The sequence below is a fragment of the Pseudomonas sp. AE27 genome, assembly GCF_037113495.1.
GTDB classification, from domain to species: Bacteria; Pseudomonadota; Gammaproteobacteria; order Pseudomonadales; family Pseudomonadaceae; genus Aquipseudomonas; species Aquipseudomonas palmensis.
This window is the reverse complement of sequence record NZ_CP146966.1, coordinates 398,126-454,327: the sequence shown is the minus strand read 5'-3', so window position 1 is coordinate 454,327 and position 56,202 is coordinate 398,126. Positions and strand designations below refer to the sequence as shown.

The 56,202-nt window shown below is 64.9% G+C and carries 51 protein-coding genes and 2 tRNA genes (1 of these 53 running past the window's edge); 28 read left to right on the top strand and 25 right to left on the bottom strand.

The genetic code is table 11. The annotated features are described in order from the left end of the window. Positions 1–12 precede the first annotated feature (12 nt). The 3 genes from V9K84_RS02100 to V9K84_RS02090 all read left to right on the top strand — a co-directional run bounded on the left by V9K84_RS02100 (position 13) and on the right by V9K84_RS02090 (position 3,853). Entirely contained in the window at positions 13–1,302 is a 1,290-nt protein-coding gene (locus V9K84_RS02100; RefSeq protein ID WP_054914664.1) for a M18 family aminopeptidase, read from the top strand. A 170-nt stretch (positions 1,303–1,472) separates the two neighbouring features. Further along, positions 1,473–1,637: a hypothetical protein gene (locus tag V9K84_RS02095; protein WP_167400231.1), complete on the top strand. Its 165-nt coding sequence runs from the start codon at positions 1,473–1,475 to the stop codon at positions 1,635–1,637. Between the two features lie 47 nt (positions 1,638–1,684). After that, a complete protein-coding gene (locus tag V9K84_RS02090; RefSeq protein ID WP_054914665.1) occupies positions 1,685–3,853 on the top strand; it encodes a mechanosensitive ion channel domain-containing protein in 2,169 nt (722 codons plus the stop codon). Here V9K84_RS02090 and V9K84_RS02085 read toward each other — a convergent pair. Then, positions 3,850–4,563 carry a UTRA domain-containing protein gene (locus tag V9K84_RS02085; RefSeq protein WP_043859984.1) on the bottom strand — a complete coding sequence of 238 codons (714 nt, stop codon included), beginning with the start codon at positions 4,561–4,563 and terminating at the stop codon, positions 3,850–3,852. The two genes, V9K84_RS02090 and V9K84_RS02085, sit on opposite strands and share 4 nt — an antisense overlap. A gap of 346 nt (positions 4,564–4,909) precedes the next feature. Between V9K84_RS02085 and V9K84_RS02080 the strand changes: the two genes are divergently transcribed. The 6 genes from V9K84_RS02080 (at position 4,910) to V9K84_RS02055 (ending at position 10,152) form a co-directional block, all read left to right on the top strand. Next, positions 4,910–5,974, top strand: a complete 1,065-nt coding sequence (locus V9K84_RS02080) for an ABC transporter substrate-binding protein (RefSeq protein WP_043859983.1) — start codon at positions 4,910–4,912, stop codon at positions 5,972–5,974. Between the two features lie 79 nt (positions 5,975–6,053). Then, positions 6,054–6,860, top strand: coding sequence for an alkaline phosphatase family protein (locus tag V9K84_RS02075; protein WP_088514011.1), 807 nt, complete (start codon positions 6,054–6,056; stop codon positions 6,858–6,860). Beyond that, positions 6,857–7,699: an ABC transporter permease subunit gene (locus tag V9K84_RS02070; protein WP_088514012.1), complete on the top strand. Its 843-nt coding sequence runs from the start codon at positions 6,857–6,859 to the stop codon at positions 7,697–7,699. The genes V9K84_RS02075 and V9K84_RS02070 overlap by 4 nt, the downstream gene beginning before the upstream one ends. Then, positions 7,686–8,483: an ABC transporter permease gene (locus V9K84_RS02065; RefSeq protein ID WP_054914667.1), complete on the top strand. Its 798-nt coding sequence runs from the start codon at positions 7,686–7,688 to the stop codon at positions 8,481–8,483. The genes V9K84_RS02070 and V9K84_RS02065 overlap by 14 nt, the downstream gene beginning before the upstream one ends. A gap of 1 nt (position 8,484) precedes the next feature. Continuing rightward, on the top strand, positions 8,485–9,474 hold the full coding sequence (locus V9K84_RS02060; protein ID WP_043859980.1) for an ABC transporter ATP-binding protein: 990 nt from the start codon (positions 8,485–8,487) through the stop codon (positions 9,472–9,474). 24 nt (positions 9,475–9,498) lie between these two features. Continuing rightward, positions 9,499–10,152, top strand: coding sequence for an HAD family hydrolase (locus V9K84_RS02055; RefSeq protein WP_078479783.1), 654 nt, complete (start codon positions 9,499–9,501; stop codon positions 10,150–10,152). A 59-nt stretch (positions 10,153–10,211) separates the two neighbouring features. Here the strand turns inward: V9K84_RS02055 and V9K84_RS02050 are convergent, their stop codons facing one another. Further along, a complete protein-coding gene (locus V9K84_RS02050; RefSeq protein ID WP_043859978.1) occupies positions 10,212–11,174 on the bottom strand; it encodes an NAD(P)H-quinone oxidoreductase in 963 nt (320 codons plus the stop codon). Positions 11,175–11,313: 139 nt separating this feature from the next. Between V9K84_RS02050 and V9K84_RS02045 the strand changes: the two genes are divergently transcribed. Then, complete coding sequence (locus tag V9K84_RS02045; RefSeq protein ID WP_167400229.1) at positions 11,314–13,395, top strand: carboxy terminal-processing peptidase; 2,082 nt, start codon at positions 11,314–11,316, stop codon at positions 13,393–13,395. A 123-nt stretch (positions 13,396–13,518) separates the two neighbouring features. Further along, positions 13,519–15,294, top strand: coding sequence for a GGDEF domain-containing protein (locus V9K84_RS02040; protein ID WP_088514013.1), 1,776 nt, complete (start codon positions 13,519–13,521; stop codon positions 15,292–15,294). On the opposite strand, the gene V9K84_RS02035 is transcribed toward V9K84_RS02040, so the two are convergent. The 5 genes from V9K84_RS02035 to pcaQ form a co-directional block, all read right to left on the bottom strand. Beyond that, positions 15,276–15,644, bottom strand: a complete 369-nt coding sequence (locus tag V9K84_RS02035) for a hypothetical protein (protein ID WP_043859975.1) — start codon at positions 15,642–15,644, stop codon at positions 15,276–15,278. The two genes, V9K84_RS02040 and V9K84_RS02035, sit on opposite strands and share 19 nt — an antisense overlap. Then, positions 15,641–15,988, bottom strand: coding sequence for a helix-turn-helix transcriptional regulator (locus tag V9K84_RS02030; RefSeq protein WP_088514014.1), 348 nt, complete (start codon positions 15,986–15,988; stop codon positions 15,641–15,643). The genes V9K84_RS02035 and V9K84_RS02030 overlap by 4 nt, the downstream gene beginning before the upstream one ends. 99 nt (positions 15,989–16,087) lie before the next feature. Continuing rightward, entirely contained in the window at positions 16,088–16,528 is a 441-nt protein-coding gene (locus V9K84_RS02025) for a YkvA family protein (RefSeq protein WP_043859973.1), read from the bottom strand. A 276-nt stretch (positions 16,529–16,804) separates the two neighbouring features. Further along, positions 16,805–17,527, bottom strand: a complete 723-nt coding sequence (locus V9K84_RS02020; RefSeq protein ID WP_054914671.1) for an FKBP-type peptidyl-prolyl cis-trans isomerase — start codon at positions 17,525–17,527, stop codon at positions 16,805–16,807. Between the two features lie 188 nt (positions 17,528–17,715). Beyond that, positions 17,716–18,648 (bottom strand): pca operon transcription factor PcaQ, encoded by a 933-nt coding sequence (gene pcaQ, locus V9K84_RS02015; protein ID WP_338793706.1) that lies wholly within the window; start codon positions 18,646–18,648, stop codon positions 17,716–17,718. A 102-nt stretch (positions 18,649–18,750) separates the two neighbouring features. Between pcaQ and V9K84_RS02010 the strand changes: the two genes are divergently transcribed. The 4 genes from V9K84_RS02010 (at position 18,751) to V9K84_RS01995 (ending at position 23,560) form a co-directional block, all read left to right on the top strand. Further along, the gene (locus V9K84_RS02010; RefSeq protein WP_043859970.1) at positions 18,751–18,954 is read left to right on the top strand and encodes a ParD-like family protein; all 204 of its coding nucleotides are present in this window, start codon (positions 18,751–18,753) and stop codon (positions 18,952–18,954) included. Continuing rightward, positions 18,951–19,733, top strand: a complete 783-nt coding sequence (gene map, locus V9K84_RS02005) for a type I methionyl aminopeptidase (protein ID WP_043859969.1) — start codon at positions 18,951–18,953, stop codon at positions 19,731–19,733. Before V9K84_RS02010 ends, map begins: the two co-directional genes overlap by 4 nt. Positions 19,734–20,159: 426 nt before the next feature. Further along, positions 20,160–20,852 (top strand): DUF1266 domain-containing protein, encoded by a 693-nt coding sequence (locus V9K84_RS02000; protein WP_043860023.1) that lies wholly within the window; start codon positions 20,160–20,162, stop codon positions 20,850–20,852. After that, positions 20,849–23,560, top strand: coding sequence for a molecular chaperone DnaJ (locus V9K84_RS01995; protein ID WP_088514015.1), 2,712 nt, complete (start codon positions 20,849–20,851; stop codon positions 23,558–23,560). Before V9K84_RS02000 ends, V9K84_RS01995 begins: the two co-directional genes overlap by 4 nt. Here the strand turns inward: V9K84_RS01995 and V9K84_RS01990 are convergent. Next, entirely contained in the window at positions 23,557–25,248 is a 1,692-nt protein-coding gene (locus V9K84_RS01990; protein ID WP_054914674.1) for a molecular chaperone HscC, read from the bottom strand. The genes V9K84_RS01995 and V9K84_RS01990 overlap by 4 nt on opposite strands. A gap of 206 nt (positions 25,249–25,454) precedes the next feature. On the opposite strand from V9K84_RS01990, the gene V9K84_RS01985 reads away from it, so the two are divergent. The 3 genes from V9K84_RS01985 (at position 25,455) to V9K84_RS01975 (ending at position 29,560) form a co-directional block, all read left to right on the top strand. Next, positions 25,455–25,979, top strand: a complete 525-nt coding sequence (locus V9K84_RS01985; protein WP_043860021.1) for a sigma-70 family RNA polymerase sigma factor — start codon at positions 25,455–25,457, stop codon at positions 25,977–25,979. A gap of 44 nt (positions 25,980–26,023) precedes the next feature. Beyond that, positions 26,024–26,986, top strand: a complete 963-nt coding sequence (locus V9K84_RS01980) for a FecR domain-containing protein (RefSeq protein WP_043860020.1) — start codon at positions 26,024–26,026, stop codon at positions 26,984–26,986. A gap of 108 nt (positions 26,987–27,094) precedes the next feature. After that, positions 27,095–29,560 carry a TonB-dependent siderophore receptor gene (locus V9K84_RS01975; RefSeq protein ID WP_088514016.1) on the top strand — a complete coding sequence of 822 codons (2,466 nt, stop codon included), beginning with the start codon at positions 27,095–27,097 and terminating at the stop codon, positions 29,558–29,560. A gap of 162 nt (positions 29,561–29,722) precedes the next feature. Here the strand turns inward: V9K84_RS01975 and V9K84_RS01970 are convergent. Together V9K84_RS01970 and V9K84_RS01965 are read right to left on the bottom strand one after the other, a co-directional pair. After that, positions 29,723–29,799: transfer RNA gene (locus V9K84_RS01970), tRNA-Asp, on the bottom strand. Positions 29,800–29,815: 16 nt separating this feature from the next. Next, positions 29,816–29,891 (bottom strand) — tRNA-Val (locus tag V9K84_RS01965). Positions 29,892–30,050: 159 nt separating this feature from the next. On the opposite strand from V9K84_RS01965, the gene rdgC reads away from it, so the two are divergent. The 3 genes from rdgC to sugE all read left to right on the top strand — a co-directional run bounded on the left by rdgC (position 30,051) and on the right by sugE (position 32,501). Next, positions 30,051–30,971, top strand: coding sequence for a recombination-associated protein RdgC (rdgC, locus tag V9K84_RS01960; RefSeq protein ID WP_088514017.1), 921 nt, complete (start codon positions 30,051–30,053; stop codon positions 30,969–30,971). Between the two features lie 132 nt (positions 30,972–31,103). Continuing rightward, positions 31,104–32,066 (top strand): bile acid:sodium symporter family protein, encoded by a 963-nt coding sequence (locus V9K84_RS01955; RefSeq protein ID WP_043860017.1) that lies wholly within the window; start codon positions 31,104–31,106, stop codon positions 32,064–32,066. Between the two features lie 117 nt (positions 32,067–32,183). Next, complete coding sequence (sugE, locus tag V9K84_RS01950; protein WP_043860016.1) at positions 32,184–32,501, top strand: quaternary ammonium compound efflux SMR transporter SugE; 318 nt, start codon at positions 32,184–32,186, stop codon at positions 32,499–32,501. A 15-nt stretch (positions 32,502–32,516) separates the two neighbouring features. On the opposite strand, the gene V9K84_RS01945 is transcribed toward sugE, so the two are convergent. Both V9K84_RS01945 and V9K84_RS01940 read right to left on the bottom strand, forming a co-directional pair. After that, entirely contained in the window at positions 32,517–34,391 is a 1,875-nt protein-coding gene (locus V9K84_RS01945) for an MFS transporter (protein WP_088514018.1), read from the bottom strand. 168 nt (positions 34,392–34,559) lie between these two features. Next, entirely contained in the window at positions 34,560–35,702 is a 1,143-nt protein-coding gene (locus V9K84_RS01940; protein ID WP_058541019.1) for a TDT family transporter, read from the bottom strand. 174 nt (positions 35,703–35,876) lie between these two features. On the opposite strand from V9K84_RS01940, the gene V9K84_RS01935 reads away from it, so the two are divergent. After that, positions 35,877–37,055 (top strand): MFS transporter, encoded by a 1,179-nt coding sequence (locus V9K84_RS01935; RefSeq protein ID WP_088514019.1) that lies wholly within the window; start codon positions 35,877–35,879, stop codon positions 37,053–37,055. Positions 37,056–37,113: 58 nt separating this feature from the next. On the opposite strand, the gene V9K84_RS01930 is transcribed toward V9K84_RS01935, so the two are convergent. Next, the gene (locus tag V9K84_RS01930) at positions 37,114–38,307 is read right to left on the bottom strand and encodes an MFS transporter (RefSeq protein ID WP_088514020.1); all 1,194 of its coding nucleotides are present in this window, start codon (positions 38,305–38,307) and stop codon (positions 37,114–37,116) included. 90 nt (positions 38,308–38,397) lie between these two features. Here V9K84_RS01930 and V9K84_RS01925 point away from each other — a divergent pair, with 90 nt between their 5' ends. Then, a complete protein-coding gene (locus tag V9K84_RS01925; protein WP_043860011.1) occupies positions 38,398–38,943 on the top strand; it encodes a TetR/AcrR family transcriptional regulator in 546 nt (181 codons plus the stop codon). A 111-nt stretch (positions 38,944–39,054) separates the two neighbouring features. Next, entirely contained in the window at positions 39,055–42,531 is a 3,477-nt protein-coding gene (locus V9K84_RS01920; protein WP_043860010.1) for a hybrid sensor histidine kinase/response regulator, read from the top strand. Here V9K84_RS01920 and rmuC read toward each other — a convergent pair. Together rmuC and V9K84_RS01910 are read right to left on the bottom strand one after the other, a co-directional pair. Then, positions 42,503–43,888 carry a DNA recombination protein RmuC gene (rmuC, locus tag V9K84_RS01915; protein WP_162484864.1) on the bottom strand — a complete coding sequence of 462 codons (1,386 nt, stop codon included), beginning with the start codon at positions 43,886–43,888 and terminating at the stop codon, positions 42,503–42,505. The two genes, V9K84_RS01920 and rmuC, sit on opposite strands and share 29 nt — an antisense overlap. A gap of 175 nt (positions 43,889–44,063) precedes the next feature. Next, positions 44,064–44,489, bottom strand: a complete 426-nt coding sequence (locus tag V9K84_RS01910) for an SEL1-like repeat protein (RefSeq protein ID WP_078479791.1) — start codon at positions 44,487–44,489, stop codon at positions 44,064–44,066. 957 nt (positions 44,490–45,446) lie between these two features. On the opposite strand from V9K84_RS01910, the gene V9K84_RS01905 reads away from it, so the two are divergent. The 3 genes from V9K84_RS01905 (at position 45,447) to V9K84_RS01895 (ending at position 47,908) form a co-directional block, all read left to right on the top strand. Beyond that, entirely contained in the window at positions 45,447–45,671 is a 225-nt protein-coding gene (locus V9K84_RS01905) for a hypothetical protein (protein WP_043862639.1), read from the top strand. A gap of 335 nt (positions 45,672–46,006) precedes the next feature. Continuing rightward, positions 46,007–46,489 carry a hypothetical protein gene (locus V9K84_RS01900; protein ID WP_054914682.1) on the top strand — a complete coding sequence of 161 codons (483 nt, stop codon included), beginning with the start codon at positions 46,007–46,009 and terminating at the stop codon, positions 46,487–46,489. Positions 46,490–46,633: 144 nt separating this feature from the next. Next, positions 46,634–47,908, top strand: a complete 1,275-nt coding sequence (locus V9K84_RS01895; protein ID WP_043862525.1) for an outer membrane protein transport protein — start codon at positions 46,634–46,636, stop codon at positions 47,906–47,908. 41 nt (positions 47,909–47,949) lie between these two features. Here V9K84_RS01895 and V9K84_RS01890 read toward each other — a convergent pair whose 3' ends face one another. Beyond that, positions 47,950–48,885, bottom strand: coding sequence for a LysR family transcriptional regulator (locus tag V9K84_RS01890; RefSeq protein ID WP_043862526.1), 936 nt, complete (start codon positions 48,883–48,885; stop codon positions 47,950–47,952). A 113-nt stretch (positions 48,886–48,998) separates the two neighbouring features. On the opposite strand from V9K84_RS01890, the gene V9K84_RS01885 reads away from it, so the two are divergent. Continuing rightward, complete coding sequence (locus tag V9K84_RS01885) at positions 48,999–49,265, top strand: DUF2798 domain-containing protein (protein ID WP_043862527.1); 267 nt, start codon at positions 48,999–49,001, stop codon at positions 49,263–49,265. 7 nt (positions 49,266–49,272) lie between these two features. On the opposite strand, the gene V9K84_RS01880 is transcribed toward V9K84_RS01885, so the two are convergent. The 9 genes from V9K84_RS01880 to V9K84_RS01840 all read right to left on the bottom strand — a co-directional run. Beyond that, positions 49,273–49,824 carry a glutathione peroxidase gene (locus V9K84_RS01880; RefSeq protein ID WP_043862528.1) on the bottom strand — a complete coding sequence of 184 codons (552 nt, stop codon included), beginning with the start codon at positions 49,822–49,824 and terminating at the stop codon, positions 49,273–49,275. A 151-nt stretch (positions 49,825–49,975) separates the two neighbouring features. Next, on the bottom strand, positions 49,976–51,184 hold the full coding sequence (locus V9K84_RS01875; protein ID WP_043862529.1) for an MFS transporter: 1,209 nt from the start codon (positions 51,182–51,184) through the stop codon (positions 49,976–49,978). Between the two features lie 63 nt (positions 51,185–51,247). After that, entirely contained in the window at positions 51,248–51,652 is a 405-nt protein-coding gene (locus V9K84_RS01870; protein ID WP_043862530.1) for a MarR family winged helix-turn-helix transcriptional regulator, read from the bottom strand. A 40-nt stretch (positions 51,653–51,692) separates the two neighbouring features. After that, a complete protein-coding gene (locus V9K84_RS01865; protein ID WP_088514021.1) occupies positions 51,693–52,886 on the bottom strand; it encodes a cellulase family glycosylhydrolase in 1,194 nt (397 codons plus the stop codon). 122 nt (positions 52,887–53,008) lie between these two features. Further along, positions 53,009–53,737, bottom strand: coding sequence for an adenosylcobinamide-GDP ribazoletransferase (locus V9K84_RS01860; protein ID WP_088514022.1), 729 nt, complete (start codon positions 53,735–53,737; stop codon positions 53,009–53,011). Beyond that, complete coding sequence (cobC, locus tag V9K84_RS01855) at positions 53,737–54,306, bottom strand: alpha-ribazole phosphatase family protein (protein ID WP_088514023.1); 570 nt, start codon at positions 54,304–54,306, stop codon at positions 53,737–53,739. The genes V9K84_RS01860 and cobC overlap by 1 nt, the downstream gene beginning before the upstream one ends. Then, the gene (gene cobT / locus V9K84_RS01850; RefSeq protein WP_088514024.1) at positions 54,303–55,358 is read right to left on the bottom strand and encodes a nicotinate-nucleotide--dimethylbenzimidazole phosphoribosyltransferase; all 1,056 of its coding nucleotides are present in this window, start codon (positions 55,356–55,358) and stop codon (positions 54,303–54,305) included. The genes cobC and cobT overlap by 4 nt, the downstream gene beginning before the upstream one ends. Before the next feature lie 2 nt (positions 55,359–55,360). Continuing rightward, positions 55,361–55,876, bottom strand: coding sequence for a bifunctional adenosylcobinamide kinase/adenosylcobinamide-phosphate guanylyltransferase (gene cobU, locus V9K84_RS01845; RefSeq protein ID WP_043862535.1), 516 nt, complete (start codon positions 55,874–55,876; stop codon positions 55,361–55,363). 1 nt (position 55,877) lies between these two features. Further along, on the bottom strand, positions 55,878–56,202 hold the 3' end of the coding sequence (locus tag V9K84_RS01840) for a cobyric acid synthase (protein WP_058541008.1). It continues 1,130 nt past the right edge of the window; only the last 325 of its 1,455 coding nucleotides appear in the window; its start codon lies beyond the right edge, outside the window — the gene reads right to left on this strand; its stop codon occupies positions 55,878–55,880.

Genomic DNA, 56,202 nt, shown 5'->3' with positions numbered 1-56,202 from the left:
CTGGAGTGACCTATGCGCGATGCACTGAACCAAGGCCTGATCGACTTTCTCAAGGCCTCCCCCACGCCGTTCCACGCCACCGCCAGCCTGTCGCAGCGCCTCGAGGCCGCCGGCTACCAGCGCCTGGACGAACGTGACAGCTGGGCCACCACGCCCGGCGGACGCTACTACCTGACCCGCAACGACTCCTCGATCATCGCCATCAAGCTCGGCCGCCATTCGCCGCTGCTCGACGGCATTCGCCTGGTCGGCGCCCACACCGACAGCCCCTGCCTGCGCGTCAAGCCACAGCCCGAACTGCAGCGCCAGGGCTTCTGGCAGCTGGGCGTGGAAGTCTACGGTGGCGCCCTGCTGGCCCCCTGGTTCGACCGCGACCTGTCGCTGGCCGGGCGCGTGACCTTCCGCCGTGACGGCAAGGTCGAAAGCCAGCTGATCGACTTCAAGCAGCCCATCGCGGTGATCCCCAACCTGGCGATCCACCTCAACCGCAGCGCCAACGAAGGCTGGGCGATCAACCCGCAGACCGAGCTGCCACCGATCCTGGCCCAGGTGGCCGGTGACGAGCGCGTCGACTTTCGCGCCCTGCTCACCGAGCAACTGGCCCGCGAACATGGCCTGAACGCCGACGTGGTGCTGGACTACGAGCTGAGCTTCTACGACACCCAGGACGCCGCCGTGGTCGGCCTGCATGGCGACTTCATCGCCGGCGCGCGGCTGGACAACCTGCTGTCGTGCTACGCCGGCCTGCAGGCCCTGCTGGCCGCCGACAGCGACGAGACCTGCGTACTGGTGTGCAACGACCACGAAGAGGTCGGCTCCAGCTCCGCCTGCGGCGCCGACGGCCCGATGCTGGAACAGACCCTGCGCCGCCTGCTGCCCGACGGTGACGATTTCGTCCGGGCCATCCAGCGCTCGCTGCTGGTGTCGGCCGACAATGCCCACGGCGTGCACCCCAACTACGCCGACCGGCACGACGGCAACCACGGGCCCAAGCTCAACGCCGGCCCGGTGATCAAGGTCAACAACAACCAGCGCTACGCCACCAACAGCGAAACCGCCGGTTTCTTCCGCCACCTGTGCATGGCCGAGGAAGTGCCTGTGCAGAGCTTCGTGGTGCGCAGCGACATGGGCTGCGGCTCGACCATCGGCCCGATCACCGCCAGCCACCTGGGTGTGCGCACGGTGGACATCGGCCTGCCGACGTTTGCCATGCACTCGATCCGCGAGCTGTGCGGCAGCCAGGACCTGGCGCACCTGGTCAAGGTGCTGACCGCGTTCTACCTGAGCCGCGATCTGCCCTGACCTGACAGGCCTGCGCCCACAGCACTGCGGTGATCGCCAAACAGGCGCCGTACCTGTGGGCGCTGGCTTGCCAGCGAAGAGGCCACGACTGACCCCCATCAACCCGCGCGCAAACATTTGGCGCTATGCTTGCCCATCATTACACCTCCTACAGCATAAGGACCTTGCGCATGTCCGAGTTTCAAACGATGTTCCTCCCGGTGATCGCCGGGTTGATCCTGCTCACCGTCGGCTTCAGCATGCGCGAGCGCAACAGCGGGGTGCTGATGATGTGGATCGGCATGCTGGGCATCCTGGGCATCATGGTGTGGAAGATCCTCGAGAAACTCACCTGACAAATGCTCTACACTCGGGCGATTGAGTGTTCGAGGTTGATCGTCCGGTGCCTGCCTTCCTGCGTTTCCTGTCCCTGCTGCTGATTCTGTTCCTGCCCCTGGGCCACGCACACGCGGCCGGCCTTCCGGGCCTGCTTGGCGGTTCGAGCAAACCCCAGCCCGAGGCGACTGAACCCCTCGCGCAATCGCTCGACGATGTCATCAAGAACCTCGAGAACGACCAGCAACGCAGCAAGCTGCTGGCCGACCTGAAGAAGCTGCGCGACGCCACCAGGCAAGCCCAGCCCAGTGCCGAGCAAGGTGTGCTGGGCCTGATCGGCACCACCTTCAACGAACTGGAAAAGCAGTTCAGCGGCGAGGCCAGCCCGTTCAACCGCTGGAGCCGCGAACTGGAACTGGCCCAGATCGAGCTCAGTGCGCGGGTGGTGCCGGTGCATGAATGGCCGACGATCCTGTTCGGTTTCGCCGCCATCATCGCGCTCTGGAGCCTGCTGGCCTACGCGCTGAACTGGGTCAGCCACCAGGTACGCCTGCGCTTCGGCCTCACCGAAGAGCTGCCGCAACACCCGCGCACCTGGGACCTGGTGCGCTTCGCCCTGCGCAAGCTCGGGCCTTGGCTGGTGGCGCTGATCATCACCGTGTACCTGAGCTTTGCCCTGCCCTCTTCGCTGGGCAAGTCGATGGCCATGGTACTGGCCTACGCCCTGGTGGTCGGCACCTGCTTCTCGGCCATCTGCGTGATCGCCTTCTCGCTGCTCGATGGCCCGCACCGCCACCGCGCCCTGTACATCCTGCGCCACCGCGCGTTCCGTCCGCTGTGGCTGATCGGCAGCTTTGCCGCCTTCGGCGAGGCGATGAACGACCCACGCATGGCCGCCGCCCTGGGCGACCACCTGGCGCACACCCTGGCGACCCTGGCCAACATTCTGGCGGCGCTGTCCACCGGGCTGTTCATCCTGCGCTTTCGCCGCCCAATCGCGCACCTCATTCGCAACCAGCCGCTGTCTCGGCGCCTGACGCGCCGCGCCCTGAGCGACACCATCGAGATCCTCGGCACCTTCTGGTACCTGCCGGCCCTGGTGCTGGTGGGCATTTCGCTGTTCGCCACGTTCGTGTCCGCCGGCGACACCAGCACGGCCCTGCGCCAGTCGCTGATGTGCACGGTGCTGGTGGTGATGTGCATGGTGGTCAACGGCCTGGTGCGCCGCCATGCGCTCAAGCCGCAGCGGGCCAACCGGCGCCAGGCGGTCTACGCCGAACGCCTCAAGAGCTTTGGCTACACCCTGGTGCACCTGCTCATCTGGCTGGTGTTCATCGAGCTGGGCCTGCGTGTATGGGGCTTCTCGCTGATCGGTTTCACCGAGGGCGAAGGCCACGAGGTGGCGGTGCGCGTGTTCGGCCTGGCCGGTACGCTGATCGCCGCCTGGCTGGTGTGGATCCTCAGCGACACCGCCGTGCACCACGCACTGACCCGCTCGCGCAAGGGCCTGGCCAATGCCCGTGCGCAAACCATGATGCCGCTGATCCGCAACGTGCTGTTCGTGGCCATCTTCATCATCGCGGTGATAGTGGCCCTGGCCAACATGGGCATGAACGTCACGCCGCTGCTGGCCGGTGCCGGTGTGATCGGCCTGGCCATCGGCTTTGGTGCGCAATCGCTGGTAGCCGACCTGATCACCGGCCTGTTCATCATCATCGAGGACTCCCTGGCCATCGATGATTATGTGGATGTAGGCGGCCACCTGGGAACCGTCGAAGGCCTGACCATCCGTACCGTGCGCCTGCGCGACATCGACGGCATCGTGCACACCATCCCGTTCAGCGAGATCAAGAGCATCAAGAACTACTCGCGCGAATTCGGCTACGCGATCTTCCGCATCGCCATCCCCTACAACATGAGCATCGACAAGGCCATCGGCCTGGTTCGCGACGTGGGCCAGAAGATGCGCAGCGATCCGCTGCAACGGCGCAATATCTGGTCGCCGCTGGAGTTCCAGGGGGTGGAGAGCTTCGAGTCCGGCTCGGCGGTGCTGCGCGCGCGCTTCAAGACCGCGCCGATCAAGCAATGGGAGGTGTCGCGGGCATTCAACCTGGCGCTCAAGCGCCAGCTCGACGAAGCCGGGCTGGACCTGGCTACCCCGCGTCTTTCGGTGCAGGTGGTGACCGCCGGCGGTGGCCCCGCCCAGGACACCGCCCCCGCCGACAGCAACGCCTAGCCCGCCTCGGCCACGATGCGAATCGCATCGTGGCGCCAGTACTCCAGGTCGCAGTCGATCAGCCGCCCGTGCTGGTCGCTGTTGACTCGGGTGATATGCAGGCCGGCACTGCCGGCCGATACCTTCAGCGCCATCGCCGCCGCTACCGGCAACGCGGTGGGCAGCGTCTCGAAACGCACCCGGCCATAGGCGATGCCGTAGTGCAGCGCGTACAGCTCGGTCAGCGACTGGCTCAGGTCGAAATCCAGAATCCCGGCAAAGTACTCGGGGTTGAGGTAGTGCTCGGCATAGAGCACCGCGCGCCCATCGATACGCCGCAGGCGGCAGATCTGGATCACGCTGGACAGCGCCGGCAATTGCAGGCGCGCACAGATCGCCGCCGGCGCCGGCTGCAGGCGGGCCGACAACAGTTCGGTAGCCGGCTGTCGGCCCTGGTCGCGCACCATGGCGTGGAAGTGGCTGCGCTCGATCAGGTCATAGCTCAGGCGCTGGGGCGCCACGAACCAGCCACGGCGTTCCTCGCGGTAGATCAGCCCGCAGGCCTCCAGTTGCACCAGCGCCTCGCGCAGGGTGATGCGCGTGGTATCGAACACCTCGCTGAGCTTGCGTTCGGCCGGCAACTTGCAGCCGGGCGCCAGCAGGCCATGCTCGATCTGCTCTTGCAGGGCATTGCATATGGCTGTTACTGCACGCGTGGGCAGTCGATGCATCAAGGGTTACCTATCTGGACTAGTCCAGCCTGGTGCGTGTGCCAGAACGGCGCAGCGACGATGGCCGGGCGGAGTAACCAAAGCCTAGGCAATCCACATGAACGGCACATGACAGTGCGCCGGACGGTCACGCACAGGCCCGGTCGAGCGCGGTCAAGGCGTTGCGGATCAAGCACTTGAAACTGGTCTACGCTCTATTTTCAGGGCCGCTGCACACACCTGGCGCGGCGCCTTCGACATCAAACTGTCATGCAACCGGCCTACCTTGGCTCGGGTATTGCTGACCTAGACCAACCGAATCGAAACCCTCTCAGCGTTTTGCACGGCACCCATCAAGGAGCTTCGGATGAAACAGCTTTTTCTGGCCTCACTGTTAGGCACCAGTATTGCCCTGTGCACCTCGGCCATGGCCGCGGACACCGACCTCAAGGCCCTCGAGGACGCCGCCCGCAAGGAAGGCGTCGTCAACAGCGTCGGCATGCCCGATGCCTGGGCCAACTGGAAGGGCACCTGGGCGGACCTGGCGAGCAAGTACGGCCTCAAGCACATGGACACCGACATGAGCTCGGCCCAGGAAGTGGCCAAGTTCGATGCCGAGAAAGACAACGCCAGCGCCGATATCGGCGACGTCGGCGCCGCCTTCGGCCCCATTGCGCTGGCCAAGGGCGTGACCCAGCCGTACAAGCCCAGCACCTGGGAGCAGATACCGACCTGGGCCAAGGACCAGGACGGACACTGGGCACTGGCCTATACCGGCACCATCGCCTTCATCATCAACAAGCAGCTGGTCAAGGAAGAAGACATTCCCAAGACCTGGCACGACCTGGAAAAGGGCAAGTACAAGGTCGCCATCGGTGACGTCGGCACCGCTGCCCAGGCGGCCAACGGCGTATTGGCTGCAGCCATTGCCTACAAGGGCGACGAGTCCAACATCGAGCCGGGCCTGCAACTGTTCACCAAGCTGGCCCAGCAGAAGCGCCTGTCGCTGGCCAACCCGACCATCCAGACCCTTGAGAAGGGCGAGATCGAGGTCGGCGTGGTGTGGGACTTCAACGGCCTGAGCTACCGCGAGCAGATCGACCCGAAACGCTTCGAGGTGCTGATCCCGTCCGACGGCTCGGTGATGTCCGGCTACACCACCATCATCAACAAGTACGCCAAGCACCCGAACGCCGCCAAGCTGACCCGTGAATACATCTTCAGCGATGCCGGGCAGACCAACCTGGCCATCGGCCATGCGCGGCCGATTCGTGCCGAGCACCTGAAGCTGCCGGCGGACGTGCAGGCCAAGCTGCTGCCCAACGAGCAGTACGCGCCGGCGCAGCCGATCAAGGATGCAGCGGCATGGGAAGCCACCTCCAAGGCCCTGCCGCAGAAGTGGCAGGAGCAGGTCATCATCGAGATGGAGTGAAACCATCGCGGGTCAGGCCTGCTCCCACAAGGAGCGGGCCTGACCTGCGATGTGGTCATCGCTGTCACCGGAGCCACCCATGAACCACAACGTCATCCTCGTCATCCTCGACGGCCTCAACCACCAGGTGGCCCACCACGCCATGGGCCACCTGCATGCCTATGTAGAAGCAGACCGCGCCGCCCTGTACCGCCTGGAATGCGAACTGCCGGCACTGTCGCGACCACTCTACGAATGCATCCTCACCGGTGTGCCGCCGATCGACAGCGGCATCGTGCACAACAACGTCACGCGCCTGTCCACCCAACGCAGCATTTTCCACTACGCCCGCGACGCCGGGCTGAGCACCGCCGCCGCGGCCTACCACTGGGTCAGCGAGCTGTACAACCGCTCCCCCTTCGAACCGCTGCGTGACCGCCACACCCATGCGCTGAAACTGCCGATCCAGCATGGCCTGTTCTACTACGCCGACCACTACCCCGACTCGCACCTGTTCGCCGACGCCGAGTACCTGCGGCGCAAGCACGCACCGAACTTCCTGCTGGTGCATCCGATGAACATCGACGATGCCGGGCACAAGCATGGCCTGGACAGCAGCCAGTACCGCAACAGCGCACGCAGCGCCGATATCCTGCTGGCCGACTACCTCAGCACCTGGCTGCAGGACGGCTACCAGGTGCTGATCACCGCCGACCACGGCATGAACAACGACCGCTCGCACAACGGCGTGTTGCCCGAGGAGCGCGAAGTGCCGCTGTTCGTGTTCGGCGACCGGTTCAGCCTCGACCCGGCCGCCAAGCCCCTGCAGACCGAACTGTGCGGCACCGTATGCGAACTGCTCGGCATCCCCCACGACAAGCCGGTATGCCGGGAGTTGCTCTCGTGAACTCGATCACCCGTGGCAAATGGCTGGCGCTGTTGTGCCTGCTGCCCTTCGCGGTATTTTTCATCATCTTCCAGATCGCCCCGCTGACCTGGGTGGCCGTGCACAGCCTGCAGGCCGAAAGCGGCTGGGGCCTGGACAATTTCAGCAAGGTGCTGGGCTCGAAGTTCTACCGCCAGGCCATCCAGCACAGCCTGGAGATCAGCTTCTGGTCGAGTCTGTTCGGCATCCTGATCGCCATCCTGGGCAGCTATTCGCTGCGCAAGGTGGACTCGCGCCTGCGCGACTTCGTCAACGCCTTCGCCAACATGACCAGCAACTTCTCCGGCGTGCCGCTGGCCTTCGCCTTCATCATCCTGCTCGGCTTCAACGGCGCGCTGACCCTGCTGCTCAAGCAGGCCGGGATCATCGAGGACTTCAACCTCTACTCCAAGACCGGGCTGATCATCCTCTATACCTACTTCCAGATCCCGCTGGGCGTACTGCTGCTGTACCCGGCGTTCGACGCCCTGCGCGAAGACTGGCGCGAATCGGCCGCCCTGCTGGGCGCCAGCGCCTGGGATTACTGGCGCCTGATCGGCCTGCCGGTGCTGACCCCGGCGCTGCTGGGCACCTTCGTGATCCTGCTGGCCAACGCACTGGGCGCCTACGCCACGGTGTACGCACTGACCACCGGCAACTTCAACGTGCTGCCGATCCGCATCGCCGCGCTGGTGTCCGGCGACATCTCGCTGGACCCGAACCTGGCCAGCGCGCTGGCGATGATCCTGGTGGGGCTGATGACCCTGGTCACGCTGGTGCACCAGTGGCTGTTGAAGAGGAGCTACCATGTCTCGCGCTGAATCGGGCCCGGCCGGGCTCTACCACCGCGTGGTGGTGTACGTACTGTTCGTGATCCTGCTGCTGCCGCTGGCCGGCACCCTGCTCTACTCGTTGTCCACCAGCTGGTCGGCCAGCCTGCTGCCCAGCGGGCTGACCTTCAAGTGGTACCTGGCGCTGTGGAGCGAGCCGCGTTTTCTGGCCGCCTTCGGCCAGTCGCTGCTGGTGTGCGTGGGCGCGCTGGTACTGTCGGTGCTGCTGATCCTGCCGCTGCTGTTCGTGGTGCACTACCACTTCCCCAGGCTCGACGCACTGATGAACATCCTCATCCTGCTGCCCTTCGCGGTGCCGCCGGTGGTGTCGTCGGTGGGGCTGCTGCAGCTGTATGGCTCGGGGCCGATGGCGATGGTCGGCACGCCGTGGATTTTGATCGGCTGCTATTTCACCGTGGCCCTGCCCTTCATGTACCGCGCCATCACCAACAACCTGCAGGCGATCAACCTGCGCGACCTGATGGATGCCGCCCAGTTGCTGGGGGCCAACACCTGGCAGGCCGCGTTTCTGGTGGTGCTGCCCAACCTGCGCAAGGGCCTGATGGTGGCGCTGCTGCTGTCGTTCTCGTTCCTGTTCGGCGAGTTCGTGTTTGCCAACCTGCTGGTGGGCACCCGCTACGAGACGCTGCAGGTGTACCTGAACAACATGCGCAACAGCAGCGGGCACTTCAACAGCGCGCTGGTGATTTCCTATTTCCTCTTCGTGCTGGTGCTGACCTGGGCAGCCAACCGCCTGAACAAGGACAAGACCTGAAATGAGCTTCGTCAGCATCCAGAACCTGCAAAAAAGCTACGGCGCCAGCGCGGTGTTCAACGACATCAACTGCGAGATCGGCCGCGGTGAGTTCGTCACCCTGCTCGGCCCCTCCGGCTGCGGCAAGTCCACCCTGCTGCGCTGCATCGCCGGCCTGACCGCTGTAGACAGCGGCAGGATCCTGCTCGACGGGCAGGACCTGGTACCGCAGAGCCCGCAAAAGCGCGGCATCGGCATGGTGTTCCAGAGCTACGCACTGTTCCCCAACATGAGCGTGGAACAGAACGTCGCCTTCGGCCTGCGCATGCAGAAGATCAAGGGCCAAGACAGCCGCCCACGGGTACTCGAGGCGCTGCGCATGGTCGAGTTGCAGGACTTTGCCAGCCGCTACCCGCATCAGCTCTCCGGCGGCCAGTGCCAGCGCGTGGCCCTGGCCCGCTCGCTGGTGACCCGTCCGCGCCTGTTGCTGCTGGACGAGCCGCTGTCGGCGCTGGATGCACGCATCCGCAAGCACCTGCGCGAACAGATCCGCCAGATCCAGCGCGAGCTGGGCCTGACCACCATCTTCGTCACCCATGACCAGGAAGAGGCGCTGACCATGTCCGACCGCATCTTCCTGATGAACCAGGGCCGCATCGTGCAGAGCGGCGATGCCGAATCGCTGTACACCGCGCCCGTGGATGCCTTCGCGGCCGGCTTCATCGGCAACTACAACCTGCTCGATGCCCAGAGTGCCAGCCGCCTGCTGCAACGTACGGTGAACAGCCGCCTGGCAATCCGCCCCGAAGCCATCGCGTTGAGCCTGGAAGGCGAACGCGAAGGCCTGGTGCGCAGTCACAGCCTGCTGGGCAACGTGATCCGCTACCGCATCGAAGCGCGTGGTGTGGAGCTGGTGGTGGATGTGCTCAATCGTTCAGCCGCCGATCTGCATGCGGACGGCGAGCGGGTATCCTTGTCCATCGATCCCACCGCCCTCTGCGAAGTTGCCTGAGGGCCGAACAGGAGTTTTGTTGTTATGGCTTTAGCGATTTTCGATCTGGATGAAACCCTGATCCACGGCGACTGCGCCTCGCTGTGGAGCGAGCAGATGGTGCGCCTGGGCTGGGTGGACGGTGAGTCGTTCCTGCGCAGGGACCGTGAGCTGATGGAGGCCTACGGCAAGGGGCACCTGGCGATGGAAGACTACATGGCGTTCAGCCTGGAGCCGCTGATCGGGCGCACACCAGAGGAAGTCGATCATCTGGTCGAGCCGTGGGTGGAAGACTTCATCGAGCCGATCATCTTCAGTGAGGCCACCCGCACCATTGCCGAGCACCGCAAGGCGGGGGATCGAATTCTGGTGATCTCGGCCTCGGGTGTGCATCTGGTGGGACCGATTGCCTCGCGCCTGGGGATCGACGAGTACCTGGGCATCGAGCTGGAAGTGGAAAAAGGGTTCTACACCGGCAAGACCGTGGGCACCCTGACCTACCGCGAAGGCAAGATCACCCGCTTGCTGGAGTGGCTGGACCAGCAGGAAGAGAACCTGGAAGGCGCAAGCTTCTATTCCGATTCGCGCAATGACCTGCCGTTGCTGCTGAAGGTTGACCACCCGTATGTGGTGAACCCGGACCCGGTGCTGCGCGAGCATGCCGAGAAGAATGGCTGGCCGATTCTGGCCTGGGCCTGAAAAAAGTTCGCCGGCAAGGTCGGCTCCTGCAGGAGTCGGCCTTGCCGGCGAACAGGGCCCTATACCAGGCTGTCGTCGATCACCAGCACCAACTTGCCCGATACCTGGTTGCCCGCCAGTTCGGCATACGCCGCCTCGGCGTCCTTCACCGCATAGCTGCCTACCAGTTGCGGCTTCAAGCGCCCTTCGGCGAACAGCGGCCACACCTGTTGGCCCAGGTCACTGAGCAGGTCGGCCTTGAACTGGTCATCGCGATTGCGCAGGGTCGAGCCGGTCACCTGCACCCGCTTGGCCAGTACCTGGGCCAGGTCCAGCTCGGCCTTGCGCCCGCCCATCAGGCCGATGATCACCCAGCGCCCGTCACGGGCCAGCAGCTTGAGGTTGAGCGCCGCATAGTTGGCCCCCACCGGGTCCAGGATCACATCGAACGGGGCGAAGTCGTTCAGCGCCTCTATATCGTCACCGCGCACCACGCCACCGCTGGCGCCCAGCGCCTGACAATAGGCCAGCCGCTCGGCCGAGCCCACGCTGACCCAGCTGGGGCTGCCGAACGCCTTGCACAGCTGGATGGCCGCCGACCCCACGCCGCTGGCGCCGGCATGCAGCAACACCTTCTCGCCCGGCTTGAGGCCGCCCAGCTGGAACAGGTTGAGCCAGGCCGTGGCGTATACCTCCGGGATCGCAGCCGCCTGCTGCAGGCTCAGGCCCTCGGGCACCGGCAGCACGTGGCGCGCGTCGACCACCACCTCTTCGGCCATGCCGCCACCGGCCAGCAGTGCGCATACCCGGTCGCCCACCTGCCAGGACACCCCGGCTCCCACTTCGCTGATCACCCCGGCACATTCCAGGCCCAGGAACTCGCTGGCGCCCGGTGGCGGCGGGTACAATCCGGCACGCTGCAACAGGTCGGCGCGATTGAGCCCGGCCGCTGCCACGCGGATGCGTACTTGACCTACATCGCAAGTTGGACTTGTCGTCTCAACCCACTCCACATGTCCGTCAACGCCTTGCAATGCCTTCACAGTGCCTCCATAGTTGAGTCATGACTGAGCCTGGCTGCCTTGGCACCAGGCTTTTTGCATTATGCGTCCGGCTCCATGGAACCGGCGAATTCAAAGACGGCCTAATATGCGTGATCAATTGCCCCTACGTCGAATCAGCATGAAGCATCTCCTGCCCAGCACTGCCCTCGCCCTGATGATCGGCCTTGGCAGCTTGCCGCTGGCCGGCGCCGCTTCGGCCGCCAACAGTTGGGACAAGTTGCAACCAGACCGCGATGAAGTGGTCGCCAGCCTGAACGTGGTCGAGTTGCTCAAGCGCCACCACTACAGCAAGCCGCCACTCAATGATGCGCGCTCGGTCATCATCTACGACAGTTACATCAAACTGCTCGATCCCTCGCGCAGTTACTTCATGGCCAGCGATATTGCCGAGTTCGACAAGTGGAAGACGCAGTTCGACGACTTCCTCAAGAGCGGCAACCTGGACCCGGGCTTCACCATCTACAAACGTTATCTGGATCGCGTGAAATCGCGCCTGGATTTCGCCCTGGCCGAGCTGAACAAGGGCGTCGACAAGATCGACTTCACCACCCAGGAAACCCTGCTGGTCGACCGCAAGGACGCTCCGTGGCTGCAGAACCAGGCCGAGCTCGACGACCTGTGGCGCAAACGCGTCAAGGACGAGGTGCTGCGCCTGAAGATCGCCGGCAAGGAACCCAAGGCCATCCAGGAACTGCTGACCAAGCGCTACAAGAACCAGCTCGCGCGCCTGGACCAGACCCGCGCCGAAGATATCTTCCAGGCCTACATCAACACCTTCGCCCAGTCGTACGACCCGCACACCAACTACCTGTCGCCGGACAACGCCGAGAACTTCGACATCAACATGAGCCTGTCGCTCGAAGGCATCGGCGCGGTGCTGCAAAGCGACAACGACCAGGTCAAGATCGTGCGCCTGGTGCCGGCTGGCCCTGCCGCCAAGACCAAGCAGGTGGCCCCGGCCGACAAGATCATCGGCGTGGCCCAGGGCGACAAGGAAATGGTCGACGTGATCGGCTGGCGCCTGGACGAAGTGGTCAAGCTGATCCGCGGCCCGAAGGGCTCCGTGGTGCGCCTGGAGGTCATCCCGGCCAGCAACGCGCCTAACGACCAGACCAGCAAGATCGTCTCGATCACCCGCGAAGCGGTCAAGCTCGAAGAACAGGCCGCCAAGAAGTCGGTGCTCAAGCTCAAGCAGGACGGACGCGACTACAAGCTGGGCATCATCGAGATCCCGGCCTTCTACCTCGACTTCAAGGCGTTCCGCGCCGGGGATCCGGAGTACAAGTCCACCACCCGTGACGTGAAGAAACTGCTCACCGAACTGCAGAAGGAAAAGGTCGACGGCGTGGTCATCGACCTGCGCAACAACGGCGGCGGCTCCCTGCAGGAAGCCACCGAGCTGACCAGCCTGTTCATCGACAAGGGCCCCACCGTGCTGGTACGCAACGCCGACGGCCGTGTCGACGTGCTCGAAGACGAAAACACCGGTGCCTTCTACAAGGGCCCGCTGGCGCTGCTGGTCAATCGCCTGTCGGCCTCGGCCTCGGAGATTTTCGCCGGCGCCATGCAGGACTACCACCGTGCCCTGATCATCGGTGGCCAGACCTTCGGCAAAGGCACCGTGCAGACCATCCAGCCGCTCAACCACGGCGAGCTCAAGCTGACCCTGGCCAAGTTCTACCGGGTTTCCGGGCAGAGCACCCAGCACCAGGGCGTGTTGCCGGACATCGACTACCCGTCGATCATCGACACCAAGGAGATCGGCGAGAGCGCCCTGCCCGAAGCCATGCCGTGGGACACCATCCGCCCGGCCATCAAGCCGGCCGTCGACCCGTTCAAGCCGTTCCTTGCGCAACTCAAGGCACGCCACGAAAACCGCAGCGCCAAGGACCCGGAGTTCGTCTACATTCGCGATCGCCTGGCCCTGACCCAGCAGTTGATGAACGAGAAGACCGTCAGCCTCAACGAGGTGGAACGCCGCGCTCGCCATGCCGACATCGAAGGCAAGCAGCTGGCGCTGGAAAACATCCGGCGCAAGGCCAAGGGCGAAGAGCCGCTCAAGGAACTGAAGAAGGAAGACGAAGACGCCCTGCCGGTCGAGCCGGATGACACCAAGCCGGAAGATGACGCGTACCTCGCCGAAACCGGGCGCATCCTGCTGGACTACCTGGGGCTGAATTCCTCGGTGGCCAAGCACTGAAACGATAATGGCAAAATAATGTGACGGTGCCCTTTTCGGGTCATCAAACAGTCATCATTCTGTCGTGAAATAAGGGACTGGGCGCCGATGGCCCCAGTCCCTTTTTTTCAAGGTAGCCCTGCCATGACCGTGACCGAACAGCTCAGCGCGTTGAGCTCCATCCTGGCTCAAAGCGGCTTGCACAGCCTGTTCCAACCCATCGTCTGCCTGTCCGAGCGACGCATCCTCGGTTATGAAGCCCTCAGCCGCGGCCCGTCCAACAGCCCGCTGCACTCCCCCATCAACCTGTTCGCCGTGGCCCGCCATGCCGGCCGCCTGACCGAACTGGAGGTGGCCTGCCGCGAAAGCGCGTGCCGGCGTTTCAGCCAGCAGCAACTGGAAGGCAAGCTGTTCCTCAACGTGTCGCCCGAGTCGTTGCTCGAGCCGCAATACCAGTCCGGGCGCACGCTCAAGCTGCTGCAGAGCCTGGGCATCCCACCCAGCCGGGTGGTCATCGAGTTGACCGAACAAACCCCCACCGACGACTTCCAGCTGCTGTTCAACGCCCTGCACCACTACCGCGACATGGGCTTTTCGATCGCCCTGGACGACCTGGGCGCCGGCTATTCCAGCCTGCGCCTGTGGTCGGAACTGCGCCCGGACTACGTCAAGATCGACCGGCATTTCATCGACGGCATTCACCAGGATGCGGTCAAGCGCGAGTTCGTCGGCTCGATCCTGCAGATCGCCAAGGCGTCGCGGGCCAAGGTGATTGCCGAGGGCATCGAGCTGGCCGAGGAGCTGGCGGTGCTCACCGAGATGGGGGTCGACCTGGTACAGGGCTACCTGCTGTGCCGGCCGCAGGAGCAACCGCCCCGCGACGCTACCGCCATGCTGCCGTCAGCGACGCACAGTGGCGCGGTGGTGCTGGGTGAGGACGGCCGCGATCTGAGCGCGCTGCTCAACGAGCAACCGGCCGTGAGCGGTGATACGGCGACCCTGGAGGTACTGGCGCTGTTTCGCCGCCAGGCCAACCTCAACTCGCTGGCTGTTCTCGACCATGCCCAGCGCCCCTGCGGCATCGTGCACCGCCATTCGCTGTCCGACGCGCTGCTCAAACCGTTCGCCACCGACCTGTATGCGCGCAAGCCGATCAGCCGGCTGATGAACGAGGACTTTCTGGCGGTGGAGCTCAACCAGTCGCTGCAGAAGGTCAGCCGCCTGCTGACCAGTCGCGCGCGCCAGCGCATCGAGGAAGACTTCATCATTACCCAGAACGGTCGCTACCTGGGCCTGGGGCGGGTGATCGACGTGCTCAAGCTGATCACCGAACAGAAGCTGCAGCAGGCCCGCTATGCCAACCCGCTGACTCTGTTGCCGGGCAACGTGCCGATCCAGCAATGCCTGACCCGCTTGCTGCAGCAACAGCGCGAGGCGGCGATCTGTTATGTGGACATCGACAGCTTCAAGCCCTTCAACGACATCTATGGCTATGCCAAGGGCGACGAAGTGCTGTTGAGCCTGGCCCAGTGCCTGAGCGAACGGGTCGACCCCAGCCGGGACTTCGTCGGCCATATCGGTGGCGACGACTTCATGCTGGTACTGGGTTCGAAGGAATGGGAGCAGCGCCTGAACGTGCTGCTGGACGACTTTCAGAATGCCTGTCGGCGCTTCTACCGCACCGAGCACCTGGAGGCCGGGTGCTTCATCGCGCACAACCGCCTGGGCCAGCGCCAGGAATTCCCGTTGCTGTCACTCTCGATCGGTGTGGTGCAACTGCATGCGCATACCTGCGCGCAACTGGATGCCGGCCAACTGGCCGACCTCGCCTCCCAGGCCAAGCACCATGCCAAGGATGTGCCCGGGCACAGCCTGTACCTGATCGATACGGCGCTGGCGCCTCAGGCCTGTTCGGGATAGCTGTACTCGAACACCCGTACCACTTCCGAGGCATGCCAGGATGCTGCGGCCATGCCGTCCGATGGCCCGGAAAACCGCCCCAGGCGCTCGACGCATTCGAAAAAGCCGGTACGTGGCAATCGGCTGGCCCCCTGGCTGATCACCAGCGAGCTGCGCAGTGGCTGCTCGGCGCGTGCATCGATCACCGCCAGGTACTCAAGCGCGGCGGTCAGGGTCTGCATCGCCGGGCTTGGCAGCTCCAGGCGTTCGAGCAAGGCGCGGTAGGTCAGCAGGTGGCGTTGCCGGCGTGCCACGTCCAGCTCGCCCAGCAGCCCCTCCCATTGCTGACGGCTGATCCGCACGCCGCTCACGACGGCTCGCTCCAGCCTGCCACGCCCAGCTCCCAGGCCAGGCTGCGGCGAATCGCGGCATCCGGATCGCGCTCACCGCTTTCAATCAGCGCCAGGTACACCGGACTGATGCCCACCTTGCGCGCCAGCTGCTCGGCAGCCAGGCCCTTGGCCTCACGCAAGGCGGCCAGCTCGCTCAATGTGGGCAGGCTGGCCGGCGTGGGTGCAGCGGCGCTGGCGTTGACGCCTGCCGGCTGCGCCGTGGCGGCCGGTTGACCTGCCGCCTTCAACAACGCTTGATAGTGCTCCCAGGGCACGATCGCGTACTCGGGTTGACCGTCTCGGCTGATAACCTGAATACCCATTACAACCCCCTTGTAAGAACCTGCGCATGTAATCGCTCGGTATAGCGCTTATGCCAAATATAGTACCAGCCGGCGCAGTATTGCAGGGTGTAACCGGATTTAGCGCTTTCCCTGCTCCAGGCGCAACGCTTCTGGGGTGTCGGGCAGGCGCTCGACCACGCGCAGTTTCTCGGGAGACTGACGATTGCGCCAGGCGCGAAAAGCCGCCAGCTCGCTGTCGAACGTCTTCAGCACCCAGGCCAGTACGGCGAGATCGTCGAGCAGGCCGATGCCGGGCAGCCAGTCCGGGATCGCGTCCAGCGGGCTGACAAAGTACAGCAGGCCGGCGACGATGGTCAGTAGCGCCCTTGAGCTGATGGCACGGTACTCGCCACGCCACCACGCCACGCACAGCGCCTGCAGCAGGCGTACGTCATCCTTGAGCTTGCCCAGGCTCGGGCCCTTGCGCGCCACGGCGAAGATCAGCGCTGGCAGGCGCCCCCGGCTCAACAGGCGCTCGGCCAGCGGCAGGAAACGGGCAAAATTCCAGGGTGCTTTCATACCACCTCCAACGGCAGGGCCGGGAAGGTTATCCACAGTATTTGTGGATAACCTTGTGAACAGAGGCCATTTTCAGGCTCGGCGTGCCCGCCAGGCAAGGGCCTGGGTCAAATCGGGCGTTTTTTACACACCTGTTTCATTACGCGGTCACTTTGCGAAAGCCGTCACAGTTGCGCACGCCGCCAAGGTGTGACGTCAGATCGCTCCCACGGTTCAGCCCGATCCATAAACGACAACGCCCCGTCGAGACGGGGCGTTGTGCACACAGCGGGACGCTTACTTCTCAGCAGCGTCTTCTGCTGCCTTGGCCGGGTCCTTGATGGCGATCAGTTCCAGATCGAACACCAGTACCGAGTTGGCCGGGATCATCGGGCTAGGGCTCTGTGCGCCATAGGCCAGGTCAGCCGGGATGAACAGCTTGACCTTCTCGCCCACGTGCATCAGTTGCAGGCCTTCGACCCAACCCGGAATCACGCCGCTGACCGGCAGGTCGATCGGGCTGCCGCGCTCGACGGAGCTGTCGAACACCTTGCCGTCGATCAGCTTGCCTTCGTAGTGAACAGTGACCACGTCGGTAGGCTTGGGCTGGGCGCCTTCGGCCTTCTTCACGATCTGGTACTGCAGGCCCGACGCGGTGGTGACCACGCCGTCCTTCTTGCCGTTTTCTTCAAGGAATTTCTTGCCGGCGGCGGCCGACTCTTCGCTCATCTTGACCAGGCGTTCTTCAGCACGCTTCTGCAGCGCGGCGAAGGCTTCGACCAGGTCTTCGTCCTTGATCTTCTGTTCCTTCTTGCCGACAGCGTCCTCGATGCCCTGGGCCACGGCCTTGGAGTCGAGATCGTCCATGCCTTCCTGTGCCAGGCTCTTGCCCATGTTCAGGCCGATACCGTAGGAAGCTTTCTGTGCCGGGGTCTTCAGCTCGACGCTGGTCTGCGAATCGCAACCCGCCAGTACCAGGCTAACCAGGGCAACCGCAGCCGCCAACCGATGCTGTTTCATGCTATTTCCTTGTTCATGCGCCAAAAGGGCAATCGAGTAAAGCCGCGAGCTTATCAGGCGGCCACGACCAATGGCTACCGGCATGAGAGCGACAAAAGGTCGAGAAGTTCAGCCAGGTGAAGGCTTCTTCATGCAGCCGATAAGCCAGTGGCCAGTATTGCAGCCAACGCCCCGGATCTGGATGAAATCTACGGGTAGTGTCCTTCGCGGTACTGCCCCGCCACTTCGCGCAGCACCTGGCACAACCACTGGGCCGGCAGGGCCTGTGGCAGCGCGGCATTGCTGCAGATACCCACCGAGCCACCGGGTTCGCGCACGCCCAGGTCGAGCTCGCACAGCTCGCCCCGCTGCAGGTCGACCCGCACCGCATCACGCGGGGCCACCCACACCGCATCGCTGCCCAGCACATAGCGCCGGCTCAGTGCCGGGGAAAGCGTTTCCAGACGTTGCTGCGGTTGCTCGATGGCGCATTGCACGAACAGGCTGTCGGCATGCTTGCGAATGGTGGTGCCGGCCAGGGGCAGTACCAGCGGGTACTGGCCCACCTGGTTGCGCTCGATCGGGCTGCGTGCCAGCAACGGGTGGCCGGGGCGCACCACCAGCGACATCGACTCGCTGTACAGGTGCTCGAACAGCAGGCCCTGGATCTGCGGGCTGTCGGTCATGCGCCCGATCACCAGGTCCAGCTCCCCCACGTGCAACTGCGCCAGCAGGTGCGCACTGGGGCCGGTGGCAACGCTGACCACCAGGGCCGGGTGGCGCTGGTGCAGGCGGCAGATCACTTCGGGGATGAGCAGGCTTTCGACGGTCGAGAGCACGCCGATCTTCACCTGCGGCGGCGCGTGTTCCTCGCCGCGCAGGGTACTCACCGCTTCGCGCAGGGCCTGTACGCACGGGCCGGCGTAGCGCATAAAGCGCACCCCGGCCGCAGTCAGCTCGACACCCTGCTTGCCGCGCTCGAACAATCGCGTCTGCAGCAGTTCTTCGAGCTCCTTGAGGGTCTTGGAAATCGCCGGCTGGCTGATGGCCACGGCGTCGGCGGCCTTGGCGAAACTGCCTTGACGGGCGATTTCGAGAAAGCACAGCAGGTGGCGGAACTTGATGCGGGTATCGAGGTTCATGGCCGGAGTTTATCGCAACCGCAGCCCCTTTGCGGCGCCGGCCTCGAACAACACACCAGCTATATGCTATATATACGCTTCGTATACAGAGTGAGTATTGCCATGGGTATCGTCAAGATCGATGACGCGCTGCATGAAGACCTGCGCATTGCCAGCGGCGCGGTGTCGCGCTCGATCAACGCGCAGGCCGAGTACTGGATTCGCATCGGCATGCTGGCCGAGCTCAACCCGCACATGACCTACCAGGAACTGTTGCGCCAGTTGCTGCGCCAGGAGCAGGCCAGCCTCAGGGAGCTGATCGCATGAGCGAGGTGATCCTGAAGAACCCGCAGCAGTTGGCCTTGATGCGTACCGCCGGGCAATTGCTGACGCGGGTGTTCGAGCACCTGGACGGCTTTGTCGCGCCAGGGGTCAGCACCTTGCAGATCAACGACCGTGCCGAGGCGTACATCGTCGATGTGCTCAAGGCGCGTCCGGCCAGCAAGGGGCAGTACGGGTTCAAGTATTCGCTCAACACCTCCGTCGACCATGTGGTGTGCCACGGCGTGCCAAGTGCCGACGAGGTGCTGAAGGCGGGGTCGATCATCAATGTGGACATCACCCTGGAACAGGGTGGTTACATTGCCGACTCGTCGAAGATGTATGCGGTGGGCGCCATTGCCGACGAGGCGCGGCAATTGGTCGATACCACCTATGCCGCGTTGTGGGCGGGCATTCGCCAGGTGCGGCCCGGGGCCACGCTGGGTGATGTGGGGCATGCGATACAGCGGCTTGCCGAGGGCGCGGGTTACAACGTGGTGCGTGAGTACTGCGGGCACGGCATCGGCAGGCAGATGCACGAGGCGCCGCAGGTGCTGCACTACGGACACCGCAACAGCGGGCTGGTGCTCAAGCCGGGCATGGTGTTCACCATCGAGCCGATGATCAACCAGGGCGGGCGTGGGGTGCGTACGCTCAAGGACGGGTGGACGGTGATCACCCGGGACCGCAGCCTGTCGGCACAGTGGGAGCATACGGTGGCAGTGACGGCGCAGGGGGTCGAGGTGTTGACCTTGCGTGAGGAAGAGCGGGGCATGGTCGGGTGACCGGCTCACCATCGCACTGCTGATCGGGCTTTTGATGTTCCGGTTCTTCAGGGGGGCTTGTGGGGCGCTTGGATCACCGCCCGTGCCGGATAATCTCTCGGCCCCCTTCCCGGGGAGCGATGGTTGCTCGATTTTCGAGCTTATCCAGCATGGACAGAGACGCCGAAGGCCCCTTCCGCTCTTACAGCGGCTTACTTTTTTCTTGGAAAAAGTAAGCAAAACCGCTCCGTCCAGCATCCGGCCTCCTGAAGGACGGAAAGATCAAAAGCAAAGCAACAGCAAGAGCAAGAGCAAGAAAACCAGCACCGGTAGACACCACTGCCGAAAAAATCTGGATCCAATTGCCCCACCCGCCCCGCCTCTCTACAATCCGCGCCATTACGGTCGACCCCGCCCATTCCCCGTCGACCCCGGAGCCTTCTATTCATGGAAGAGATTGAACAGCACTGGCTGTACGCCCTTTCTGCCCCCATGGCCGCCCTCAACGGCGCCAGCCTCACCTCCCCCCGTTACTTCGAAGCCGAAGGGGACCTGGACCTGAAAAAATGGTGGGGCATCAACAACCGCCGCGAGCTGCTCGACATGCTGCGCATGGCCGACACCGGCCACGCCGAAAAACTCAACGATGCCTACTGGCAATACCCTCGCCGCCAACCCAGCCAATGGCAGGCACTGCTTGACGAGCTGGGCCCGCGCGAGCGCGCCAACTATGAATTTGCCGCACGCACCTATGCCGATTGCGGCTTCGGCGGCACCCGCGCCTGGGACCTGGGCCGCATGGGCTACCTGCTGCGCGCCGGGGTGTTCGAGAACCTGATCACCGAGCCCGAAAGCCTCTGGCTGCACAGCCGCCTGGCCCTGCGCGCACGCCACTTCTACAACAGCTGGGACACCTACATCGCCGGCTACATGTTCGGCAAATCGCTATGGAACTGCTCCAGCCATGACGACGACGTCTACCCCTACCGGATCGACCGCCAGGGCGCCGAGCACTGGAACCGCTGCATCATCATGAACATGCTCAAGCGCGGCAAGGCACTGTTCGCCAGCCTGCCCTGGGACCTACCACTGGACTACCCGCCCCGGCCCGATTCGCTCGAGGAGGGCACCTGGTCATGAGTTGCTGGATAAAGCTGGGCATCGAGCCCACCAAGGACCAGGACGTCATCCGCGGCGCCTACCGCGCCCGCCTGCCGGAGTTTCACCCCGAAACCGACCCGCAGGGCTTCCAACTGCTGCGCCAGGCCTACGAGCACGCGCTCAAGCTCGCCACCCGCACGGATGACGATGACGAAGACGACGAGGACGCCGGCGAAGAACAGGCCTACGCAGAACGCCCGCCGCGCCCGCCTCGCGTGCACCCGGTCATCGCCACCTTCGCCCGCATGCTCGCCGACCCGGCCCGGCGCTACAACGTCGATGCCTGGCAGGACTACTTGCGTGAGCTCGACCAGTTGCCCCTCGAAGAACTCGAGGACGTCAGCTGGGAGCTGCTGTGGCGCCTGGAAGAAGCCGGCCAGCTGTCCAATGCCTGCGTGCAGGTGCTGGCCAAGCGCCTGGCCTGGGACAAGCAGTTGCTGCGCCTGGGCTTCGAAGAGGCGCAGGAAGTCGAGACGCTGCTGGCTCGCTTCGCCGCCCCCGACCCGTTCGACATGCGCCTGATGAACGACTGGTCTACGGCCGCGCAGTTGGAAACCCTGTGGTACCTGCGCAGCCTGGACCACCTCTACAACAACCGCCCGCTGTTCGAACTGGCCGCTTTCGCCCGGGAACACACCGTGGTCGCCCTGCCCCCGGACGCCGCACTGGTCGAACGCCTGCTGCTGCAGATCGGCCAGGCCGGGGTGGCCAGCCCGAGCCTGTACGCGCTGTGCGTTGAACGCCAGGCGCTACAACCCGACGATGTCGACGCGCTGTACCAGCAGGCCTGCCAGGCCAGCCTGCTGGGCAAGGAAGAAGAAGCGCTGTCGTGCTGGAGCCGCCTGTGGCTGGAGTTCCGCCACCCGGTGGCCGCCCGCGAGCTGCTGGACCTGTGCACCGCGCACCAGCCGCAACGCCTGCCGCTGATGATCCAGGCCTTCGACCGCCTGGCGCCGGTGCGCACCTGGCCCGACGACCTGAGCGAAGACGAACAGACCCTGGGCAGCCCGGCGCAGCGCCCGGAAACCCTGACGCGCTGGTTCCAGGCCGCGCGCCTGGAACTGGACGGCATCGCGGGGCAGTTCGTCGACTGGCGGGCCACCGATGAGCGTGAGCTGGAACTGCTCGCCAGCCTGATCGACGAACACCCGGACCCGGCCCTGCAGCGTCTGTACCGTCACGCCTGGGCCCTGCACTGCGGTGACGCCGCGCTGCTGCAACAGGTGCTCGACGAACCTAAAAGCAGCCACCTGATCGATGAACTGATCCTCGACGGCTTGCGCTACCAGGCCCAACAGCAACTGGCCTGGCTGCAACAGGCGCCGATCCCGCTGGCGATCCAGGCGTTCCTGAACAGCAACTCGCCGCACCCACAACTGCCAGACGTGCTCAAGGACGGCGCCACCACCCTGTGCCGCGACTGGCTGCGCCGCCTGCGCGCCTACGACGGGCGCACCCTGGCCCGCCTGCACGAGACCTTCAGCCCGCGCGCCATGATGCCGGTACCGTTCGGCCTGGAGATGCAATGCGAGCTGGGCGCCGCAGGCGTGGTGCTGCCTCCCGCCCCGGCCGGCGCCGAGTTGTGGCACTGGCACCGCCAGGCACTGTTCATGCTGGCCCTGGCCCAGGCGCCACAACGCTGGCTGGCGCTGGTGACGCCGAGCATGCTCGACACCCTGCAGTGCCCACCCGGCCATCCGTTGGCAAAGGTCCATACCCTGCTGCTGAACCTGCTGCAGGAACAAGGCAACCTCGATGGGCTGCTGGGCTGGCTGGACAGCCGCGACCCGCTGCAAAAAGCCATTGCCGACAGCCTGCCCGCGCCGGACCAGGCCCTGAGCAGTGCGCGCCTGCCCAGCACGCTGGCGTTGCTGGCCAGCTACCAGAAGGACGAAGAGGCCTTCGCCGACGACCTGCTGGGCATGATGCTGTTCTGGGCAGTGCTCTACCACGACCCGGCACTGGATGCCGAACAGCACCGCGTGCTGCTGCGCACCATGGCCGACATCTCCAGTGAAGAGCCGTGGTTCGAAGCCTTTCGCAGCGGCCTGATCAAGGGCGAGCCGAGCCGGCCGCCGCGCGAGAAACTCGATGCCTACGGCATGGACAGCACGGTGTTCTACCAGGTCATGGATACGCTCAAGGGCCTGATCCGCTACGGCCGTGTCGGCGTACCGCGCCTCAAGGTGCTCAAGCAGCTGCAAAAGGCCAAGGATGACCCCAGCACCGGTATCGGCCTGCGCTTTGCGCTGACCGCGGTGTTGTCCTGGTGCGAGCGCCTGCTGCTGGCCCAGGCCGATCTTCAGCCAGTATCGCCCTGGGCCTTCTGGCGCTGGAACACGCGCCTGGGCCGTGGCGCATTCGTCGGCCAGCTGATGTTGTGGTTCTTCGTCACCCTGGTGCTTGCCATCACCTCCAGCGATGCGCCCGAGGCCATGGTCAAGATCGGCCTGGGCCTGGCCCTGCTGTTCGGCACCTGCCTGCGCCGGCTGCACGACATCGGCCACGGGATCGTGGTGATGGTGCTGCTGGCTGCGCTGTCGGTAGCGCTGCCGTTCCTGCCGCTGGTGCTGGTGGTGATGCCCGGCGACGTGCTGCCCAACCGCTGGGGCGTGTCGCCGGAGCATCATGACCCCGACGCCCTCAGCGGCGGGCTGCAGGCTGTGCTGCGGCGCCTGATCGGCTAGAGGTTGAGTGCGTCCAGCGCCTCGTTCAACTGCTGGCGCTGGCTGGCGATCAGGCTGGACTGCTGGGTGGCCAGCACCTGGCTGAAGTCGCTCAGCCAGGTGCCGATCTGCTCGCGCTCATCGCCCAGGCACTGCATCCAGGCGCGCTCCAGGCGCGCCGTCAGGGTGCGGTTGGGCAATGCATCGCGCGGGTGGATCTTCAGCCCGGCCAGGCGTTGATGGCTGTTCTGGCGCGCCTCTTCATCCAGCCCGGTGGGGCTGCGGTCGATGCTGTGGCTGTGGCGCTTGCCGGTGTCCACCAGGGTCACGTCGACTTCGAGCAGGCCGTTGATGTCGTAGCTGAAGCGGATGTCCAGTGACTGGATCTTGTCCATCGGGGTCAGCTCGACGACGAAGCTGTCGATGAAGATGTTGTCACGCACCCACGGCCGCTCGCCCTGGTAGACCTCGACGTTGATGGTCTTCTGCTGCTCGTGGGAGGTGTAGAAGCGCTGCACCCGCGAGGTCGGTATCACCGTGTTGCGCTCGATGATCGGCGAGAATACCCCGCTGATGTTGGCGCCGCGGGTGGTCTCGATGCCCAGGGTGTAGGGGCATACGTCGGTCAGGATCAGCTCTTCGATGGCCGAGTCGCGGGCCTTGCAGGCCGCCTGGCTGGCAGCGCCCAGGGCGACGATGGTGTCGGGGTCGAGGTGGCGGTACGGCAGGCGGCCGAACAGCTTGGCCACCATCTGCTGCACCACCGGCATGCGCGTGGCACCGCCCACCAGCACCAGGCTGTCGAGGTCGCGCGGGCTCAGCCGCGCGTCGCGCAGGGCCTGCTCGATGGGCGCGCGCACCCGGCCCAGCAGCGGCTCCCAGATCGTCTGCGCGCCCAGCTCGTCCAGGGTCCACTCGCGGGGCTCGCCGGCACCCTTCCAGTAGACCGTCTGCGGGCCTTCGCCCAGCTTGCACTTGAGCAGTTCGATGCTGTCGTACAGGCTCGCCAGCGCCTGCGGTTCGACGCTGGACAGGGTCATGCCCCAGTCCTTCAGGCAGGCCTGCAGCAGCGCTTCGGTGAAGTCTTCGCCGCCAAGAAAGTTGTCGCCGGTGGAAGCATGCACCTCGATCAGCGGCAGGGCGTATTCGAGCACAGTGACGTCGAAGGTACCGCCCCCCAGGTCGAAGATGAGTGTGCGCTCGAATTTCTGCTCGTGCAGGCCGTAGGCCATGGCGGCGGCAGTCGGTTCGTTGATCAGGCGCTGCACCTTGAGGCCCGCCAGCTCGGCGGCGAACACGGTGCGCTTGCGCTGTTCATCGCTGAAATAGGCCGGCACCGAAATCACCGCCTCGTGCACTGCGCAGCCCAGAAAGGCCTCGGCGTCGTGCTTCAGCGAGCCCAGCACCAGGGCCGACAGCTCTTCGGGGCTGAATGCCTGCCCGCCCAGCTCCAGGCGCTTTTCGCTGCCCATGAAACGCTTGAATGCCGCGACGCTGCGATCGGGGTGGGTGGTCAATCGCGAACGGGCGGCGCGCCCCACCAGGATGCTGCCGTCGTCATCGATACTGACCACCGAGGGGGTAAGCACCTCGCCAAGGGCATTCGGGATCAGTTGGGCACGGCCTTGCTGCCATACGGCGATCAGGCTGTTGGTGGTGCCCAGGTCAATGCCCAGCAAGGGCGCGGCGGCGGGGGTTGCATCCTGCATATGAGGTCTCTGGCAGTGGTCGTCATCGGCCAGCGGCCGGAGCTCGCCCGGCCTGCTGAAAGGCGCCCTACTTTAACTGAACCCCCCACCTCGACAAACAACGAATGCACACACGGCGAAAAAGGCCTGACCTGTAAAAAAACATATCTATGATAGTCATTCTCATTTGAGATAAGCTTGCGCATTACGTCGCACGAGCACAATGGATGTCCACCCCAACCTCCGCCGTCAACCCGCTGGTCAGCGCCTTCCAGGAGCATTACGCCGACCTTCTGGCGTTTCTTGCACGGCGCATGGGCAATGTGGAAAAGGCCGCGGACGTGGCCCAGGACACCTACCTGCGACTGGCCAGCCTGTCCGATACGGCGCAGATTCTCGAACCGCGTGCCTTTGTCTTTCGCGTTGCCAGCAACCTTGCCATCGACCGCCTGCGCCAGGAACAGCGACGCTCGGCGCTGCATGACGACGTCAGTGACAACCTGGACGTATGCGACCCCCTCGCCTCCCCCGAGAAGCAGTTCCTGGCTGCCGAAGCGATCGAACAACTGGACCGCAGCCTGGCCCAGTTGCCCAGCAAGGCGCGCCTGGCACTGCTGCTCAATCGCCTCGAAGGCTTGACCCATGCACAGATAGCCGTGCGCCTGGACGTGTCCGAAAGCACGGTGGGCAAGTACATTGTGCAAGCCATGCGGCACTGCCGCGATTGGCTACGTCAGTCGGAATCTATTTAGAATGCCCGGTACGCCCCCTCTGAAGGTTTCAGCAGCCCCTCATCATGACTAGACCCAACCCTTCCCAACCATCCCCTGTCGAGCTGGAGGATCAGGCCATCGAGCAGTGGGTGATGCTGATGTCGGGGAATGCCAGCGAGTCGGATCATGCCGCGTTTCGCCAGTGGCGACAGCGCAGCCCGGCGCACGAAGCAGCGGCGCGGCTGGCCGAGCAGATGTGGCACGGGGTAGCGCAGACGGCCACCGCGCAATCCTTCGTGCCGCCAGCGCCCCAACGCCGTGCAAAACCCTTGCGATGGGCTGCGCTGGCCGCCGGGCTGGCGGTGCTGGCCGTGACCCAGTTGGGGCAGCCAATGAAGGTGTACATGGCCGACCAGTCGACCGCCGTCGGCGAACGCAGGCACCTGGTGCTGGAGGATGGCAGCGAGGTCTGGCTCAACAGCGCCAGCGCACTGTCGGTGCGCTATTCGTCCACGCGTCGCGATATCGACCTGATCAAGGGCGAGGCGCTTTTCCAGGTCAGCAAGAACCCGGCGCGTCCATTCGTGGTGCATGCCGCTGCAGGCACGGCCCAGGCACTGGGCACCCGGTTCGACGTGAACCTGCTCGAACAGCAGGTGCGGGTCGGCGTCAGCGAAGGTGTGGTGCAGGTAACGTCCGGTGGCCAGAGCGCGCGCCTGGAACCGGCCCAGCAACTGGACTATGCCCAGGGCCTGCCACCGTCCTCCACGCGCCCGCTGGACCTGACCAGTGATTCGGCATGGCAGCGCGGCAAGCTGATCTTCAATCGACGCCCACTCGACGAGGTGGTCAGCGAAATCGGGCGCTATGTACCCGGCGCACTGGTGGTGACGGGGCAATTGCCGAGCACGGCGGTGAGCGGGGTGTTCAACCTGGACGACGGTGCCCAGATGTTCAGTACCCTGGCGCGCACCCAACCGCTGCGGGTCGTGCAACTGCCGTGGCTGACCCTGGTGATGAACCGCGAGAGCGTCGAAGAAAAATAAATCCGGATTTTGTTGGCAAGGTTGACGGCAATGAATCGTCGTTGGTTTGAACGCGAATACTTCTCATAAATATCGCTTCTTACCAACATTTGACGACGGACGATTTCAATGCAGGCGCTTTCCAACGCTTTTCCGTTCAGTGGCCGTACCCTGACGCTGGCCATCGCTCTGACCCTGGGTGGCGGGGTGCCGCTGACCCTGCCGCTGGCCCACGCAGCCGAAACCACCACGCGCCTGACCCTGAACCTGGCGCCCCAGGCGCTGGACCGGATGCTCACTCAACTGGCCGACCAGGCCAACGTACGTCTGGTGTTCAACTCCAGCGACCTGGCTGGCCGGTCCGGCCCGGCCCTGCAGGGTGCCTTTACCCTGGCCCAGGCCCTGGACCGGTTGCTGCAGGGCAGCGGCCATACCTGGCAGTTGCTGGACGGTCAGACCCTGGTGCTGGAAAAACTGCCTGCCGCCGATGCGTCCGTGGTGCTGGGCGCCACCAACATCGACAGCCGCGCAACCGAATCGGCCTACGGCCCGGTCGACGGGATCGTGGCCAAGCGCAGCGCCACCGGCTCCAAGACCGACACGGCCCTGAGCGAGATCCCGCAGACGATCAACGTCATCACCCAGGACGAAGTGAAGATGCGCGGCGCCCAGTCGGTCACCGAGGCCCTGCGCTACACCGCCGGCATGACCGGTGGCGGCTTCGCCGACCGGGTGAAGGTGTTCGATGAACCCACCTCCCGCGGCTTCTCCCCCACCCCGCTGTACCTGGACGGCCTGCACCTGCCCTACAGCGGCGGCAGCACCGGTGGCTCGCTGCAGATCGACCCCTACACCCTGGAGCGCATCGAAGTGCTCAAGGGCCCGGCGTCGGTGCTGTATGGCCAGAACCAGCCGGGCGGCATCGTCAACATGGTGAGCAAGCGCCCCACCGCCACGCCGCTGCATGAAGTGGTCATCGGTGGCGGCAGCTACGATCGCAAGTACGGGGCCTTCGACCTCGGAGGCCCGATCGACGATCAGGGTCAGTTCCTCTATCGCCTGACCGGCGTGGTCAACGACAGCAACTCGCAGATCGACTACGCCGACCAGAACCGCATGCTGCTGGCGCCCAGCCTGACCTGGCTGGCCAACGAGCGCACCACCGTCACGGTGTTCGGCCAGTACCAGAAAGACCGCGACACCCCGGAAGCCCAGGGCCTGCCGGCCAAGGGCACGGTGTACAGCACCGCCAACGGGCGCATCAGCCGCAGCCTGTTCATCGGCGAGCCGGGCCTGAACAAATATGACCGCGAGCAGTTCGTGGTCGGCTACGAGATCGCCCACGAGCTCAACGACACCTGGACCCTCAAGCAGAACGCACGCTACGCCGACCTCGACGACCGCTACGTCGCGCCACTGCACGGCTATTCATTCGGCCCCAACCCGGTCACCGGCGCCAACGACTTCAGCTATCAGGCAGACCGCTTCGGGGTGGACTGGGCGCAGCACAACCGGGTCTACGGCATCGATAGCACCGCCCAGGCCAAGTTCAAGACCGGCGAGCTGGACCACACCCTGCTGCTGGGGGTGGACTACTACCACTTCAACTCCGAGTTCCTCGGCCGATACGACCGTCGCGGCCCGGGCATCGACCTGTACAAGCCGGTCTACGGCAGCAAGTTCACTTTCACCCAGCCTTACCGCTGGGACAACACCATTACCCAGACCGGCCTGTATGCCCAGGATCAACTGCTGTGGAACAAATGGTTCCTGACCGTGGGCGGCCGCTATGACTTTGCCGAAACCGACAACAAGACGCCGCTCAACGGCGGCCACACCAACCAGAAGGATGAAAAGTTCACCGCGCGTGCGGGGCTGGGCTACTCGTTCGACAACGGTGTGACGCCCTACGTGAGTTACGCCGAGTCGTTTTTGCCGCTGTCCGGTGTCGACGCCAACGGTTCGGGTTTCGACCCCACCAACGGCAAGCAGTATGAAGTGGGCATCAAGTACGAGCCCAGGTCGATCGACGGTTTCATCCAGCTGTCCGCCTACCAGATCGACCAGGACAACATGCTGACCAACGACCGCGACGACCCGAGCCTGAGCGTGCAGAGCGGCTCGGTGCGTTCGCGTGGTGTCGAGCTGGAAGGCAAGGTCAATGTCACCAACAACCTGAGCGTGCTGGCTGCGGTATCACGCAACCAGATCAAGTGGCGCAGCATCAACGACGGCCGCGAAGGCCGTACCCTGGCCATGCAGCCACCGCTGACCGCTTCGGCGTGGGTCAACTACGACTTCGACGTTTCCACCGTACTGGCCGGGTTCGGTGTGGGCCTGGGCGCGCGCTATGTGCGCAGCAGCTACGGTTCGGACTACGTGGGCGACTCTTTCCAGATTCCGTCCTACACCGTGTATGACGCCATGGTGTCCTATGACCTGGAAAAATCGCCGCTGCACGTCAAGGGCGTGAAGCTCAAGGCCAACCTGCAGAACCTCACGGACGAGAAGTACGTGGCGGCCTGCAATGGCGGGCTGGACTGCTATTACGGCGAAGGCCGCACCCTGAGTGCAGACGTGACCTACAACTGGTAAGACGGCGCGAGGCTGTCTGGAAAAGGCGCCCTCAGCGGCGCCTTTTTCGTTGTTGGAGGGGATGCGTGGCAGGCGCGGCCAAACGCCAGGCACAAAAAAAGCGACCCTAAGGTCGCTTCGTTTGTGGCTTCAGGGAGTTCAGTGGGCCCTGAAGCTAATATATGGCGCAGCGGACGGGACTCGAACCCGCGACCCCCGGCGTGACAGGCCGGTATTCTAACCGACTGAACTACCGCTGCGCGATACACTGAGAAGTGGTGGGTGATGACGGGATCGAACCGCCGACCCTCTGCTTGTAAGGCAGATGCTCTCCCGGCTGAGCTAATCACCCTTCGTCTCGGTGTGGCGCGCATTCTACGGAGCACCTCACACTCTGGCAAGCACTTTTTTAAAATTATTTTTCAGGCCTTCCAATGACTTAGCGGGCTTGGCCTGAACACGCCGCTCGGAGAATAATGCCCTCCTTATGTACCGAGGAGAGATGCACCCCATGTGGTTCAAAAACCTGCTGCCCTACCGCCTTACCCAGGACATCCAGTTCGACGCCGAGGCGTTGGAAACCGCACTGGCCAGCAAGCCGGCGCGCCCCTGTGCCAGCCAGGAGTTGACCACCTACGGTTTCGTCGCGCCCTTCGGCAAAGGCGAAGATGCGCCCCTGGTGCATGTCAGTGGCGACTTCATGCTGATCGCGGCACGCAAGGAAGAACGCATCCTGCCTGGCAGCGTGGTGCGTGATGCGGTCAAGGAGAAGATCGAAGAGATCGAAGCCGAGCAGATGCGCAAGGTCTACAAGAAGGAGCGCGACCAGATCAAGGACGAGATCATCCAGGCCTTCCTGCCCCGCGCCTTCATCCGTCGTTCGATGATTTTCGCCGCCATCGCGCCCAAGCAGGGCCTGATCCTGGTCAACTCGGCCAGCGCCAAGCGTGCCGAGGACCTGCTGTCGACCCTGCGTGAAGTGATGGGCTCGTTGCCGGTGCGCCCGGTGACGGTGAAGATCGCCCCAAGCGCGACCCTGACCGACTGGGTCAAGTCGCAGAAGGCTGCGCCCGACTTCTATGTGCTGGACGAGTGCGAGCTGCGCGACACCCACGAAGACGGCGGCATCGTACGCTGCAAGCGCCAGGACCTGACCAGCGACGAGATCCAGCTGCACCTGGGTACCGGCAAGGTGGTGACGCAGCTGTCGCTGGCCTGGCAGGACAAGCTGTCGTTCGTGCTGGACGACAAGATGGTGATCAAGCGCCTGAAGTTCGAAGAGCTGCTGCAGGACCAGGCCGAGGAAGACGGCGGCGAAGAGGCCCTTGGCCAGCTGGATGCAAGCTTCACCCTGATGATGCTGACCTTCGGCGACTTCCTGCCGGCGCTGTTCGAAGCGCTGGGTGGAGAGGAGATCCCGCAGGGGGTCTGATCGTCTGCTCTCTATATAGAGGCCCTGCGGGCCTCATCGCCGGCAAGGCCGGCTCCTACGGGGATCTTCATCGCCTGCAGGAGCCGGCCTTGCCGGCAAATGGGCCACCACAATAACAAGGAGCATCCCAACATGCGCGCCCTCGCCGCCCTCAGCCGCTTCGTCGGCAATACATTCGCCTGGTGGGTGCTGCTGTTTGCCCTCCTGGCCTTCTTCCAACCCGCCTGGTTCATCGGCCTCAAGGTCGCCATCGTGCCGCTGCTGGGCCTGGTGATGTTCGGCATGGGCCTGACCCTCAAGGTCGAAGACTTCGCCGCCGTGTTCCGCCAGCCCTGGCGCGTGGCCCTGGGCGTGGTCGCCCACTTCGTGATTATGCCGGGCGTGGCCTGGCTGCTGTGCCAGCTGTTCCACCTGCCCGCCGAAATCGCCGTGGGCGTGATCCTGGTCGGCTGCTGCCCAAGCGGTACCTCCTCCAATGTGATGGCGTGGCTGGCCAAGGGCGACCTGGCCCTGGCCGTGGCAATAGCCGCCGTCACCACCCTGCTCGCCCCGCTGCTGACCCCGGCGCTGATCTGGCTGCTGGCCTCGGCCTGGCTGCCGGTCTCGTTCATGGAGATGTTCTGGTCGATCCTGCAACTGGTGATGCTGCCGATCGTGCTCGGCGTGCTCGCCCAGCGCCTGCTCGGCCCGCGCGTACACCTGGCGGTGCAGGTGCTGCCGCTGGTGTCGGTGGTGAGCATCGTGCTGATCGTGTGCGCGGTGGTGGCGGCCAGCCAGGCCAAGATCGCCGAATCGGGCCTGCTGATCATGGCGGTGGTGATCCTGCACAACACCTTCGGGTTCGCCCTGGGCTACGTCACCGGCAAGCTATTCAAGCTGCCGCTGGCCCAGCGCAAATCCCTGGCGCTGGAAGTCGGCATGCAGAACTCCGGGCTGGGCGCGGCACTGGCCAGTGCGCACTTCTCGCCCCTGGCGGCGGTGCCCAGCGCGCTGTTCAGCGTGTGGCACAACATCTCCGGTGCGCTACTCTCGACCTGGTTCCGGCGCATGGAAGAACCCGTCGCCGAAACGGCAGCGGTCGACGCCACGCGTTGACCGCCACTTGCCCCCCGGCAAGGAAATGTGCACTATAGTGCGCACTGTGAGGACGACCTCACGACGCACCGCGTGACCTATCCGGGGACGGCCCCATCAACAGATGGAGTACTGCGCATGTCCTGGATCATCCTGTTTTTCGCAGGCCTGTTCGAAGTCGGCTGGGCCATCGGCCTCAAATACACCGACGGCTTCACCCGCCCCCTGCCCACTGTGCTCACGGTTGCCGCCATGGCGGTCAGCCTCGGCCTGCTCGGCCTTGCCATGAAGGAACTGCCGCTGGGCACCGCCTATGCGATCTGGACCGGTGTGGGCGCAGTGGGTACGGTGATCGCCGGGATCATCCTGTTTGGCGAATCCATGGCGTTGATGCGCCTGGCCAGCGTGGCACTGATCATCATCGGCCTGGTGGGGCTCAAGGTCAGCGCCAGCTGACCCTGGCCCCCGCGCCTAGCGCCAGGTGCCGCGTAGTTCGCTGACCCGCTCGCGCAACAGCGCCGGTTGCGCCGTTTCCACCGGTACGGCGCTACCGGCCACCAGGGTCACCCGCGACCACAGGCGCCGGAAAAACCCCTTGGCCGGGTCACGGCTGAAGAAACTCCCCCACAGACCCTGCAGCGCCAACGGAATCACCGGCACCGGGGTGCGCTCCAGAATCAGGCTCAATCCGCCCTTGAATGCATCGATCTCGCCATCGGAGGTCAGCTTGCCTTCCGGGAAGATGCACACCAGCTCGCCGTCGGCCAGGTAGGCGGCAATTTTCTCGAACGCACGCTCGTAGGTCGTCAGGTCTTCGTTGCGCCCGGCAATCGGGATCGCCCCCGCAGTACGGAAGATGAAATTGAGCACCGGCAGGCGGTAGATCTTGTAGTACATGACAAAGCGGATCGGCCGGCGCACGGCCCCGGCAATCAGCAGCGCATCGACGAACGACACGTGGTTGCACACCAGCAGCGCCGCGCCTTCATCCGGGATCTTGTCCAGGTCGCGGTGTTCGACGCGGTACATGGAATGGCTGAGCAGCCAGATCATGAAGCGCATGCTGAACTCGGGCACGATGCGGAAGATGTAGGTGTTGACCGCGATATTGAGCAGCGACACCACCAGAAACAGCTGCGGGATACTCAGCTTGGCCAGCCCCAGCAACAGCATGGTGACCACGGCCGAGACCACCATGAACAGTGCATTGAGGATGTTGTTGGCGGCGATCACCCGGGCACGCTCGTCTTCGGGGGTGCGCGACTGGATCAGCGCGTACAGCGGCACGATGTAGAAACCACCGAAAACACCCAGGCCCATGATCGACAGCAGGATCCACCAGGCCTTGCTCATGCCCAGCAGGGCGAGCCAGTCATACGGCGCGCCGGCGGCCGGGATATCCCCCGAATGCCACCACCACAGCAGGCCGAACACCGTCAGGCCGAACGATCCGAACGGCACCAGGCCGATCTCCACCTTGCGCCCGCTGAGGCGCTCGCACAGCAGCGACCCCACCGCGATGCCCACCGAGAACAGCGTGAGAATCAGCGTGACCACGGTTTCATCGCCGTGCATCCACTCCTGGGCATAGGCCGGGATCTGCGTGAGGTAGATGGCGCCGACAAACCAGAACCACGAGTTGCCCACGATCGAGCGCGATACCGCCGGGGTCTGTTTCAGGCCCATGCGCAGGGTCGCGACGGTCTGGCTGAAGATGTTCCATTGCAGCTTGAGTTGCGGCGACGAGGCCGCGGCACGGGGGATTGCGCGGCTGGCCAGGTAGCCCAGCACCGCCACCAGCACCACCGCGCTGGCCACGATGGGCGCGTAGTGGGTGCTGGACATCATCACCCCGGCGCCGATGGTGCCGGCCAGGATCGCCAGAAAGGTACCCATCTCCACCAGGCCGTTGCCGCCCACCAGCTCCTCTTCGCGCAGGGCCTGGGGCAGGATCGAGTACTTGACCGGGCCGAACAGTGCCGAATGGGTCCCCATGGCGAACAGCGCCACCAGCATCATCCAAAGGTGGTTATAGAGAAAGCCCGCGGCGCCCACGCCCATGATGACGATCTCGGCCAGCTTGATGGTGCGGATCAGCGCATCCTTGGCGAACTTTTCGCCGAACTGGCCGGCCAGGGCCGAGAACAGGAAGAACGGCAGGATGAACAGCAGCGCGCAGAGGTTGACCAGCATCGTGCCGTCGCCGCCCAGGCTGAGCTTGTAGAGAATGGCCAGGATCAGCGATTGCTTGAACAGGTTGTCGTTGAACGCCCCCAGCGACTGGGTGACGAAAAACGGCAGAAAGCGCCGTTTTTGCAGCAGGGCAAACTGTGAGGGGTGACTCATCGTCCAGGGTCCTGAGTGGGGCTTTGTTATTGGAGGAAGCCAGCCCGCAAAAAGCCACAGATGCACGGGTAAATGCAAGCCACCGCATGAACCGCTTCGCCGACAAGGCCTTCTAGCGCCAGCAAAACCCTGCCGGAGCCGGCCTTGCCGGCGAAACTGCCACCCTTGTCACTTGCCCGTGCACCCCGCAATGCAAGGCGACACGAACAGCTCGCCACGCCAGGCCCCCGCCAGGGTACGGCTGGCCACCACCAGCCACAGCCCTGCCAGCGCCACCACCAGCACGTGGCCCATCACCGTGAAGAACCCCAACTGCAGCCACGCCGCCAGCTTCAACGTGGCCAGGGCATACACCCCCAGCGGAAAGGTGAAGCCCCACCAGCCCAGGTTGAACGGCATGCCATCGCGCAGATGGCGCAGCGTGATCAACACGGCAGTGAGCAACCACCACAGCCCCGCGCCCCACAGCACGATACCGGCCACCAGCCCCAGCCCGCGGGCAATCTCGCCCAGGCTGCCCAGGCCATTGGCAGCGAAGATCGCCGGTGCATCACTGCCCAGCAACATCATGCCCAGGGCACCGGTGCCGATCGGCCCGAGTGCCAGCCAGCTCGAAGCGGCCATGCTCGCCTGGGGCAGCTTGTGCAGCGCCATGCGCAGGGTGAGGATGGTCAGGATGCTGAACGCCACCGGCAACGACACCGCCCACAGCACATAGCTGGTGATCAGTACCTGGAACTGGCGATGGACGTCCGTCAGGTGCGGGGCCAGCAGGCCGCCGCTGGCCGCCGCCACTTCGGCCGCCACCACCGGCAGCAGCCATACCGCGGTCATCTGGTCGATGCTGTGCTCCTGGCGGGTGAACATCAGGTAAGGGATCGCCACCCCGCACAGCAGCGCCAGGGCCACGTCCAGCCACCACAACGCCTCGACCCACGGCAGCACCCCCGTGCCCCACCGCTCGACTCCGAATACCAGCGCCCCATTGAGAATGGTCGCCAGGCCCATGGGGATGGTGCCGAAAAACATCGAGACCGTGGAATGCGCGAAAATCCGCCGCGCCTCATCGAAGAACATCACCCAGCGCGCGGTGTAGAGCACGCTGAACAGCACGAACAGGCCAATGGTCAGCAGCCACAGCGCCTCGGCCATACCCGACAACCCCGGCACCGCCTGCCGCAGCGCCAGCGCCAGCACGCCGGTGCCCATGGTCGCGGCGAACCAGTTGGGGGTGAACTGTCGGATCACCTCGCGCGGGTGAGCCAGGCGGCTCAGCGGGCGCAAGGGGTGGGCTATCTTGGTGCAGGTCATGGTGTCGGTCTCCTGTCCTCCGGTGAGGTGAAATCGATGTTACAACCCTATGGAATATCGATATAACGGGTAATTTCTCTAACTGTTATCTGTTTTACCTATATATAAGCCGTTCGCGAGCCTTTCAAGGCTGACGTATGCTGGCGTCTGACCTCACCGGACAAGGACGTGAACATGCTCGAAAGCCTGCGGGGCTATGGCGCCGAGGTTCGCCTGCTGCTGTGCACCACCTTCGTGCTGACCCTGGCGCGGGCCATCACCCTGCCGTACCTGGTGGTGTACCTGTCGGAGCACTTCGCCCTGGGCATCAGCGCCATCGGCCTGATGATCGGCGGTGCACTGATCGTCGGCTCGCTGCTGAGCCTGTATGGCGGCTACCTGATCGACACCCTGCGCAGCTACACGGTGATCGTGTTCTCCACCCTGGCCTTCGCCCTGGCGTTCTTCGTGGCCGTGGCCAGCCGGCAACTGGGGATGCTGTTTGCCTGCCTGGTGGTGATCAACCTCACCCTGGCAGTGGTGGACATCGCCGCCAAGGACGGCTTCTGCGCGCTGTTGCCAGTGCAGGCACGCGGCGAGGTGTTCTCGATCAAGTACACCCTGAGCAACGTCGCCTATGCCGTCGGGCCTTTTGTTGGGGTGGCGCTGGTGCTATTGGATGACCGGCTGCCGTTCGTGCTGTCGGCATTGCTGGGGCTGGGCATGTGCCTGAGCTATCAACGCCGGGGCGAGCGTGCTGCACGCGCCGGGCTCGGCGGGCCGACGCTGGGCCTGCTGGCGGTCGGCAGGCACCTGCTCGGCGATCGGCGCCTGGTGTACTTCACCCTGGGCGGCGCGCTCAGTGCGGTGGTGTTCGGCCAGTTCACGGCCTACCTGTCGCAGTACCTGGTGACCACCACATCGGCCATCCAGGCCAACCAGACCGTCAGCTACCTGGTGGCGACCAACGCCATCACGGTGATCGCCCTGCAATACGCCATCGGCCGGCGCATCGGCAGTCGCCAGCTGATGCCCTGGCTGCTGGCCGGGATGCTGCTGTTCGTGATCGGGTTGCTGGGGTTCTCGCTGGCGCAGACATTGTGGGTGTGGTGCCTGGCGATGCTGGTGTTCACATTGGGCGAGATCATCGTGATCCCGGCCGAATACATGTTCATCGACAGCATTGCCCCGGAGCACCTGCGCGGGGTGTATTACGGCGCACAGAACCTGTCCAACCTGGGGGCAGCGCTGGGGCCGGTGCTGTGCGGGTTTGCGCTGGCACACCTGATGCCGACAGCGATGTTCTACCTGATGATGCTGTCGGTGGGGCTTGCGGGGCTGTTCTATTGCCTGGGGGCACGGCGCCAGGCCTGAAGGCCGGCGCCGACAAAGATCCACGCTGCTCTTGCCGGAAAACGCAGCACCACCGAGATCAGATAGATCGCGCTCCGCGCATCGCCGGCAGGTTCAACACCCCCGCCACCGCGCACAACCCGACCAGCACCAGCGCATACACCTCGCTGGTGGCCACCAGCCCGAACTGGCGCACCATCAACCCGGCCGCCAGCGCGGGCACACAGAACGCCAGGTAGCTCAGCACGTAGAACGTGGCCATCAAGCCCGCCCGTTCATGGGCCTCGGCCAGTGGCAGGGTGCTGCGCAACGCACCCAGAAACCCCGCACCAAAGCCGCTGCCCGCCACCAGCGTGGCGGCGAAGAACAGCACCAGGCTGGCGTTGTACAGCGCCAGCAGAATCAGCCCCACCCCGCCGGCCAGCAGCCCGGTGCCCAGCGCCAGCACCTGCTGTGCCGGGCGCAGGCGCAGCCGATAGATCGCCAGCGCACCACTGAGGGTCAGGGTCGCCACCAGCGCGCCACCGATCAGGCTGGAGCCCAGGCCGCTCACCTCCCGCACCAGCGACGGCCCCAGTGAGAGGAAGAACCCGCCAAGCGCCCACACCGCAATGTTCACCGGCAGCATGCGCCACACCGCGCCACGCGCCTGGGGCGGCACCAGCAGGCTCGGACGCAGGGCGCGCAGCGCGCCCGGCTGGCGGCTGACGCTCTCCGGCAAACGCCACACCAGCAGCGCCAGCACCACGAACAGCGCCAGCAGCACCCCATACACAAGGCGCAGCGGCCACGGCGCGAACTCCACCAGCACGCTGGTGCCCAGCGCCCCCCAGGCCATGCCCAGCAGCGGCGCCAGGCTGTTGACCAACGGCCCCTGTTCGCGGTCGGTATCGAGCAGCGCGGCGCCCAGCACACTGGTGGCCATGCCGGTGGCAAAGCCTTGCAGCAACCGCGCCGCAAGCAGCCAGGGCACCGACTCGGCCTGGATGAACAGCAGCATCGCCACGCTCTCGAGCAGCAACGCCACGAAGATCACCGGCCGGCGCCCCAGGTAATCGGACAGCGACCCCACCGTCAGCAACGCCGCCAGCAGGCTCAAGGCATACACCGCAAACACCAGGGTCAGGGTTGCCGGCGAAAACTGCCACGCATGCTGATACAGCTGGTACAACGGCGTCGGCGCACTCGAAGCCGCCAGAAACCCGAGCAGCGCGACGGCCAGGTACACCAGCCGCAAACGCGCCGACGCCGGACGGCTGAACAATCCGATCATGTGCTTTCTCCACTAAAGCTAACCGTTAGCTTTTGTGCAGTCTGCGCGCCCTTAATCCTTAACGCAAACCCTTTGTGTTAAGGTCGCGCCATGGCGATCAAAGAAGGTATTCGCACGGGCGGTCGCAGCGCCCGTGTCCAGCAATCGGTGCACAGCGCCGTGCGGGCCCTGCTCCAGGAGCAGGACCGCGCGAGCCTGACCGTGCCCATGGTGGCCGCACGTGCCGGCGTCACCCCCTCGACCATCTACCGGCGCTGGGGTGAACTGGCGGCGCTGCTGGCCGACGTGGCGGTGGAGCGCCTGCACCCCGACAGTGAACCCCTCGACACCGGCACCTTGCGCGGCGACCTGCTGGCCTGGGCCGAGCAGTACCTGGACGAGATGAGCTCCGAGCCCGGCCGACACATGATGCGCGACGTGCTCAGCAGCGCCTGCCCCGGCTACTGCACCACCCTGCTGCGCGGCCAGTTGCAGACCTTGCTGGACCGCGCGCAGCAGCGTGGCGAAGCCGGCCCCGGGGTGGAACGGCTGCTCGACCTGCTGGTGGCTCCCACGGTGTTTCGCATTCTGTTCGCCGAAGCGCCCCCGAGCCTGCAGCAGCTGCATGAACTGGTCGAACTGGCCCTGCGCGACTGAGCACTGCGACGCTCTGCCACTGCGACCTTCGTCGGCGCTGACGAAGTGAGAACGGCGTGCCAGACTGATTGATCGTGGTTGGCCGTTACCGTTTTTTCGTTCGGAGTTTTCATGTCGCTGTCCAGCGGGCTGATCGCCCTGGTCGCCCTGGCCTATATGGCCATCATGTTCGCCATCGCCTTCTACGGCGACCGGCGCAGCACCCCGCTGCCGCCCCGCCTGCGCGCGTGGGTGTACAGCCTGTCGCTGGCGGTGTACTGCACCAGCTGGACCTTCTTCGGCGCGGTCGGCCAGGCCGCCGAACAACTCTGGGCCTTTCTGCCCATCTACCTGGGGCCGGTACTGCTGATGCTGTTTGCACCCTGGGTGCTGCAGAAGATGGTGCTGATCAGCAAGCAGGAGAACATCACCTCCATCGCCGACTTCATTGCCGCGCGCTACGGCAAGTCCCAGACCCTGGCGGTGGTGGTGGCGCTGATCTGCCTGGTGGGCGTGCTGCCGTACATCGCCTTGCAGCTCAAGGGCATCGTGCTGGGGGTCAACCTGCTGATCGGTGCCGGGGCCGATGCCACCGGCAGCCGCGTGCAGGACACCGCGCTGGTGGTGTCGCTGGTGCTGGCGCTGTTCAGCATCGTGTTCGGTACCCGCAGCCTGGATGTGACCGAGCACCACCGCGGCATGGTGCTGGCCATCGCCTTCGAATCGCTGGTCAAGCTGCTGGCGTTTCTCGCCGTGGGCGCGTTCATCACCTTCAGTCTGTATGACGGCTTCGACGACCTGTTCAGCCAGGCCCGCCTGGCGCCCGCCCTTGACGGCTACTGGCAGGAGACCATCAACTGGCCGTCGATGATCGTGCAGACCGGCGTGGCGATGATGGCGATCATCTGCCTGCCGCGCCAGTTCCATGTCACCGTGGTGGAGAACATCGAACCGCAGGACATGCGCCTGGCACGCTGGGTGTTTCCGGCCTACCTGATCCTCGCCGCGCTGTTCGTGGTGCCGATTGCCCTGGCCGGGCAGATGCTGCTGCCCAACTCGGTGCTGCCGGACTCGTTCGTGATCAGCCTGCCGCTGGCCGAAGCACACCCGGCGCTGGCCTTGCTGGCCTTCATCGGCGGCGCCTCGGCCGCCACCGGCATGGTCATCGTCGAGGCCGTGGCGCTGTCGACCATGGTCTCCAACGACATGCTGCTGCCCTGGCTGCTGCGGCGCAACAACGCCGAGCGCCCGTTCGAGGTGTTCCGCCACTGGATGCTCACGGTACGCCGGGTGACCATCGTGGTAATCCTGCTGCTGGCCTACGTCAGCTACCGCCTGCTGGGCTCCACCGCCAGCCTGGCCACCATCGGCCAGGTCGCCTTTGCCGCCGTCACCCAACTGGCCCCGGCCATGCTCGGTGCGCTGTACTGGAAGCAGGCCAACCGCCGCGGCGTGTTCGCCGGCCTGGCCACCGGCACCTTCCTGTGGTTCTACACCCTGGTACTGCCGATTGCCGCCCACAGCGTGGGCTGGTCGCTGGAGCTGTTCCCGGGCCTGGCCTGGCTGCACGGCAACCCGCTCAACCTGCCGATCACCCCGCTGACCCAGGGCGTGGTGCTGTCGCTGGCAGGCAACTTCACGGTGTTCGCCTGGGTCTCGATCCTGTCGCGCACGCGGGTATCGGAGCACTGGCAGGCCGGGCGCTTCATTGGCCAGGAAACCAGCGCGCGGCCCAGCAGCCGTTCGCTGCTGGCGGTACAGATCGACGACCTGCTGCACCTGGCCGCGCGCTTCGTCGGCGAAGAGCGTGCGCGCCAGAGCTTCATCCGCTTCGCCTATCGCCAGGGCAAGGGCTTCAACCCCAACCAGAACGCCGACGGCGAATGGATCGAGCACACCGAGCGCCTGCTGTCCGGCGTGCTCGGCACCTCCTCGACCCGCGCCGTGGTCAAGGCGGCCATCGAAGGCCGCGACATGCAGCTGGAGGACGTGGTACGCATCGCCGACGAAGCTTCCGAGGTGCTGCAGTTCAACCGCGCCCTGCTGCAAGGGGCCATCGAGAACATCAGCCAGGGCATCAGCGTGGTCGACCAGTCGCTGCGCCTGGTGGCCTGGAACCGTCGCTACCTGGAACTGTTCAACTACCCCGACGGGCTGATCAGTGTCGGCCGGCCGATTGCCGACATCATCCGCTACAACGCCGAACGCGGCCTGTGCGGCCCGGGCGAGGCCCAGGTGCATGTGGCGCGGCGCCTGCACTGGATGCGTCAGGGGCGCGCGCACACCTCCGAGCGGCTGTTCCCCAATGGCCGGGTGATCGAGCTGATCGGCAACCCCATGCCCGGCGGCGGGTTCGTGATGAGCTTTACCGACATCACCCCCTTCCGCGAGGCCGAGCAGGCCCTCAAGGACGCCAACGAAGGCCTGGAGCAGCGCGTGGCCGAACGAACCCACGAGCTGTCGCAACTGAACCTGGCGCTGACCGAGGCCAAGAGCCATGCCGAAGCGGCCAACAAGTCCAAGACCCGCTTCCTGGCGGCCGTGAGCCACGACCTGATGCAGCCGCTGAACGCCGCACGGCTGTTCTCCGCCGCGTTGTCGCACCAGGAAGAGGGCCTGTCGGGCGACGCCCAGCAACTGGTGCAGCACATGGACAGCGCCCTGCGTTCGGCCGAAGAGCTGATCAGCGACCTGCTGGACATCTCGCGCCTGGAGAACGGCAAGATCAACCCGGACGCCAAGCCGTTCGCCCTCAGCGAACTGTTCGACGCCCTGGGTGCCGAGTTCAAGGTACTGGCCCAGCAGCAGGGCCTGGATTTTCGCGTGCGTGGCAGCAAGCTGCGGGTGCATAGCGACGTCAAGCTGCTGCGGCGTATCCTGCAGAACTTCCTCACCAACGCCTTCCGCTATGGCAAGAGCCCGATCCTGCTGGGCGTGCGCCGCGCCGGGGACCGCCTGTGGCTGGAAGTGTGGGACCGCGGCCCGGGCATTGCCGACGACAAGCTGCAGGTGATCTTCGAGGAATTCAAGCGCCTGGACAGCCACCAGACCCGCGCCGAAAAAGGCCTGGGCCTGGGCCTGGCGATCGCCGACGGCCTGTGCAAGGTGCTCGGCCACCCGCTGGAGGTGCGCTCATCGCCCGGCAAGGGCAGCGTGTTCCGCGTCAGCGTACCGCTGGCCAGCGCCGCGAGCCCGGCCCAGGCCAAGCCAGCCGAACAGGCCGGCCAGCCGCTGGCGGGGTTGCAGGTGTTGTGCGTGGACAACGAAGACAGCATCCTGATCGGCATGAACAGCCTGCTCAGCCGCTGGGGTTGCCTGGTGTCGACGGCGCGCAACCGCGAGGAATGCGCCGCCCTGCTCGACAAGGGCCTGCGCCCGCATCTGGCGCTGGTGGACTACCACCTGGACAACGGCGAAATCGGTACCGAACTGATGGCCTGGCTACGCACGCGCCTGGGCGAGCCGGTGCCGGGGGTGGTGATCAGTGCCGACGGCCACGGCGAGACCGTGGCGCGGGTACATGCCGCCGGCCTCGACTACCTGAGCAAGCCGGTCAAGCCGGCGGCCCTGCGCGCCCTGCTCAATCGTCATCTGAGCCTGGTGCAGTAAGGCCTTCGGCAAGGTTGTCGGTGCCGCCCATGGCGCGCTCCAGCAGGTCGGCCGGCAGGCTCTTGCTGGCCCGCGCGCCGAGCAGCTTGAGCTGCTCGCTGCGACTGATCAGGTTGCCGCGCCCCTCGCAGAGCTTGTTGCGCGCTGCGGCATAGGCCTTGTCGACCTGCTGCAGGCGGTTGCCCAGCTCGTCCAGGTCCTGGATGAACAACACGAACTTGTCGTACAGCCAGCCGGCGCGCTCGGCGATCTCGCGGGCGTTCTGGCTCTGGCGCTCCTGTTTCCACAGGCTGTCGATGACCCGCAGGGTGGCGAGCAACGTGGTCGGGCTGACGATCACGATCTGGCGGTCGAAGGCCTCCTGAAACAGGTTGGGCTCGGCCTGCAGCGCCGCCGAAAACGCCGCCTCGATGGGCACGAACAACAGCACGAAATCCAGGCTGTGCAGGCCCTCGAGGCGATTGTAGTCCTTGCCCGAGAGGCCTTTGACATGGTTGCGCAGCGACAGCACATGCTGCTTGAGCGCGGCCTGGGCCACGTCGGTTTCACTGGCGTTTACATATTGCTGGTAGGCCGTGAGGCTGACCTTGGAGTCGACCACCACCTGCTTGTCGCCGGGCAGCATGATCAGCACGTCGGGCTGGAAACGCTCGCCATCGGCGCTCTTGAGGCTGACCTGGGTCTGGTATTCGCGGCCCTTTTCGAGCCCCGCATGTTCCAGCACCCGCTCCAGAATCAACTCGCCCCAGTTGCCCTGGGTCTTCTGGCCCTTGAGTGCCTGGGTCAGGTTGGTGGCCTCGTCGCTCAGGCGCTGGTTCAACTGCTGCAGGCGTTCGAGTTCCTTGCCCAGCGAAAAGCGCTCGCGGGCTTCCTGCTGGTAGCTTTCCTCGACGCGCTTCTCGAACGACTGGATACGCTCCTTGAGCGGGTCGAGCAGTTGCCCCAGGTGCTGCTGGCTGGTCTGGGCGAAACGCTGCTCGCGCTCGTCGAAAATCTTCGTTGCCATTTCGGCAAACTGTGCACGCAGCTCGTCGCGCGAGCCCTGCAGGTCGTTCAGGCGCTGCTGGTGGCTGTCCTGCTGCTCGCGCAGTTCGGCGGCAAGGCCGGCGCAACGCGCTTCGAGGCGGCGCAGCTCGGCTTCACGGGCGTTGCGTTCAAGGTTCCAGGCATGGGCGGCATCGCGTGCGTTGTCGCGCTCGATCTGCAGCAACTCCAGCTCGCGGCCCTGAGCGGCCAGGCTGGCCTGCTTGGCGGCATTGGCCTGGCCCAGGTCGCTGATTTCGTCACGGCTGGCGTCGAGTTGCGCGCTAAGGCCCTCCTGGGCCAGCAGCGCACTGCTCAGGCGCTCCTCGGCCAGTGCGGCGGCGGCCTGCCTGTCAGCCAGCTGACGTTGCAGACGCACCAGCACCACCACAGCGGGCAAAGCCGCCACCACCATTCCCAGCACGATGCTGGTCAGATCCATTGCAGCCATAGACAGCATGCTCACCCCCAGGGAAATCCCCCAGAGCTTAACAGCCCCGGGCGGTCGATCAGTGGCTCGTGAGTTGCCCGAGCAGCCGCACGGCTTCTTTGGAGCCCTGCGCGGCGGCTTGTTCCAGCCAGTAACGTGCCTGCTCCGGCTCGTTGACCTGGGGCTGGGTGCACAGACGGCCGTATTCGAGCTGTGCCCTGCGGTCACCGGCCCGGGCAGCCTGGCGCAGCAGCTCGTGGCCGATGCGCCGGTCACGGGCGTTGCCGCAATCGCGGCACAGCATCTGCCCCAGCCGGCTCTGCGCCACCACCACACCCTGACGTGCCGGTTGCTTGAGCAGGCGCCCGGCGAAGTGCTTGACGTTGGGGTTGTCGCCCAGGCGCGGGCTGTCGAGCAGCCACAGGGCCACCTTCAACGAAAAACGTCGGGGCTCGGCAACGGGGGGTTGGGCAGTGGGGCTTGGGGTTTTGCTGCGAAACTTCATAAAAAACGGCGAAGGCAACTCGAGAGGCGCGCCACTCTACCGGATTTTCTCGTGCATGGCCCGAGGGAATTCGAGGCTTTTTTTCCTTCAGGCGATGTTTTTTTTTGACACGTCAGTAGACATTTCGCGCGAGCCGAAATGCGCCGCGAAAATTGTCAGACACTTCCTGCATTGCTGGCACCCGCGTCCTAGAGCAGACCCGCATGACAATCCACAGAAGCTGTGGATAACTCGGTGGACAACCCCCTCCTACACCCCGCAAACCCCGGTAGAATGGGGCCCGCGCTCAAACTGACGATTTTTTCACCAGCTAAAAAAAGTGTTTTTTTTCATTGACTTGTACTTTCGAACTGGTCATCGCCAGGGCCCTGCCGCGGTGTAGCGCCACATTGACAAGAGGTGTTACAGGTGTGGACAGGTGCCCCAAAGCGAGGCACGGGATTGCACGAAAATGCTCCGCACGCGCCGTGGTGCCTCCTGGGGCCCTCTTCACAGAACAGCCTGAAATCGAGATAATGGCCGGCTTGGCGCACGAAAAGCACAAAGGGTTGCCACAACCTGGAAACTGCTGTAGTGTTGCCAGCGTTAGTACCAAGCTGAAACTCAATTCTGGCCAAAGCAGTCCTTGCAGCGTCCTGATCCGACAACGGAACAGCACCTGTTGAAACCAGGACCGGCCCACTTGATGACTCCCAGGTAACCATTACCTACTCTTGGCGAGTCACCCTGCAGATTGAACAGGATCTTCACACAGCGGCGCAGAACCTTAGCCCTGACGTGTTGCCTGTCTTCCTAGTACCTACCAGTCAGCCCTGGCGCCACCTAATCAATGCGCTTACCTCTGGCTGCCCTGTTCCAGTCAGGTTCTTCGCTCTAGCCCTAAAGCTTTGCGTTACTGGAACGTTTTATATGAACACGGCTCTTATGCTGTGTCTTTTGCAGGAACATCTAATAACTATGAATACATCCATCCATACTCAGGCTGCCATTCGCACCCTTAGCCAGGCATTTGCCCCGTTGAACTGCATGATCCATGCGGCGCGCAAGGGCAGCTTCAGCTTTACCCTGGTCAATGAACACGGCATTGCTCGTCACAGCGAGCGTCTGTATCCGGAGCAGTACGAGAGTGCTGAGCCGCTGCAAGCGGTGATTGACCGGACTCGCCAGGCACTGGTTGCCTGATGGTCGTCTGAGACGCAAGAAGCCCTGCCGGTTGGCGGGGCTTTTTTATGCCTGAAATTCAGTGACCGCCGCGCTCGACCTGCCCTCTGCAAGGCCCGGATTCATTGGCCGAACCCCAACCACCGAAAGCGCTTTAACCCCCACGGCCTAATACCCAAGCGTCATATGGGTTATGCCAAGCCACCACAATCGATTTAAAAACAGTCCTTTACAGCATAGATATGACACTACACTTCAACTCAAGCGGCCTTGCCCGCTTCCGGCGGGCCTGACCCCGACCCACCTGCTGCCAAGCACCAGCGTCCCGCCGGCCATTTACGAAGTTCGAGGGCATTATGGCTATCGCCGCGAGCGAGTTGAGTGAATTCGTCATCCGCCCCACCCTGTTGTACCTGGGCCGCTACTGCCCCAGCGCCGAAGCCCTGCTGCTGGGCATCGCAGCCAGCCAGTCGGGCATGGGTTCGGCCCTGCACGACCGCCGTGGCCACGGCCTGTACCGCATCGGCGAACTGCGCCACCAATCGATCTGGGACCAGTTCCTGGCCCACGACCCCGAACTGGCCAGCCTGGTCCGCGGCCTCGCCAGCCAGCACGCGTTCCTCAGCGGCCCGCACCTGGAACTGACCGTCAACCTGCGCTACGCCACCGCCATCGCCTGGATGCTGGTCGAAGAAAAGGCGCTGCCGCTACCAGAATCCGACGACCTGCTAGGTCTCGCAAGAATCTGGCGTCAAACATTCCAGCCCCACGCCCGTTTACGCGACTTCACCCAGGCCTGGCAGGCATGCGTCGGCAAACCGGCACTCCAGGCCTGCTGAGAACCATTTTCAAACAACCGGATAAAATCAGCGATTCTGGTCGGATTGTCCTACAAAAACGCGGTATCTCCTGATTTAGAGCCTATAGCGCACGTCCAAAATTATTGATACTTTGCGCTCCGGTGATCCCATGGAGTTCTAATAATGAAAAAAGTAATACTCAAATCCTCACTCGGCCTCGCTGTCGCTTTCGCATCAACTCAACTCTTCGCCAGCGGTTTTGCCCTCAACGAGCAAAGCATCAGCGGCATGGGCACAGGTTTCGCGGGTCGTTCTTCTTCTGCCGATGACGCCAGCACCGTGTTTGGCAACCCTGCCGGCATGTCCCGCCTCAAACGCGAACAAGTGACCGTCGGCGGCGCGGCCATCATTGCCAAGTCCGACATCAAGGGCAGCGGCACCTTCGGCGGCAGCAACGACGGCGACATGGTCCCCGTGGTTGGCGTACCGATGGGCTACTACGTCAAGCCGATCGATGACCACTGGGCATTCGGCTTCGGGGTCTACGTGCCTTTCGGCCTGATCACCGACTACGAGCACGGCTTTGCCGGCCGCTACTTCGGCAGCAAGAGCGAAGTTCAGGTCGTGACCCTGCAACCGACCATCAGCTACGCCTTCAACGACAAGGTCTCGATCGGTTTCGGCCCGACCATCAACCGTATCGACGGCACCCTGGAGTCCGCCGCGCTGAACCGCGCCACCCCAGGCAGCAACGACGGCAAGGTCAAGATCACCGGTGACGACACCGCCGTCGGCTACAACATCGGCGTGATGGTGCAGGCCACCGACAGAACCCGCGTCGGCCTGACCTACCACTCGATGGTCGACTACAAGCTCAAGGGCGACACCAAGATCAGCGGCCCGGGCTTCGGCCCGTTCAGCGGCAGCAAGTTCGACGCCTCGCTGAAGATCAAGACCCCCGAGTCGGTCGACTTCTCGGTCACCCACGAACTGGATGACAACTGGACCCTGTACGCGGGCAGCACCTGGACCCGCTGGAGCCGCCTGGAGTCCATCGTGGTCAACAACGAGGGCACCGGGCCACTGGCACCGGCACTGGGCCAGATCGCCGAAGAACAGAACTGGCACGACACCTGGGCCCACGCCATCGGCGCTGCCTACAAGCTGAACAAGGAATGGACCCTGCGCGCCGGCTTCTCCGTCGACCAGTCGCCAGCCAACAACCAGAACCGTTCGCCACGCATCCCAACCGGCGACCGCAAGGTGTTCAGCCTGGGGGCAGGCTGGAACCCGAGCGACGACATGACCATCGACGTGGCCTACTCGTACCTGATGGAAGAAGACGTCAAGATTCACCAGAGCACCGCCATCACCGACCCTTCGTTCAAGGGCTCGTACAACGCCAAGTACGAAAACAGTGCACACGGCCTGGGTGCTTCGCTGACCTACCGCTTCTGATCGCTGTTGCATGAAAAAACCGCCTTCCAAAGGCGGTTTTTTTATGCCCGCGCGCGCACGCGCCAGGCCTGCGCCAGGCAGTCCTCCACATACGCCATGAAGGCCCGCACCTTGGGCGTCAGCGCCGAGCGGTCGGCCACGCACAGGTAGATGTCCATGGGCGAGGTCTGTGCATAGGCCTGGTGGGGTTGGGCATATTCGAACAGCGGCACCAGTTGCCCGTTCTCCAGGTAAGGCCGCGCCACGAACTCGGCCAGGCGCACGATCCCACCCCCCATCACCGCCATCTGCGCCAGCACGTCGATGTCATCGCTGATCGACACATCACCGAACTCGGCATCGAAACGCAGGCCGTCACGCACAAAGCCCCACCGCAGAAAACGGCCGTCCACCGGGTAACGGAACACCAGGCAGCGATGCCCCTTCAAGGCTTCCGGGGTGCCGGGCCGGCCGGCACGCTCCAGGTAGGCAGGCGCTGCGCAACAGATGAACGGGATCTGGGCAACGTGCCGCGCCAGCAGGCCGTCTTCCAGCTGGGGGGTGATGCGCACACTCACGTCAATCGACTCGCGCGCGTGGTCCACACGCCGGTCGCTCGTAAGCAATTCAATTGAAAGCTGCGGATAGCGCAGGTTGAATGCCGGCATCAGGGGCGCCAGCACATAGCGCGCGAAGGCCGAAGAGGAGGAGATGCACAACCGGCCCTGGGGTTCGCCGTCATCGGACGTGACGGCCAGCTGCGCCAGCTCCAGATCACGCTCCACATGCCTGACCTTGTCGTAATAGGCGCGACCATTGGGCGTCAACGCCATGCTGCGGGTGGTGCGGGCCAGCAGGCGCACTTGCAGATGGGCTTCCAGGCGCGCGATGTTCTGGCTCACTGCGGCGGCGCTCAAGCCCAGGGTGCGGGCCCCACCGGCGATGCTGCCAGCCTCGACCACCTTGATGAAACTGCGTATCGAGCCCAACAGGTTCACGGCCAAACTCCAGGATTCGTAAGGTTCTCTTTATAAAGACCTAAGCTGGCGTCGTCTACCTCATACCCTGGCAGCCTGCTAGTCTGGCGCCTCCCCTACCTTCAGGAGCCTGCATGACCAGCCAGACCCGCCCTCGCCCACGCCTGAAACTCGGCGTACGCGCCACCCCCTACGTATTCGCGTTCTACATGTCATCGATCATGGCGCTGCTGATGTGCTTCGTGATCACCGCCGCCAACAGCGGCGTCGGCGAGCATTACCTGGCCAATGTGCTCAAGGCCTACCAGCTGGCCATGCCGGTGGCCTTCGCCTGCGTGCTGGTGGTACGGCCGATCGTGCTCAAGCTGGTGGCCTGGACCGTCCACCCGGGCAAGGCCTGAGCCCACCTCAGGGCTGCGAGGCGATGGCCTTCTCGATGGCAGCCCTGAACGCCGGGTCGTCCGGCTTGGTCAGGCTGGAGAAGCTGGCTACCACCTTGCCCTGGCGATCGACCACATACTTGTAGAAATTCCACCTGGGCGCATTGCTCTGCCTGGCCAGCTCGCGAAACAGCGGCGTGGCGTCGTCGCCGCGCACCTTCTGTGGCTCGGTCATGGTGAAGGTCACGCCGTAGTTGGCATAGCACACCTTGGCGGTCTTCTCGCTGTCGGCGTCTTCCTGCTTGAAGTCGTTGGACGGCACCCCGAGCATTTCCAGGCCCTGCCCGTGATAAGCCTTGTAGGTGCTCTCGAGCCCTTCGAATTGCGGCGCGAAGCCGCAATAGCTGGCGGTGTTGATCACCACCAGCGGCTTGCCGGCGAAGCGCTCGCACAGGTTCACCTGTTCCTTGGCGCGCAGCTTGGGCAACTCGCCCTGCAGCAAGGCCGGGCAGTCGGCGGCCAGCACGGCCCCCGAACCGGCCAGGATCAATAGCGGTACCAACAGCCAGCGTGCGTACATGGTGCGTCTCCCTTGCCTGAGTGCAGGGGTTCAGCTTACGCCTAGCACACGCCCATGCCCAACTGCATCAGCGCCAGACCGCCCTGGTGCCAGCCCCACCACACCAGCGCCAGCACCAGGCCAGCCAGCACCAACGCTACCAGGCGCGCGGTCATGCCGCCTCCGGCCGCGCCTGCAGCCGCGCCACCGGGCGCTCGCGCACCGGCCAGTTGAGCGCGGCAGCCAGCAGGCTGAGCAGGATCGAGATCTGCCACACCAGGTCATAGTTGCCGGTACGGTCGTACACCACACCGCCCAGCCAGCCGCCCAGGAATGCGCCCAACTGATGGAACAGAAAGACGATGCCGCCCAGCATGGACAGGTTGCGCACCCCGAACAGGGTGGCGACGGTGCCGTTGGTCAGCGGCACCGTCGACAGCCACAGCAGGCCCATGGCGATACCGAACAGGTAGGCGCTGAACTGGGTCACCGGCGCCCACAGGAACAGCACGATCACCACCGCCCGCAGCAGGTACAGGGTGGTCAACAGGCGCGGCTTGGACATGCGCCCGCCCAGCCAGCCGGCGGTGTAGGTGCCGACGATATTGAACAGCCCGACCAGTGCCAGCACCGTGGTGCCGATGGTGGCCGGCAGGTGCTGGTCGACCAGGTAGGCCGGCAGGTGCACGCCGATGAACACCACCTGGAAACCGCACACGAAAAAGCCCAGCGCCAGCAACCAGAAGCCCGAGTGCGAACAGGCTTCGCGCAGCGCCTGCATCAGGGTCTGTTCGTGCCCCTGGCTGGGCAGCGGGTTATCGCGCAGCATGCCCACCAGGGGCACGATGAAGGCCACCAGCAGGCCCAGCACCAGCAATGCCGCCGACCAGCCCAGCCAGCCGATCAGGCCCAGGGTGCCCGGCAGCATCGCGAACTGGCCGAAGGAGCCTGCGGCGCTGGCGATGCCCATGGCCATGCTGCGCTTGTCTGCCGGCACGGCACGCCCTACCACACCCAGGATCACCGAGAACGAGGTGCCCGACAGGCCGATGCCGATCAGCAGCCCGGCACTGAGCGACAGTGACCACGCCGAGTCCGCCATGCCCATCATCACCAGCCCCACGGCGTAGAGAATGCCGCCGATGATCACCACCTTGGCCGCGCCCAGGCGATCGGCCAGGGCACCGGCAAACGGCTGGGCCAGGCCCCAGATCAGGTTCTGCAAGGCGATGGCGAAGGCGAACACTTCGCGCCCCCAGCCGAATTCGGCGCTCATCGGCGCCAGGAACAGGCCGAAGCCATGCCGCACCCCCAGCGACAATGCCAGGATCAGCGCCGCCCCCAACAGCACCCAACCGCTCGTGCGCCATACCGATGTCATTCTTGTTCTCCCAGACCGCCGCAAGGTTACACGGGTATATACCCGCTTATTGGTGTAATACGCTCAAGCCAACTGTTCCAACAGGCGCACCAGTTCATCGCGCTGCCCTTCGCCCAGGTTGCTCACCAGGGCATCCTGGGCCTGCTCCCAGGCAGGCGTGGCGGCCACCAGGCGCGCCAGGCCCTTCTCCGTCAGCAGTACGATGCGGTTGCGCAAGTCGACACCTTCGGCCAACGCCACCAGGCCGTCGGCTTCCAGCACCCGCACGTTGCGACCCAGCGTGCTGCGATCCAGGCCCATGGACTCGGCCAGCACCGAGATGCTGGGCTGATCGAGACGCTGCAGATGCCGCAGCAGGGAAAACTGGGCGACATTGATGCCGAAGCCCACAAGGGCTTCGTCATAGTGCCGGCTGACCCCACGGGCGGCCCGGCGCAGATGAGTACAGATGCAATGGCTCTTCAACATAGATGCGTGTATATACCCGGAGTTTCCAGGATGCAAGCGTTCAGTGGGGTACGCCATTGAGGGCAAGGCGTTTTCGAATCGGTTCCAACAGGCTGGAGGGCGTGCGCTTGAGCGGGTCCGGCAGGCCCTTTTCGATCGCCTGCCAATAAGCCCACGGCACTTTGGCGCTGCCCAGCTCGTAGTCCATCCCGTCCCAACTGTCTTCGCGAAAGCTGTAGAAGGCCCAGTGCACCTGCTGGCGATCGAGGGTGCCCAGTACATCCTCCAGATAGGCGGTACAGCCCGCCCAGCGGCGCATGCAGCCGAACTCGCCGGCCACCAGGCGATTGGCCGGCACCGCGTGCCTGCCGGCCCAGTCCAGCGGGCGCTGCAGATACTGCTGCACCCGGGCCTTGTTCCATTGCGCAACGCTGCCGCCAAAGGGCGCGGGCCCAGGGTAGGCATAGGGCGTGGCGCGCTCCAGGTTGGGCGCGCTGGTGGCCGCGTAGGGTTCGTACATGTGAAAGCTGTAGAGCAGGCGCTGGTCGTCGAGCGCGCCAGGCCAGTACTCGAAGGCATCGGCCGCGGCGTACCAGCCGGCATCGAGCATGACCGGGGTGAGTGGATCGACTTCGCGTATCGCCGCCACCAACTGGCGATACAGCGCCGGCAGGTCGCGGGTGCTGCCCTGCTGCTGTCGGTACCAGGCGCGCATCTGCTCGGCGCTGGCGTGCTCGGCCAGGCCGCCGAGTTTCTCGGGCGCCGGTTCGTTGATCAGGTTGTAGGCCGCCACCGCCGGATGGTCCTTGAGCGCCCGCGCCAGGTCACGCCAGAAGTCGGCGGCCTGGGCCCAGTAGGCCTTGTCCTGCCAGAGCCGGTCATCGAACTGGCCGGCGTTGTTCTGTGCCCAGCGCATGCCGGGCAGTGAGAGGGGCGTGATAACGACCTTGAGGCCTGCGGCGTGCGCGCGGTCCAGGGTGGCCTTGAGCGTGGCAAGGTCGGCGGCCGGCAGCCCTTGGTAGGTATCGGCATTACCGAGCAGAAAATCACGCTGCGCCGCTTGCCACTTGTCATAGGACAACCGCACCCAGCTCGCCCCGTAGCCGTGCAGCGCCTCGAAATAGGCCTGGTCGGGCGGCAGGCGGTTGAAGCTGTTGCCGCCATGGCGCGGCGTGTTCCAGAAGTCGATCAGGTCGGCGGCGTGGGCCGGCAGGGACGAACAGGCGATAAGGCAGGCCAGCAGCTGGTTGCGCATCGGGGCACCCCGCAAAGACAGAGGAACGTAAGGCTAGCGCTTGCGAAGGCTGACAACGTGCTGCATTCAGTTGCAAAACACTACGGATACATGACCGCAGCGAAGAGCTCCTGACAGCCCCTTCAGAGTGCCAGGCTTACCACCACCGCCAGCTCCAGCAGCTCCAGCAACGCCCCTGCTGTATCCCCGGTGGTGCCCCCCAGGCGCTTGAGCATCACCTGACGCAGCAGCGCGAACACCAGCAGCGCCACGCCCACGGCCAGGATACCGTTCCATCCCGCCAGCACCAGGCACCCCAAACCGGTCGCCAGCAACACGGCCTTGGCTTCGCCACGCGGCAGATGCTCGGCCAGCGCCTGTCCCAGGCCGCCTGCGCGCACATACGGCGTGCACAGGAACAACCCCAGCATCGCCGCCCGCCCCAGTACCGGTGCCAGTAGCAGGCCCACCGCCTGCCCGCTGTCGACCAGCGCGAGCAACGCGCAGAACTTGAGCAGCAGCACCAGTACCAGCGTCACCACCGCAATCGGCCCGCTGCGCGGGTCCTTCATGATCGTCAGGGTGCGTTCGCGATCGCCGAACCCGCCCAGCCAGGCATCGGCGCTGTCGGCCAGGCCATCCAGGTGCAACGCACCGCTCAACCACACCCAGACGCACAGCAGCAGGGCCGCCTGCAGCATCGGCGGGCTGCCCGCCAGCAGTGTGCTGGCGGCCCACAACACCCCGCCGAACAACAGCCCCACCAGCGGGTAGCACAGCAGGGAGCGCCCCATCTGCTCGGGCGCGGGCATGCCCGCCAGGCGCACCGGCAGGCTGCTGAGAAACTGCAGGGCAATCCAGAACGCCTGCATCAGGCGGCTTCCGTGAAACGACCGTCGGCCGCGCAATGCAGACGGTGCACCGCGCCGTGCCCGACCACCACCTGCAGCAGCTGCTCGCGCGGCAGGCCGCGGGCACGGGCCAGCAGCAGGCGCATCACGCCGCCGTGGGTCACCAGCAGCACGCGCTCGCCGACGTGGGCCTGATACGCCCGCGCCATGGCCGCCAGCACCCGCTCGGCAAACGCCGTGACCGGCTCGCCACCCGGCGGCGTGAAGGCATAAGGGTCGGCCCAGAACAGCCCCAGGCCCTGTTCGTCGGTAAGCATGAGCTCGGCGGTGCTGCGCCCCTCCCAGTCGCCGAAGTGCAGCTCCTGCAGGCCGGCCTCCAGTTGCATGGGCACGCCCGCCTGATCGGCAAGTTCTTCGGCAAATCGCGCGCAGCGCTGCAGCGGCGAGCTGATGATCCGCGTCCACGGCCCGCCCTCGACCACAGCCGCACGCATCTGCGCCCAGCCAAGTTCGGTCAGCGCGTCGTCCAGGCTGCCGCGCAGCCCACCGCCCAGTTCGGTTTCACCATGACGCAGCAGGTCGACGATCATGTATCGCGGTCCGCCACCGCCGCCTCGGCGAAGGTCGCCATCTGCCCGTGCAGGTCGCAGGCCATGCGCAGCAGCGGTACCGCCAGCGCCGCCCCGCTGCCCTCGCCCAGGCGCAGGCCCAGCTCCAGCAGCGGTTGCGCCTGCAACGCTTCGAGCACCCGCTGGTGCCCGGGCTCGGCGCCGCGATGACCGAACAGCAGCCAGGCCCGGCAACCGGGGTTGATGCGCGTTGCAACCAGCGCCGCCACGGTGCAGATAAAACCGTCCACCAGCACCACGATGCCTTGCTGCGCGCACGCCAGGTACGCCCCCACCAGCGCGGCAATCTCGAAGCCGCCAAAGCACAACAGCTGCTCCAATGGGTCGTCGGCCAGCGCCGCGTGGGTGAGCAGCGCGCGCTCGATCACGCGGGTCTTGTGTTCGACACCGGCAGCATTCAGGCCAGTGCCGGGGCCGGTCAGCTCGCCAGGGGTGCATTTGAGCAATGCACTGGCCACCGCACTGGCAGAGGCCGTGTTGCCGATGCCCATTTCGCCGCCGATGAACAGTTGCGCCCCGGCATCACGCGCACGCAAGGCGCTCTCGCGCCCGGCCTGCAGCGCCAGGCGCCCCTGCTCGGCGGTCATTGCCGGCACCTGGGCGAAGTTGGCGGTGCCCGCCCCGATGCGCAGATGGCGTACACCGGCAAGTTCCAGGGTCAGGTCGACCGTCCCCAGGTCGACCACCTCCAGCTGCGCACCCAACTGGCGGGCCAGCACGCTGATGGCTGCGCCGCCGCCGACGAAGTTCTGCAGCATCTGCCGGGTGACCACCTGCGGATAGGCCGAAACCCCCTCGGCCACCACGCCGTGATCGCCCGCGAAAATCGCGATCCATACCTGCCGTACGCCAGGCTTGAGCTTGCCCTGCAAGCCCGCCAGCTCCACCGCAACCTGCTCCAGCCGGCCCAGTGAGCCGGCTGGCTTGGTCAGCTCGCGCTGGCGCTCCAGCGCCTGTTCGCGCACAGCCAGATTGATCGGCTGACACGCGTTCTGCCACCAGTTTTGACTCATGTTCAGGCTCCCTTGAGCGTAAGTGGCAGGCCGGCAACGGTCAGCACCACGTGCTGGCAACGTTCGGCAATGGCCTGATGCAGCCAGCCGGCTTCATCGACGTAACGACGGGTCAGCTCGCCCATGGGCACCACGCCCAGGCCGGTCTCGTTGCTGACCAGGATGATTTCACCCGGCAACTGCGCCAGGCAGTCCAGCAGTGCATCGCGCTCGGCGGCCAGGCGCTCGGGGTCTTCGAGCATCAGCAGGTTGGTCAGCCACAGGGTCAGGCAGTCCACCAGCAGGCAACGCTCGGGCGCGGCGGTTTCGCGCAGCACCTGCGCCAGCGCCAGCGGCTCCTCGATCAGCGCCCACTCGGCAGGGCGACGCGCACGGTGCAGTTGCACGCGGGCATTCATTTCACCGTCCAGCGGCTCGCTGGTGGCGATATAGGTCACCGCCAGCGCGCTGTCGACGGCATATTGTTCGGCCAGGCGGCTCTTGCCCGATCGGGCGCCGCCAAGAATCAGCTTGAGCATGTCAGTCCAGCCCGCAGAGTTGACGAAGCCGGGCGCCGTCCAGGTGCGTGTCCACCAGGTCGGCCAGGCGTTCGATGTCCAGTTCACGCAGAGCATGGTAGTCCACCTGCTGCACATCGTTCAGGCCAGCCCAGCGCAGCAGCGCCGTGCACGAATGCGGCGACTCGAACAGGCCGTGCAGGTAGGTGGCCAGGATCTGCCCGTCGGCGCTGACCGCGCCATCGCTGCGACCGTCGGCCAACTGTACGGCGGGCTGCGCCAGCGCCGGCCCGCGGGTGACCCCGGCATGGATCTCGTAGCCACTGACGGGCGCCTGCTCCAGGTTC

What these genes read in the sequence shown, in the direction of transcription:
- V9K84_RS02065 (WP_054914667.1), top strand. Translation starts at nt 7,686, where the DNA reads ATGTCTCGCGCTGAATCGGGCCCGGCCGGGCTCTACCACCGCGTGGTG.
- V9K84_RS02080 (WP_043859983.1), top strand. Translation starts at nt 4,910, where the DNA reads ATGAAACAGCTTTTTCTGGCCTCACTGTTAGGCACCAGTATTGCCCTG.
- V9K84_RS01925 (WP_043860011.1), top strand. Translation starts at nt 38,398, where the DNA reads ATGGCGATCAAAGAAGGTATTCGCACGGGCGGTCGCAGCGCCCGTGTC.
- V9K84_RS01985 (WP_043860021.1), top strand. Translation starts at nt 25,455, where the DNA reads ATGTCCACCCCAACCTCCGCCGTCAACCCGCTGGTCAGCGCCTTCCAG.
- pcaQ (WP_338793706.1), bottom strand. Translation starts at nt 18,648, where the DNA reads ATGAACCTCGATACCCGCATCAAGTTCCGCCACCTGCTGTGCTTTCTC.
- map (WP_043859969.1), top strand. Translation starts at nt 18,951, where the DNA reads ATGAGCGAGGTGATCCTGAAGAACCCGCAGCAGTTGGCCTTGATGCGT.
- V9K84_RS01955 (WP_043860017.1), top strand. Translation starts at nt 31,104, where the DNA reads ATGCGCGCCCTCGCCGCCCTCAGCCGCTTCGTCGGCAATACATTCGCC.
- V9K84_RS01940 (WP_058541019.1), bottom strand. Translation starts at nt 35,702, where the DNA reads ATGACCTGCACCAAGATAGCCCACCCCTTGCGCCCGCTGAGCCGCCTG.
- V9K84_RS02085 (WP_043859984.1), bottom strand. Translation starts at nt 4,563, where the DNA reads ATGCATCGACTGCCCACGCGTGCAGTAACAGCCATATGCAATGCCCTG.
- V9K84_RS01860 (WP_088514022.1), bottom strand. Translation starts at nt 53,737, where the DNA reads ATGCAGGCGTTCTGGATTGCCCTGCAGTTTCTCAGCAGCCTGCCGGTG.
- V9K84_RS01875 (WP_043862529.1), bottom strand. Translation starts at nt 51,184, where the DNA reads ATGACATCGGTATGGCGCACGAGCGGTTGGGTGCTGTTGGGGGCGGCG.
- sugE (WP_043860016.1), top strand. Translation starts at nt 32,184, where the DNA reads ATGTCCTGGATCATCCTGTTTTTCGCAGGCCTGTTCGAAGTCGGCTGG.
- V9K84_RS01935 (WP_088514019.1), top strand. Translation starts at nt 35,877, where the DNA reads ATGCTCGAAAGCCTGCGGGGCTATGGCGCCGAGGTTCGCCTGCTGCTG.
- V9K84_RS02030 (WP_088514014.1), bottom strand. Translation starts at nt 15,988, where the DNA reads ATGGGTATTCAGGTTATCAGCCGAGACGGTCAACCCGAGTACGCGATC.
- cobU (WP_043862535.1), bottom strand. Translation starts at nt 55,876, where the DNA reads ATGCTCAAGCTGATTCTTGGCGGCGCCCGATCGGGCAAGAGCCGCCTG.
- V9K84_RS01910 (WP_078479791.1), bottom strand. Translation starts at nt 44,489, where the DNA reads ATGAAGTTTCGCAGCAAAACCCCAAGCCCCACTGCCCAACCCCCCGTT.
- V9K84_RS02095 (WP_167400231.1), top strand. Translation starts at nt 1,473, where the DNA reads ATGTCCGAGTTTCAAACGATGTTCCTCCCGGTGATCGCCGGGTTGATC.
- V9K84_RS02000 (WP_043860023.1), top strand. Translation starts at nt 20,160, where the DNA reads ATGGAAGAGATTGAACAGCACTGGCTGTACGCCCTTTCTGCCCCCATG.
- V9K84_RS02075 (WP_088514011.1), top strand. Translation starts at nt 6,054, where the DNA reads ATGAACCACAACGTCATCCTCGTCATCCTCGACGGCCTCAACCACCAG.
- rdgC (WP_088514017.1), top strand. Translation starts at nt 30,051, where the DNA reads ATGTGGTTCAAAAACCTGCTGCCCTACCGCCTTACCCAGGACATCCAG.
- V9K84_RS01885 (WP_043862527.1), top strand. Translation starts at nt 48,999, where the DNA reads ATGACCAGCCAGACCCGCCCTCGCCCACGCCTGAAACTCGGCGTACGC.
- V9K84_RS01895 (WP_043862525.1), top strand. Translation starts at nt 46,634, where the DNA reads ATGAAAAAAGTAATACTCAAATCCTCACTCGGCCTCGCTGTCGCTTTC.
- V9K84_RS01930 (WP_088514020.1), bottom strand. Translation starts at nt 38,307, where the DNA reads ATGATCGGATTGTTCAGCCGTCCGGCGTCGGCGCGTTTGCGGCTGGTG.
- V9K84_RS01880 (WP_043862528.1), bottom strand. Translation starts at nt 49,824, where the DNA reads ATGTACGCACGCTGGCTGTTGGTACCGCTATTGATCCTGGCCGGTTCG.
- V9K84_RS01870 (WP_043862530.1), bottom strand. Translation starts at nt 51,652, where the DNA reads ATGTTGAAGAGCCATTGCATCTGTACTCATCTGCGCCGGGCCGCCCGT.
- cobT (WP_088514024.1), bottom strand. Translation starts at nt 55,358, where the DNA reads ATGAGTCAAAACTGGTGGCAGAACGCGTGTCAGCCGATCAATCTGGCT.
- V9K84_RS02040 (WP_088514013.1), top strand. Translation starts at nt 13,519, where the DNA reads ATGACCGTGACCGAACAGCTCAGCGCGTTGAGCTCCATCCTGGCTCAA.
- V9K84_RS02045 (WP_167400229.1), top strand. Translation starts at nt 11,314, where the DNA reads ATGAAGCATCTCCTGCCCAGCACTGCCCTCGCCCTGATGATCGGCCTT.
- V9K84_RS01865 (WP_088514021.1), bottom strand. Translation starts at nt 52,886, where the DNA reads ATGCGCAACCAGCTGCTGGCCTGCCTTATCGCCTGTTCGTCCCTGCCG.
- V9K84_RS02020 (WP_054914671.1), bottom strand. Translation starts at nt 17,527, where the DNA reads ATGAAACAGCATCGGTTGGCGGCTGCGGTTGCCCTGGTTAGCCTGGTA.
- V9K84_RS02055 (WP_078479783.1), top strand. Translation starts at nt 9,499, where the DNA reads ATGGCTTTAGCGATTTTCGATCTGGATGAAACCCTGATCCACGGCGAC.
- V9K84_RS01995 (WP_088514015.1), top strand. Translation starts at nt 20,849, where the DNA reads ATGAGTTGCTGGATAAAGCTGGGCATCGAGCCCACCAAGGACCAGGAC.
- V9K84_RS01920 (WP_043860010.1), top strand. Translation starts at nt 39,055, where the DNA reads ATGTCGCTGTCCAGCGGGCTGATCGCCCTGGTCGCCCTGGCCTATATG.
- cobC (WP_088514023.1), bottom strand. Translation starts at nt 54,306, where the DNA reads ATGATCGTCGACCTGCTGCGTCATGGTGAAACCGAACTGGGCGGTGGG.
- V9K84_RS01975 (WP_088514016.1), top strand. Translation starts at nt 27,095, where the DNA reads ATGCAGGCGCTTTCCAACGCTTTTCCGTTCAGTGGCCGTACCCTGACG.
- V9K84_RS01990 (WP_054914674.1), bottom strand. Translation starts at nt 25,248, where the DNA reads ATGCAGGATGCAACCCCCGCCGCCGCGCCCTTGCTGGGCATTGACCTG.
- V9K84_RS01945 (WP_088514018.1), bottom strand. Translation starts at nt 34,391, where the DNA reads ATGAGTCACCCCTCACAGTTTGCCCTGCTGCAAAAACGGCGCTTTCTG.
- V9K84_RS01905 (WP_043862639.1), top strand. Translation starts at nt 45,447, where the DNA reads ATGAATACATCCATCCATACTCAGGCTGCCATTCGCACCCTTAGCCAG.
- V9K84_RS02060 (WP_043859980.1), top strand. Translation starts at nt 8,485, where the DNA reads ATGAGCTTCGTCAGCATCCAGAACCTGCAAAAAAGCTACGGCGCCAGC.
- V9K84_RS02025 (WP_043859973.1), bottom strand. Translation starts at nt 16,528, where the DNA reads ATGAAAGCACCCTGGAATTTTGCCCGTTTCCTGCCGCTGGCCGAGCGC.
- V9K84_RS01900 (WP_054914682.1), top strand. Translation starts at nt 46,007, where the DNA reads ATGGCTATCGCCGCGAGCGAGTTGAGTGAATTCGTCATCCGCCCCACC.
- V9K84_RS02100 (WP_054914664.1), top strand. Translation starts at nt 13, where the DNA reads ATGCGCGATGCACTGAACCAAGGCCTGATCGACTTTCTCAAGGCCTCC.
- V9K84_RS01980 (WP_043860020.1), top strand. Translation starts at nt 26,024, where the DNA reads ATGACTAGACCCAACCCTTCCCAACCATCCCCTGTCGAGCTGGAGGAT.
- V9K84_RS02010 (WP_043859970.1), top strand. Translation starts at nt 18,751, where the DNA reads ATGGGTATCGTCAAGATCGATGACGCGCTGCATGAAGACCTGCGCATT.